This window comes from Caballeronia sordidicola, from assembly GCF_002220365.1.
GTDB lineage: Bacteria > Pseudomonadota > Gammaproteobacteria > Burkholderiales > Burkholderiaceae > Caballeronia > Caballeronia sordidicola_C.
This window is the reverse complement of record NZ_MTHB01000185.1, coordinates 1-57,671: the sequence shown is the minus strand read 5'-3', so window position 1 is coordinate 57,671 and position 57,671 is coordinate 1. Positions and strand designations below refer to the sequence as shown.

General features: G+C 60.5%; 52 protein-coding genes, 1 other RNA gene and 2 pseudogenes (1 of these 55 running past the window's edge). 18 read left to right on the top strand and 37 right to left on the bottom strand.

The window, feature by feature from the left end; translation table 11 throughout:
* Positions 1-110 carry the 3' end of a molybdopterin adenylyltransferase gene (gene mog / locus BSU04_RS26495; protein ID WP_089163351.1) on the top strand. It extends 511 nt beyond the left edge of the window, so only the last 110 of its 621 coding nucleotides appear in the window; its start codon lies off the left edge, out of view; its stop codon occupies positions 108-110.
* A 12-nt stretch (positions 111-122) separates the two neighbouring features.
* Here the strand turns inward: mog and orn are convergent, their stop codons facing one another.
* The gene (orn, locus tag BSU04_RS26490) at positions 123-752 is read right to left on the bottom strand and encodes an oligoribonuclease (RefSeq protein WP_089163350.1); all 630 of its coding nucleotides are present in this window, start codon (positions 750-752) and stop codon (positions 123-125) included.
* Between the two features lie 138 nt (positions 753-890).
* Here orn and BSU04_RS26485 point away from each other — a divergent pair, with 138 nt between their 5' ends.
* From BSU04_RS26485 to BSU04_RS26475, 3 genes are all read left to right on the top strand, one after another.
* Positions 891-2,159: a M48 family metallopeptidase gene (locus BSU04_RS26485; RefSeq protein ID WP_089163349.1), complete on the top strand. Its 1,269-nt coding sequence runs from the start codon at positions 891-893 to the stop codon at positions 2,157-2,159.
* The gene (gene rsgA, locus BSU04_RS26480; protein ID WP_089163348.1) at positions 2,156-3,082 is read left to right on the top strand and encodes a ribosome small subunit-dependent GTPase A; all 927 of its coding nucleotides are present in this window, start codon (positions 2,156-2,158) and stop codon (positions 3,080-3,082) included. The genes BSU04_RS26485 and rsgA overlap by 4 nt, the downstream gene beginning before the upstream one ends.
* 65 nt (positions 3,083-3,147) lie before the next feature.
* Positions 3,148-3,474, top strand: coding sequence for a putative signal transducing protein (locus BSU04_RS26475; RefSeq protein ID WP_089163347.1), 327 nt, complete (start codon positions 3,148-3,150; stop codon positions 3,472-3,474).
* A gap of 51 nt (positions 3,475-3,525) precedes the next feature.
* Here the strand turns inward: BSU04_RS26475 and BSU04_RS26470 are convergent, their stop codons facing one another.
* The 6 genes from BSU04_RS26470 to rpsP all read right to left on the bottom strand — a co-directional run bounded on the left by BSU04_RS26470 (position 3,526) and on the right by rpsP (position 7,817).
* Entirely contained in the window at positions 3,526-4,464 is a 939-nt protein-coding gene (locus BSU04_RS26470) for a CobD/CbiB family protein (protein ID WP_089163346.1), read from the bottom strand.
* 114 nt (positions 4,465-4,578) lie between these two features.
* Complete coding sequence (locus BSU04_RS26465) at positions 4,579-5,280, bottom strand: CoA pyrophosphatase (protein ID WP_373452871.1); 702 nt, start codon at positions 5,278-5,280, stop codon at positions 4,579-4,581.
* A gap of 164 nt (positions 5,281-5,444) precedes the next feature.
* A complete protein-coding gene (rplS, locus tag BSU04_RS26460) occupies positions 5,445-5,834 on the bottom strand; it encodes a 50S ribosomal protein L19 (RefSeq protein WP_089163345.1) in 390 nt (129 codons plus the stop codon).
* 142 nt (positions 5,835-5,976) lie between these two features.
* Complete coding sequence (gene trmD / locus BSU04_RS26455; protein WP_089163344.1) at positions 5,977-6,747, bottom strand: tRNA (guanosine(37)-N1)-methyltransferase TrmD; 771 nt, start codon at positions 6,745-6,747, stop codon at positions 5,977-5,979.
* 28 nt (positions 6,748-6,775) lie between these two features.
* Entirely contained in the window at positions 6,776-7,483 is a 708-nt protein-coding gene (gene rimM / locus BSU04_RS26450; protein WP_089163343.1) for a ribosome maturation factor RimM, read from the bottom strand.
* A gap of 79 nt (positions 7,484-7,562) precedes the next feature.
* Complete coding sequence (gene rpsP / locus BSU04_RS26445) at positions 7,563-7,817, bottom strand: 30S ribosomal protein S16 (RefSeq protein WP_031361027.1); 255 nt, start codon at positions 7,815-7,817, stop codon at positions 7,563-7,565.
* A gap of 307 nt (positions 7,818-8,124) precedes the next feature.
* Here rpsP and BSU04_RS26440 point away from each other — a divergent pair, with 307 nt between their 5' ends.
* Positions 8,125-9,249: a PQQ-dependent sugar dehydrogenase gene (locus BSU04_RS26440; protein ID WP_441300011.1), complete on the top strand. Its 1,125-nt coding sequence runs from the start codon at positions 8,125-8,127 to the stop codon at positions 9,247-9,249.
* 171 nt (positions 9,250-9,420) lie between these two features.
* Positions 9,421-9,915, top strand: coding sequence for an NINE protein (locus BSU04_RS26435; RefSeq protein ID WP_089163341.1), 495 nt, complete (start codon positions 9,421-9,423; stop codon positions 9,913-9,915).
* Positions 9,916-9,963: 48 nt separating this feature from the next.
* On the opposite strand, the gene BSU04_RS26430 is transcribed toward BSU04_RS26435, so the two are convergent.
* Positions 9,964-11,109, bottom strand: a complete 1,146-nt coding sequence (locus BSU04_RS26430; RefSeq protein WP_089163340.1) for a PA0069 family radical SAM protein — start codon at positions 11,107-11,109, stop codon at positions 9,964-9,966.
* 68 nt (positions 11,110-11,177) lie between these two features.
* Entirely contained in the window at positions 11,178-11,666 is a 489-nt protein-coding gene (locus tag BSU04_RS26425; protein ID WP_089163339.1) for an Lrp/AsnC ligand binding domain-containing protein, read from the bottom strand.
* Between the two features lie 150 nt (positions 11,667-11,816).
* Between BSU04_RS26425 and BSU04_RS26420 the strand changes: the two genes are divergently transcribed.
* Complete coding sequence (locus BSU04_RS26420) at positions 11,817-13,109, top strand: D-amino acid dehydrogenase (RefSeq protein ID WP_089163338.1); 1,293 nt, start codon at positions 11,817-11,819, stop codon at positions 13,107-13,109.
* 99 nt (positions 13,110-13,208) lie between these two features.
* On the opposite strand, the gene BSU04_RS26415 is transcribed toward BSU04_RS26420, so the two are convergent.
* The 3 genes from BSU04_RS26415 to BSU04_RS26405 all read right to left on the bottom strand — a co-directional run bounded on the left by BSU04_RS26415 (position 13,209) and on the right by BSU04_RS26405 (position 16,792).
* Positions 13,209-14,999 carry an acyl-CoA dehydrogenase gene (locus BSU04_RS26415; protein ID WP_089163337.1) on the bottom strand — a complete coding sequence of 597 codons (1,791 nt, stop codon included), beginning with the start codon at positions 14,997-14,999 and terminating at the stop codon, positions 13,209-13,211.
* Between the two features lie 94 nt (positions 15,000-15,093).
* Complete coding sequence (locus tag BSU04_RS26410; RefSeq protein ID WP_089163336.1) at positions 15,094-16,029, bottom strand: electron transfer flavoprotein subunit alpha/FixB family protein; 936 nt, start codon at positions 16,027-16,029, stop codon at positions 15,094-15,096.
* A 13-nt stretch (positions 16,030-16,042) separates the two neighbouring features.
* Positions 16,043-16,792 carry an electron transfer flavoprotein subunit beta/FixA family protein gene (locus tag BSU04_RS26405; RefSeq protein ID WP_089163335.1) on the bottom strand — a complete coding sequence of 250 codons (750 nt, stop codon included), beginning with the start codon at positions 16,790-16,792 and terminating at the stop codon, positions 16,043-16,045.
* 241 nt (positions 16,793-17,033) lie between these two features.
* Here BSU04_RS26405 and BSU04_RS26400 point away from each other — a divergent pair.
* Positions 17,034-17,452, top strand: a pseudogene (locus BSU04_RS26400) (alpha/beta fold hydrolase); the annotation flags it as partial.
* A gap of 27 nt (positions 17,453-17,479) precedes the next feature.
* Here BSU04_RS26400 and BSU04_RS26395 read toward each other — a convergent pair.
* Positions 17,480-18,403, bottom strand: coding sequence for a histone deacetylase family protein (locus BSU04_RS26395; protein WP_089163334.1), 924 nt, complete (start codon positions 18,401-18,403; stop codon positions 17,480-17,482).
* A gap of 307 nt (positions 18,404-18,710) precedes the next feature.
* Here BSU04_RS26395 and mltB point away from each other — a divergent pair, with 307 nt between their 5' ends.
* A complete protein-coding gene (mltB, locus tag BSU04_RS26390; RefSeq protein ID WP_089163379.1) occupies positions 18,711-19,883 on the top strand; it encodes a lytic murein transglycosylase B in 1,173 nt (390 codons plus the stop codon).
* A 91-nt stretch (positions 19,884-19,974) separates the two neighbouring features.
* Here the strand turns inward: mltB and cysM are convergent, their stop codons facing one another.
* The 17 genes from cysM to gyrA all read right to left on the bottom strand — a co-directional run bounded on the left by cysM (position 19,975) and on the right by gyrA (position 39,401).
* On the bottom strand, positions 19,975-20,877 hold the full coding sequence (cysM, locus tag BSU04_RS26385; protein WP_089163333.1) for a cysteine synthase CysM: 903 nt from the start codon (positions 20,875-20,877) through the stop codon (positions 19,975-19,977).
* Positions 20,878-21,057: 180 nt separating this feature from the next.
* Positions 21,058-21,381 (bottom strand): ComEA family DNA-binding protein, encoded by a 324-nt coding sequence (locus BSU04_RS26380; protein WP_089163332.1) that lies wholly within the window; start codon positions 21,379-21,381, stop codon positions 21,058-21,060.
* A 74-nt stretch (positions 21,382-21,455) separates the two neighbouring features.
* Positions 21,456-22,448, bottom strand: coding sequence for an ADP-glyceromanno-heptose 6-epimerase (rfaD, locus tag BSU04_RS26375; protein ID WP_089163331.1), 993 nt, complete (start codon positions 22,446-22,448; stop codon positions 21,456-21,458).
* A gap of 19 nt (positions 22,449-22,467) precedes the next feature.
* Complete coding sequence (rfaE1, locus tag BSU04_RS26370; RefSeq protein WP_089163330.1) at positions 22,468-23,457, bottom strand: D-glycero-beta-D-manno-heptose-7-phosphate kinase; 990 nt, start codon at positions 23,455-23,457, stop codon at positions 22,468-22,470.
* The gene (locus BSU04_RS26365; protein ID WP_089163329.1) at positions 23,435-24,826 is read right to left on the bottom strand and encodes a UDP-glucose dehydrogenase family protein; all 1,392 of its coding nucleotides are present in this window, start codon (positions 24,824-24,826) and stop codon (positions 23,435-23,437) included. The genes rfaE1 and BSU04_RS26365 overlap by 23 nt, the downstream gene beginning before the upstream one ends.
* Positions 24,827-24,979: 153 nt before the next feature.
* Entirely contained in the window at positions 24,980-26,155 is a 1,176-nt protein-coding gene (lapB, locus tag BSU04_RS26360; protein ID WP_089163328.1) for a lipopolysaccharide assembly protein LapB, read from the bottom strand.
* A 91-nt stretch (positions 26,156-26,246) separates the two neighbouring features.
* Positions 26,247-26,540, bottom strand: a complete 294-nt coding sequence (locus BSU04_RS26355) for a LapA family protein (RefSeq protein ID WP_089163327.1) — start codon at positions 26,538-26,540, stop codon at positions 26,247-26,249.
* A 368-nt stretch (positions 26,541-26,908) separates the two neighbouring features.
* Positions 26,909-27,247, bottom strand: a complete 339-nt coding sequence (locus tag BSU04_RS26350; protein ID WP_089163326.1) for an integration host factor subunit beta — start codon at positions 27,245-27,247, stop codon at positions 26,909-26,911.
* A 20-nt stretch (positions 27,248-27,267) separates the two neighbouring features.
* Positions 27,268-28,983 carry a 30S ribosomal protein S1 gene (gene rpsA / locus BSU04_RS26345; protein WP_031361047.1) on the bottom strand — a complete coding sequence of 572 codons (1,716 nt, stop codon included), beginning with the start codon at positions 28,981-28,983 and terminating at the stop codon, positions 27,268-27,270.
* 253 nt (positions 28,984-29,236) lie between these two features.
* Positions 29,237-29,911 carry a (d)CMP kinase gene (cmk, locus tag BSU04_RS26340; RefSeq protein ID WP_089163325.1) on the bottom strand — a complete coding sequence of 225 codons (675 nt, stop codon included), beginning with the start codon at positions 29,909-29,911 and terminating at the stop codon, positions 29,237-29,239.
* A 76-nt stretch (positions 29,912-29,987) separates the two neighbouring features.
* On the bottom strand, positions 29,988-31,292 hold the full coding sequence (aroA, locus tag BSU04_RS26335) for a 3-phosphoshikimate 1-carboxyvinyltransferase (RefSeq protein WP_089163324.1): 1,305 nt from the start codon (positions 31,290-31,292) through the stop codon (positions 29,988-29,990).
* Between the two features lie 42 nt (positions 31,293-31,334).
* Positions 31,335-32,267 carry a prephenate dehydrogenase gene (locus BSU04_RS26330; RefSeq protein WP_089163323.1) on the bottom strand — a complete coding sequence of 311 codons (933 nt, stop codon included), beginning with the start codon at positions 32,265-32,267 and terminating at the stop codon, positions 31,335-31,337.
* A gap of 97 nt (positions 32,268-32,364) precedes the next feature.
* On the bottom strand, positions 32,365-33,480 hold the full coding sequence (gene hisC / locus BSU04_RS26325) for a histidinol-phosphate transaminase (protein WP_089163322.1): 1,116 nt from the start codon (positions 33,478-33,480) through the stop codon (positions 32,365-32,367).
* A gap of 26 nt (positions 33,481-33,506) precedes the next feature.
* Entirely contained in the window at positions 33,507-34,589 is a 1,083-nt protein-coding gene (gene pheA / locus BSU04_RS26320; protein WP_089163321.1) for a prephenate dehydratase, read from the bottom strand.
* Between the two features lie 66 nt (positions 34,590-34,655).
* On the bottom strand, positions 34,656-35,738 hold the full coding sequence (gene serC, locus BSU04_RS26315; protein ID WP_089163320.1) for a 3-phosphoserine/phosphohydroxythreonine transaminase: 1,083 nt from the start codon (positions 35,736-35,738) through the stop codon (positions 34,656-34,658).
* A gap of 217 nt (positions 35,739-35,955) precedes the next feature.
* Positions 35,956-36,558: a DUF2059 domain-containing protein gene (locus tag BSU04_RS26310; protein WP_089163319.1), complete on the bottom strand. Its 603-nt coding sequence runs from the start codon at positions 36,556-36,558 to the stop codon at positions 35,956-35,958.
* Between the two features lie 119 nt (positions 36,559-36,677).
* Positions 36,678-39,401 (bottom strand): DNA gyrase subunit A, encoded by a 2,724-nt coding sequence (gene gyrA / locus BSU04_RS26305; RefSeq protein WP_256983304.1) that lies wholly within the window; start codon positions 39,399-39,401, stop codon positions 36,678-36,680.
* Positions 39,402-40,143: 742 nt separating this feature from the next.
* Between gyrA and ompA the strand changes: the two genes are divergently transcribed.
* From ompA to ssrA, 4 genes are all read left to right on the top strand, one after another.
* Positions 40,144-40,797, top strand: a complete 654-nt coding sequence (gene ompA / locus BSU04_RS26300; RefSeq protein ID WP_089163318.1) for an outer membrane protein OmpA — start codon at positions 40,144-40,146, stop codon at positions 40,795-40,797.
* A 205-nt stretch (positions 40,798-41,002) separates the two neighbouring features.
* Entirely contained in the window at positions 41,003-41,701 is a 699-nt protein-coding gene (gene ubiG / locus BSU04_RS26295) for a bifunctional 2-polyprenyl-6-hydroxyphenol methylase/3-demethylubiquinol 3-O-methyltransferase UbiG (RefSeq protein WP_089163378.1), read from the top strand.
* Between the two features lie 77 nt (positions 41,702-41,778).
* Positions 41,779-42,495, top strand: a complete 717-nt coding sequence (gph, locus tag BSU04_RS26290; protein ID WP_089163317.1) for a phosphoglycolate phosphatase — start codon at positions 41,779-41,781, stop codon at positions 42,493-42,495.
* Positions 42,496-42,586: 91 nt separating this feature from the next.
* Positions 42,587-42,955: a transfer-messenger RNA gene (ssrA, locus tag BSU04_RS26285) on the top strand.
* A 513-nt stretch (positions 42,956-43,468) separates the two neighbouring features.
* Here ssrA and BSU04_RS26280 read toward each other — a convergent pair.
* From BSU04_RS26280 to BSU04_RS26270, 3 genes are all read right to left on the bottom strand, one after another.
* The gene (locus tag BSU04_RS26280) at positions 43,469-44,545 is read right to left on the bottom strand and encodes a glycosyltransferase family 4 protein (RefSeq protein ID WP_089163316.1); all 1,077 of its coding nucleotides are present in this window, start codon (positions 44,543-44,545) and stop codon (positions 43,469-43,471) included.
* A 551-nt stretch (positions 44,546-45,096) separates the two neighbouring features.
* Complete coding sequence (locus BSU04_RS26275; RefSeq protein WP_089163315.1) at positions 45,097-45,360, bottom strand: hypothetical protein; 264 nt, start codon at positions 45,358-45,360, stop codon at positions 45,097-45,099.
* A 180-nt stretch (positions 45,361-45,540) separates the two neighbouring features.
* Positions 45,541-46,629, bottom strand: coding sequence for a substrate-binding domain-containing protein (locus BSU04_RS26270; RefSeq protein ID WP_089163314.1), 1,089 nt, complete (start codon positions 46,627-46,629; stop codon positions 45,541-45,543).
* A gap of 139 nt (positions 46,630-46,768) precedes the next feature.
* Between BSU04_RS26270 and BSU04_RS26265 the strand changes: the two genes are divergently transcribed.
* Genes BSU04_RS26265 through BSU04_RS26250 form a run of 4 tightly spaced genes read left to right on the top strand, consistent with a single transcriptional unit; the run spans position 46,769 to position 51,999 of the window.
* The gene (locus tag BSU04_RS26265) at positions 46,769-47,260 is read left to right on the top strand and encodes an NAD(P)H-dependent oxidoreductase subunit E (RefSeq protein WP_089163377.1); all 492 of its coding nucleotides are present in this window, start codon (positions 46,769-46,771) and stop codon (positions 47,258-47,260) included.
* Complete coding sequence (locus tag BSU04_RS26260) at positions 47,257-48,813, top strand: formate dehydrogenase beta subunit (RefSeq protein WP_089163313.1); 1,557 nt, start codon at positions 47,257-47,259, stop codon at positions 48,811-48,813. Before BSU04_RS26265 ends, BSU04_RS26260 begins: the two co-directional genes overlap by 4 nt.
* Positions 48,814-48,829: 16 nt before the next feature.
* A complete protein-coding gene (gene fdhF / locus BSU04_RS26255; protein WP_089163312.1) occupies positions 48,830-51,751 on the top strand; it encodes a formate dehydrogenase subunit alpha in 2,922 nt (973 codons plus the stop codon).
* A gap of 2 nt (positions 51,752-51,753) precedes the next feature.
* Positions 51,754-51,999, top strand: a complete 246-nt coding sequence (locus tag BSU04_RS26250; RefSeq protein ID WP_089163311.1) for a formate dehydrogenase subunit delta — start codon at positions 51,754-51,756, stop codon at positions 51,997-51,999.
* Positions 52,000-52,079: 80 nt separating this feature from the next.
* Here BSU04_RS26250 and BSU04_RS26245 read toward each other — a convergent pair whose 3' ends face one another.
* The 3 genes from BSU04_RS26245 to BSU04_RS26235 form a co-directional block, all read right to left on the bottom strand.
* A complete protein-coding gene (locus BSU04_RS26245; RefSeq protein WP_089163310.1) occupies positions 52,080-53,813 on the bottom strand; it encodes an FAD-dependent monooxygenase in 1,734 nt (577 codons plus the stop codon).
* A 66-nt stretch (positions 53,814-53,879) separates the two neighbouring features.
* A complete protein-coding gene (locus BSU04_RS26240) occupies positions 53,880-54,923 on the bottom strand; it encodes a cation diffusion facilitator family transporter (protein ID WP_089163309.1) in 1,044 nt (347 codons plus the stop codon).
* A complete protein-coding gene (locus BSU04_RS26235; RefSeq protein WP_179258454.1) occupies positions 54,924-55,286 on the bottom strand; it encodes an ArsR/SmtB family transcription factor in 363 nt (120 codons plus the stop codon). It lies immediately after the preceding gene.
* 104 nt (positions 55,287-55,390) lie between these two features.
* On the opposite strand from BSU04_RS26235, the gene BSU04_RS26230 reads away from it, so the two are divergent.
* Entirely contained in the window at positions 55,391-57,271 is a 1,881-nt protein-coding gene (locus BSU04_RS26230) for a tetratricopeptide repeat protein (RefSeq protein ID WP_089163308.1), read from the top strand.
* An 81-nt stretch (positions 57,272-57,352) separates the two neighbouring features.
* Here the strand turns inward: BSU04_RS26230 and BSU04_RS26225 are convergent.
* Positions 57,353-57,671, bottom strand: a pseudogene (locus tag BSU04_RS26225) (MFS transporter); the annotation flags it as partial.

The window sequence follows — 57,671 nt, the reverse complement described above, 5'->3', positions numbered from 1 at the left end:
CCGCGGTGCCTTATTGCATCGATCTGATCGGCGGCCCATACATCGAAACACGGCCCGAAGTAGTGGCCGCGTTCAGGCCGAAAAACGCGATCCGGCCGCCAAAATCCTGATCGACTACGCGCTTAAACCGGCGTGGTCGGCGTGGCATTGCCCGCTGCCGACGGAATCAGGAAATGCTCGCGGTAGTACTTGAGTTCGTCGATGGATTCGTGGATATCGGCAAGCGCCGTGTGCATCGCGCGCTTCTGAAAACCCTTGTAGATAGCCGGCTGCCAGCGGCGGCACAGTTCCTTGAGCGTGCTGACGTCGAGGTTGCGATAGTGGAAAAACGTTTCCAGTTCGGGCATCCACCGGGCCATGAAACGCCGGTCCTGACAGATGGAATTGCCGCACATGGGTGACTTGCCCGGCGGGACATACTGACCCAGGAATTCGCGGATTTGCCGCGTGGCTTCTGCTTCATCGACCGTCGACGCCCGCACGCGCTCCGTCAGTCCCGAGCGGCCGTGCGTGTTGCGGTTCCACTCATCCATCTTGCCCAGCGCCGTTTCATCCTGGTGAATCGCGAGGACCGGCCCTTCCACCAGTTTGTCGAGCGTCGAATTCGTCACCACCACCGCAATTTCGATAATGCGGTCGGTGTCGGGCTCGAGGCCCGTCATCTCCATGTCGAGCCACACGAGGTTCATGTCGCTGCGGACGAGGTCCGAGGAGCTTGGGGAGGAAGCGGGATCGAGCACGGGATCGGCCATATGAGGGCAACCTGAGAGGGGTTTGACGCCTTGCCAGGCGCGGTTTTGGATAACCAACACAGACCGCGCGCGGCAGCGGCCAAGAACCTATAATTCTCGCATAGTTCAATCGCGCATATTTCAATCGGGTTTCCGCTGATGTCCAATTTCAATCTCGCCTTTTCGATCGTGTTCGTCGTAGCGCTGGTCGGCATGGTCGGCACCAAGCTCTGGCTGGCATCGCGCCAGATCCGGCACGTCGCCGCGCATCGCAAGGATGTGCCACCGCAGTTCCTGCAGACCATTCCGCTCGCCGCCCACCAGCGCGCCGCCGATTACACCGTCGAGCGCACGCGCCTGACCATGGTCGAGGTCGTGATCAGCGCGGCGCTGCTGATCGCGCTGACCCTGCTTGGCGGCATCCAGCAGATCGAACTCGCCGTCTCCGACTGGCTCGGCCGCGGTTATGTGGGGCAGATGGCGCTGGTGGCTATCGTGGTCGCGATCACCAGCGTGGTGGATCTGCCGTTCGACTACATCCGGCACTTTGTGATCGAAGAGAAATTCGGCTTCAACCGGATGACGAAGAAGCTCTTTTTCCTCGACCTGGTGAAAGGCATCGTGCTGGGCGCGGCGATCGGCTTGCCAGTGCTGTTCGTGACGCTGTGGCTGATGAACCAGGCCGGCGCGTTGTGGTGGCTGTGGGCGTGGGTGCTGCTGGTCGCGTTCCAGATGCTCGTGCTGATCCTGTACCCCACGTTTATCGCGCCGCTGTTCAACAAGTTCGAGCCGCTGAAAGACGAAGCGTTGCGCTCGCGTATCGAGAACCTGATGTCGCGTACGGGGTTCGCCGCGAAGGGTTTGTTCGTCATGGACGGCAGCCGCCGTTCGGCGCACGGCAACGCGTATTTCACGGGTTTCGGCGCGGCGAAGCGAATCGTGTTCTTCGATACCCTGCTCGCCCGGCTCTCCGGCAACGAGATCGAAGCGGTGCTCGCACACGAGCTCGGCCACTTCAAGCGGCGCCACGTGATCAAGCGCCTGATCGTCACGTTCGTACTCAGTCTCGCGATGCTTGCGCTTCTCGGCTGGCTGGCGCAATGCGTATGGTTCTACGAAGGGCTTGGCGTGCGGCCATCGCTGCTCGGCAACAACAACGGCCTCGCGCTGGTGCTGTTCATGCTGGCGTTGCCCGTCTTCATGTTCTTCGTAACGCCGTTGGGCAGCCTGAGCTCGCGCAAGCATGAATTCGAAGCCGATGCGTTCGCCGCAAGCCAGACCGACCCGCGTGACCTCGTCAACGCGCTGGTCAAGCTGTACGAGGACAACGCGTCCACGCTTACGCCCGATCCGCTGTACTCCGCGTTTTATGCATCGCATCCGCCTGCATCGCAGCGCATCGAGCGCTTGATGCGGTACGCCGCATGAGGCCGGGCAACGCGAAGAAAGCGACAAACGCGCGCATCGAAGGAAAGGTCATTGCTGCGCACGGGCGGCATTATCTGGTCGCCCCCGCCGACGGCAGCGCCATGCTCCAATGCTTCCCGCGTGGCAAGCGCAGCGAGATAGCGGTCGGCGACCGCGTGAGTTACGAGCAGTCATCCGCGGATCAGGGGGTGATCGTCGAGATTGGCGAGCGCCGCAACCTGCTTTACCGATCCGACCAGTTCAAGTCGAAGCTCTTCGCCGCCAATCTCGACCAGCTCATGATCGTGCTCGGCACGGAGCCGCATTTCAGCGAGGACTTGCTTGGGCGCGCGCTGATTGCTGCCGAGGCGCACGGGCTCGAGCCGTTGATCGTGCTGAACAAGATCGATATGGAAGGACCCCTCGCGGTCGCTCGCAAGAGGCTGGCGTTGTATCGGGAGCTTGGGTACACGGTGGTGGAGTTATCGGCGAAAGCGGCGCCTGAGCGTGTGCATGAAGAACTCGATGCGCGACTGGCCGACCGTGCCACCTTGCTGCTTGGGCAATCGGGCATGGGTAAATCGACGCTGGTGAACATCCTCGTGCCGAACGCCGAAGTGGCAACGCGTGAGATATCGAAGGCGTTGAACAGCGGCCGGCACACGACCACGTTCACGCGGCTCTATCCGCTGCCGGGAGGAGGATCGCTGATCGATTCGCCAGGGTTCCAGGAGTTTGGACTGCATCACTTGTCCGAGGGACAGCTGGAGCGTTCGTTCGCGGACTTCCGGCCGTTCCTCGGCAAGTGTCGCTTCTACAACTGCCGGCATCTGCACGAACCGGGCTGCGCGATTCTGGAAGCCATGGCGCAAGGCAAGATCAGGCCGGCGCGACACCAGTTGTACGCGCAACTGGTGCATGAGGCCAGTCAGATTGTTCGATGATTTCATCGACCTGATGAGTATGGGCAACTGCAGCTAAACAGACCGCTAAAACAGATTGCGACGGGATGAAGAAACTGACGCGGGCTCCGAATCTGATCACAGCGCATCACTGGGTGAATGTGCTGGTGACAGCAGGGATAGGGTGCGAGTTACACAACCGTTATTTGAGCGGTGCGATGGGCGAGATTCCAGCGGAGCAATGCGCGCCCGAGATATGGATACTGGATGATCGCGACGAGGTATTGGCGACAGGCATCCTGGAGCGCGCCCGAAGCGGTCCGGCAACCAATGCCCGGGGATGGCGCTGCCAGCAATGCGGTGAGCCACTGGAAGCGCAGTTCACGGTGTGCTGGCAATGCGGGACAGAGAGGGACCCGCTGAACGACGAGTAGGGCTGCAAGGACAACGCTGCCCGGCAGGAAGTCAAGTCAAGCAGCGTTGTTTCAGGCCAGCCACACCGCGATGCTGAGCATAAGCAGCAACAGCATCCAGAGAATCACGGCACGCCAGACAAGGCCCACGGCAGACTGCAAAGTCCGCGGCGTGCAGTCGTCGCCAACAGGCAGCGGACTGGCATCGCCAACAGCCAACGCCTCGACGCTCAGCGGCTCCGCTAACGGACCCGCCAGACGCGCTCCCAGCGCCCCACTCCCCGCCGCGAGCAGAACCCCTTCGTTGGCATCGGGCCATTGCCGGGCGTGGTTGCGCCAGGCATAAATAGCGTCCTCGAAATTCCCGACAATGGCGAAGCCCAGCGCAGTCAGCCGCGCCGGCACCCAGTCGATGAAAAAGAACGCCCGCTGCGCGAAGGTAGAGAATGCCGGCGTACGTTCGTCAGTCGGCTGGACCCACGACCTCGCCAGATACTCCGCGATGCGATAAAACACCGCGCCCGCCGGTCCGATCGGAATCAAGAACCAGAAGAACACACCAAACACGTGCCGATGCGACGCCACCACCGCATGAACGAGGGTATGCCGGACGATCTCGCTGACGGGCATATCAAGCGTATCAATGCCGGTCCACTCATTGAGAATCTCGCGAGCGCGCGGCACGTCGTCGTTGTTCAGGGCGAGATGGATGTCGGTGAAATAGTGGCTGAACTGCCGGAAGCCCAACGTGCAATACACGATCACGACGTTCCACAGGAACGCCAGCGCAAAGTTGATGCGATAGAGCACGTAATAGACAAGCCCGACGGCTAACGTCCATGGCACCACGACCACTAGCCACGCGAGCACGCCGTGCCGCTGCTTGCCGGCATCGAAGCCATGAGCTGCGGATTCCGCATGGTACTGAAGCAACGCCGAAATGGGATTCTGCGGCGAGAGCGCGCGCAACTGCTCGATGATGAGAGCCAGCAATACAGAGAAAAAAGTCATGCGATGCGCCGAGACATTCGAGTTTTACGAATTTCTTGTAAAGATAGCACAGCACCGTCCGCATCAGAGGGACACATCGGCTGCATGGTTAGCCGAGCCTCTGCACGTTGGGCGTCAAGCCGCGAGGAAGCGATAGAAATTGCGTAACATACCCGCCGTTGCACCCCAGATAAAATACGGAGCCACATTCTCGGCAGGCGAAAAAGGCATCGCAAAAAAACGACGCTCGCCGTCTTCCCAACGAAACACGCGGACCTGGTGATTGGCCGGGTTCATGAGAAATGCGAGCGGGACTTCGAAGATATCGGCGACTTCGAGGGTATCGGCGTGCAGTTCGAACGGAGGATGCACCAGCGCCACGACCGGCGTGACCCGAAACCCCGTTCCCGTCAGATACTCGGGCAACTCCCCAAGCACTTCCACGTGCTTCGCCGCGAGGCCTACCTCTTCCTGCGCTTCGCGAAGCGCGGTCGCGGCGGCGTCAAGGTCCTCCGGCTCCCGGCGTCCGCCCGGGAAGCTGATCTGCCCCGCGTGATCCGAAAGATGATCCGCCCGTTGCGTGAGGAGCACGGTCAAGCCGGTCTCCCGCAAAACCAGTGCAATCAGCACCGACGCCACCCGTGGATCCCCACCCAGCGCCTTGATCCTGTCGTCGCGCGCGTCGGGCGTCCAGGCGAGCGTCTGCTTGAAGCGCGCACGCAGTCCGGCCGGCGTCAGGAGTTCGCTGCGCACAGGCGGCAGATCGGCGCCGGTCGATTCGATCGGCAAGATCTCAGGCTCGAGGATTCGGGGAGTCGACAGCTTGGTCGGAGACACGAGGGCTTTTAGTTCTTGGGAGGGTCTGGTTCTGATTCTGATTTTAAAAAAGCATTGCGGTCAGTACCCAAATAAAACTGAAGTGAAGCGCAAAACACGATTTGACCACACCAAAGAAAAAAGCACCCGCGAAGGTGCTTTTTCCAGTGCAGCTTCGGTGCAGTTTATTGCGCCTTGGCAGCAGCACGGTCTTTCGACACGAGCTTTTCCTTGATCCGAGCCGACTTGCCCGAACGCTCGCGCAGGTAGTACAGCTTCGCACGACGCACGTCACCACGACGCTTCACGACAATGCTCGCCAGCAGCGGCGAGTAGGTCTGGAACGTACGCTCGACGCCTTCGCCCGACGAAATCTTGCGGACGATGAAATTCGAGTTCAATCCACGGTTGCGCTTCGAGATCACAACGCCTTCGTAAGCCTGGACACGCTTGCGCGTACCTTCGACTACGTTGACGCTAACGATCACCGTATCGCCGGGGGCGAATGCGGGGATGGTTTTCTCGCCGAGCGCGCGCGCGATTTCTTCTTGCTCGAGTTGCTCAATCAGATTCATTACCGACTCCTGGTGCCATCTTGCCGGAGTTGTTTGCCACTATCAGTGGCCCCGGTAGAGGATGGGTTCACATCTGGCGCCCGCTTGAATTCACAAGCCGGGCACCGCCCTTTCGTCTCGCCTCGTATTTGCCTTCCAAAACCTACTGCGCTTTGGATCTTTCCTTGGCGAGACTTGCAAGCCATGTCTCATCGACACGGCTCAACATTTTAGCCTTGCGCGCCCGTTCGATCAGATCGGGCCGCTTTTCCTGCGTATTCTTTAGCGCCTCACGCCGGCGCCACGCCTCGATTTCCTTGTGATGGCCGCCAAGCAGCACATCCGGAACCCGTACACCGCCGTATTCTTCCGGGCGTGTGTAGTGCGGGCAATCGAGCAGCACATCGACAAAACTGTCCTGCACGGCCGACTGCGAGTCGTTCAGCACGCCGGGCAACTGGCGCACCACTGCGTCCATGAGCGCCATGGCCGGCAATTCGCCGCCCGACAACACGAAGTCGCCGAGACTCACTTCTTCGTCAACCACACGATCGATCAAGCGCTGGTCGATGGCTTCGTAACGGCCGCATAGCACGACGAGACCGGGTTCCTGAGCGAATTGCATCACCCGCTCATGATTCAGCGTTTTCCCTTGCGGCGACATCATCACCACACGCGAACCGCTGATGCCCTGCTCCGCCTGCGCCGCTTTCGCAGCCGAGATCGCATCTTCCAGCGGCCTTGCCAGCATGACCATGCCGGGGCCACCGCCGTACGGGCGATCATCGATGGTTCGATAATTGTCCGTGGTGAAATCGCGAGGATTCCACGTGCGCAGACCAAACCGCTCCTGCTTCACTGCCCGACTGGTAATACCCCAATCGGTCAGTGCGCGAAACATCTCGGGAAAGAGCGTCACGACGTCAAACTGCATCGCTCTCTCCTTGCAGTGAATCGATGGATCAATAGTCAGCGTCCCAGTCGACGACAATCCTGCGCGCCGCCTGATCCACTGTTTTGACGTATACCCCAACGAACGGAATCAGCCGTTCGCCGGTTGCGGGCGAACCGTCCTTGCCCGTAGTCGGAAATTCCACGCGCATGATGGAATGCGCGCCGTTGTCGATCATGCCCGCGACCTGGCCTAAAGCCACGTCTGCGTCATTCACGACGTCGAGGCCGATCAGATCGACCCAGTAGAACTCGTCATCACCGGTCAGCTTCGGAAAGTCGCCGCGCAACACATGGATACTGTGACCACGCAACGCATACGCTGTCTCGCGGTCATCGCTGCCTGCAAAGTGCGCGACGACCGTGTCGCTATGCACTTTGGACTGAAGGCATCGAACCACCTTGCGCTCGTTTCCCTTGACCAGCCACCAGCGTTTTGCCGCGAGCATTGCGTCACCGCCATGACCCGCATGCGCGTGCGGCGCAATCTTGACCCAGCCCTTCAGTCCGTAAGCGTCGACGATCGCACCCACTTCAATGGCGTCATCGGGCAAACTTTCTACGGGCTCGATCGATCCTGCGCTATCTGAAGCGTCGACAGCCACGCGACGCGCTGCCGGCTTACGGACAAACGCGCCAAACGTGGCCTCGTTCGGCTCAGGTTTTTCGCCACGTGCGGCTGTCAAACCTGAGTCTGAAGCAGAATCACGTGACGACATGAGCCAATCTCCCGCGAACCTCGGCAGCTGGAATCGATCGGATCACAAATACCCAAACGATCGACTGCAGCAAGCGCACTTAAGCAGCCGGCTGAGCTTGTTGCGATTGCTTGACCAGACGTGCAACCGTCGGCGACAACTGCGCGCCGTTGTCTTGCCAGTACGTCAGGCGGTCCTGGGCGATACGCAGCGATTCGCCTTTGGTCGCGACCGGGTTGTAAAAACCCACGCGTTCAATGAAGCGGCCATCACGGCGGCTACGCGAATCAGTTGCAACGATGTTGTAAAACGGGCGCTTCTTGGAGCCGCCACGAGCCAAGCGGATGATAACCATGCTGAAATCCTTGAAAACCGGGGTTCGGAACTACCAAAACACGCGATTATAGCGGCAAAACGGAGCCTTAACAAACACTTGCGTCGATTAATCAAGATGGAACGTGGCCCGCGGCATGTCGTTCGACCGACCATCGCCCGCCCCGACGCGGTGCAAAGCGGGTTTTTCAAGACTTCGCCGCGCGGGCGCGGAGTGTCATTTTGGGGAGACAGATTTGAACTCGCTTATGACTTTCAGCGGTAAAGGTTTCTCTGGCGGTGATTCGCGCGGGGCAAGCGGCTTTGACAGAGGTTTCGCCCGGTCCCTCCTGGCTCGCTCGGCGCGTGCTGCGTTTTTAGCGGCGAATATGCTGGTTGCGCTGGCCGGTTCGTTCATCGCAGGGGGCGCCCATGCGGCGCTGCCCATTGACGAAATCAAACTGCCGCCGGGCTTTAGCATCGCGGTTCTCTCGGATGACGTCCCGAGCGCCCGCGCCATGGCTTTATCGCCTAAAGGCGTACTTTACGCCGGCAGCCTCGACGGACACGTCTACGCGCTCGAATTGAAGGACGGACGGGTCACTGCGAAACACGTGATCGCGTCAGGTCTGGACGAGCCGGCGGGCGTGGCGTGGCACAACGGCGCGCTCTATGTCTCCGCGATCTCCCGCATCCTGCGCTTCGACGACATAGACGATCACCTCGAGGCGCCGCCCAAACCTGTAGTGGTCACCGACAAACTGCCTTCCGACCGGTCGCACGGCTGGAAATTCATTGCGTTCGGCCCGGACGGCAAGCTGTATGTGCCAACCGGCGCGCCTTGCAACATTTGCAATCCGGATCCCAAACGGTACGCGCTGATTGCCCGAATGAACCCGAACGGCACCGACTACGAAGTGTTTGCGAACGGCGTGCGCAACACGGTGGGTTTCGACTGGGATCCGCAAACGAAAGAACTCTGGTTCACCGACAACGGTCGCGACATGCTCGGTGACGATATCCCCGACGACAAGCTCAATCACGCGCCGAAGGCCGGCATGGACTTCGGTTTTCCCTACTACCACGGCGGCGACGTTGCAGACCCTGAATTCGGCGCCGGCCATCCGTGCTCCGGTTTCACGCCGCCCGTGGTCAAGCTGGGCGCACACGTCGCATCGCTTGGCATGCGCTTCTATACTGGCACGATGTTCCCCTCCGACTATAAGAACAACATATTCATCGCGGAACACGGCTCCTGGAACCGCAGCACGAAGGTGGGATATCGCGTAGTAAGAATTGTGCCGGATGCGAATGGCGAGAAACCGCGCATGGAGACTTTCGCCCAAGGCTGGCTGCGTCCGAAGGAACAAGTCTGGGGTCGTCCCGCCGATGTCCTGCCAATGCCCGACGGCTCGCTTCTCGTCAGCGACGACTACGCGGGTGCAATCTACCGGATTACGTACGCGCAACCTTGACGACGCCGCGATCTTGCAGTGACGTTGCCACGACTTGATCACTGCGCGCTGAGCCTTTTAGCCGCGTGAGCGCTCGTCCCTGCGGGCGTAGAATGCCGCGTCGGCGTGACACTGCTCCCGTTTGCGCCAATCCGCGCCCATTGCCCACTGCATTTTCCTTTTCGTTTCCCGATGAACAACTCGCCGTCCACTGCTTCGCACCCATCGAAACCAACGTCGAACGGGCGTTTCCGCTCGAAAACGCTGACCGCCGCGCTCGCCTTCTTTTTCGGCAGTATTGGCGCGCATCGCTTTTATTTGTACGGTTTGCGCGACAAGTTCGGCTGGGCGCACATTATTGGCATCCTGATGGGCGTGGCCGGTTACATGCTGCTAGCAGCAACCGATCGGGCGTCGATTCTCGGCTGGATCCTGGTCGTGCCCGGCGCCATTTCACTGCTGGCGGCGTTCTTGTCGGCGATCGTCTACGGCTTGAGGCCCGACGACAAATGGGATGCTCAATTCAATGCGCAAACCGGCCAACAAAGCGAATCCGGCTGGACAGTCATTTTCGTCGTGATCTTTTCTTTGTTGTTTGGCGCGTTCCTGCTGATGGCAGGTCTTGCCGTCACCTTCCAGACTTACTTCGAAGGCCAGGTTCAAGCAGCTAAAGAGTTGTCGCAGTAGGGCTCACGGACCGCAGCGGCGCTGCCCGGCAGTCGCTACGGCCACGCTTCAAAACAACTTCATCTGCGCACTGTCCACGGCTGCACGCGGATGTCGACCCACCACCTTCTCAACATGCCGAAATTCCGACATATCCAGAATTCCGCGCTGCCGTTGATTCAGGCCAAGCCGCTTCGTGGCGTTATGAAAGCGCTGCTTGAGCATGTCGGCCCATAACCCTTCGCCTTTCATCCGCTTCGAGAAATCCGAGTCGTAGTCCTTGCCGCCGCGCATATCGCGCACACGCCCCATCACACGCTCCGCCCGATCCGGGAAATGTGCCGCGAGCCAGTCCTTGAACAGCGGCGCCACCTCCCACGGCAAGCGCAAAACGATGTAACTCGCACTCGTCGCCCCTGCTTCTGCGCAGGCTTCCAGCACCCGTTCCATGTCCGGTTCCGTGACGAACGGAATAACGGGCGCGACGCTGACACCGACTGGAATGCCCGCTTCGGTCAGCGCCCGGATAGTGCGCAGCCTTCTTGAAGGCGTGGCTGCGCGCGGTTCGAGCGTGCGGGCGATGTCCGCATCCAGCGTGGTTATGGTGATTGCAGCCATGACCTGACCTTTCTGCGCCATGGGTGCGAGCAGGTCGATATCCCTTTCGATCAACGACGACTTCGTGATTGCCGCGAACGGATGCCCTCGCTCGCTCAGGATCTCGATCACCCGCCGCGTGATCCGCAAATTCCGTTCGACAGGCTGATACGCGTCAGTAATCACGCCCAGAGCGATTGGCTCCGGCTGATAGGACGGTTTGTCCAATTCCCGCTCAAGCAATTCGCCGGCATTGATCTTGGCGTAGATCTGGCTTTCGAAATCCAGTCCCGGCGATAACCCCAAATAGCTATGCGTAGGCCGCGCGAAGCAATAGATACAACCATGCTCGCAGCCGCGGTAAGGGTTAAGCGATACCCCAAACGGAATATCCGGGGATGAATTTCGCGTCAGAATGCTCTTCGCGCGTTCCTCGAACACTTGCGTGCGCAGCGACGGCGCGTCGTTGGTTTCCCCGTCCTCACCGATATACGTCCAGCCGTCATCTACACGCTCCCGCTCGTCCTTCTCGTAGCGCCCCTGCATGTTCGTGACCGCCCCTCGGCCCTTGAGCGGCGCGGGAGGAGCAACAGGATATTCGTTGTCGTGAGAAGCCATGGACGGGGAGTGAAAGCAGGAAAACACTGTATGAATATACAGTAAGTTACCGCGGCCGCAAGCTCTTTTCAGGCGTCCACGGCGATGGTCAGCGTTTCCTTGATTTCCTCCATCACCACATAACTTTTCGACTGCACGGCGCCCGGCAGTTGCAGCAGGATGTCGCCGAGCAGTTTGCGGTAATCGGCCATTTCACCAATACGCGCCTTGATCAGGTAGTCGAAATCGCCGGACACGAGATGGCATTCCAGCACCTCGGGAATGCGCTGCACCTCGCGCCGGAACTGCTCGAACATGTTGCCGCTTTTGTGATCGAGGGTGATCTCGACGAATACCAGCAGCGAAGCGCCCAACTGATGCGGATTCACCCTCGCGTAGTACCCCGCGATCACCTGGTCACGCTCCATGCGTTTGACGCGTTCAATGCACGGCGTCACCGAGAGCCCGACCTGCTCAGCCAGGTCTTTCATCGCCATACGACCGTCCTGTTGAAGGATCTTCAGAATGCGGCGATCGATCTTATCGAGTTCTCGTACTGAATTTCGTTGCGTTCTCATTGCTTTCCACTGAAAAATGAATAAATACAATAACAAAAACTGCCTACGTATCAATACTATAGTCGATACCACTATGTAACCCGCTACTCACATGGCTTCATGTCGAAACGAAGCGAATGACCGGCGGACACACTTTGCACGGAGCAAGACATGCGAGTCGTAATTCTGGGAAGCGGTGTTGTCGGCGTCACGAGTGCCTACTATCTGGCGCGTGCGGGGCACGAAGTGACCGTGATCGATCGTGAAGCGGGACCGGCGCTAGAAACGAGTTTCGCGAACGCGGGTCAGATCTCGCCGGGTTACGCATCGCCGTGGGCTGCGCCGGGCGTGCCGTTCAAGGCAATCAAATGGATGTTTGAGAAACACGCGCCGCTCGCCATCCGTCTGGACGGAACGTCGTTTCAATTAAAGTGGATGTGGCAAATGCTGCAGAACTGCACGCAGGCGCGCTATTCGGTCAACAAGGGGCGTATGGTGCGCCTGGCCGAATACAGCCGCGACTGCCTGCAGGCGTTGCGCGCGGACACAGGTATCAATTACGAAGGCCGCACGGGTGGCACGCTGCAGGTTTTTCGGACCCAGCAACAACTCGATGGCGCCGCGAAGGACATCGCCGTGTTGCGCGATGCAAACGTGCCGTTCGAATTGCTTACGCCGGCTGAATTGCAAAACGCGGAACCGGCGCTTGCCGCCGTATCGCACAAGCTGACCGGCGGTTTGCGTCTGCCGAACGACGAAACCGGCGATTGCCAAAAATTCACCACGCGCCTCGCGGCAATGGCCGAACAGCTCGGCGTGAAATTCCGTTACAACACTCCAATCGACGCGCTCGCGGTAAGCGGCGGCCGCATTGCGGGCGTGCAGTGCGGTGGAGAGACCATTCGCGGTGATTCATACGTGGTCGCGCTGGGCTCTTACTCCACGAAACTGCTGGGCAGTCTTGTCGATATCCCGGTGTATCCGCTGAAGGGCTATTCGATCACGGCACCCATCGCGAACGAAAGCGCCGCGCCGGTTTCCACCGTGCTCGACGAAACGTACAAGATCGCGATCACCCGTTTCGATGACCGGATTCGTGTCGGCGGAATGGCGGAGATCGTCGGCTTCGACAAATCGCTGAGCCAGGCGCGTCGCGAGACGCTGGAAATGTGCGTGAACGACCTGTTCCCCGGTGGCGGCGATACCGCGAAGGCATCGTTCTGGACCGGATTGCGCCCGATGACGCCGGACGGCACGCCTATCGTCGGCCGTACGCCGCTGCCGAACCTGTTCCTCAATACGGGTCACGGCACCCTGGGTTGGACCATGTCGTGCGGCTCGGGCCAGCTGCTGGCCGACTTGATGTCGGGCAAACAGCCGGCCATCCAGTCCGACGATTTGTCGGTGCACCGTTATCTCGGCGAAACGCACACGAGCACGCGGCCGTCGTATGCAAGTGCGTGAGTTGGATTTTCACGCGTAGCGGCGAGCGCACGCTTTAAAAAAATGCCGTTCGACTTTCGTCGAACGGCATTTTTCATGGACCCGCTTAACCTCAGCAAATCAGAACTGGTCCTCGCTCAGCGCGAGATACCCTTCCTGCCAGTTGCCGCTAACGATCGATGCTTCAATGCCTGGCGCTTGCGACAAGATATGCTCCGCGAAAAACCGGGCCGTCGCGATCTTGGCGCCATAAAACGCTTCGTCCTCGCTTCGCTTGTCAGACGCCACCAGCAGAGCGCGCGCCATTTGCCATCCTCCGAGCACAATGCCGGCCAGCTTCAGATACGGCACGCTGCCGGCAAAGACTGCGTTCGGATCGCTTTTCACCTTGGCCACCATGAACTCGACCACCCGTGCCAGCGACAGGCTTCCCGCGCTCAAATGCCGATGCATCGACTTGAACGCCTGCCCGTCGCGCCCGGCTAGTTGCGCGAGGGTCTGATCCATCTGCGCCAGAATCGCCTGAGCGGTCGCGCCGCCATCACGCACGGTCTTGCGGCCAATCAGGTCGTTGGCCTGAATCGCAGTCGTGCCTTCGTAGATGGTGAGAATGCGGGCATCGCGGTAATACTGCGCCGCGCCCGTTTCCTCGATGAAACCCATGCCGCCGTGAACCTGCACGCCAAGGCTCGCGACATCGATGGAAAGCTCCGTGCTCCAGCCCTTCACGATCGGCACGAGAAATTCGTAGATCGCCTGATGGCTGGCGCGCGCGGCTTCATCGGGATGATGATGCGCGAGGTCGCAATGTGCCGCCGCCACGTAAGCCAGCGCGCGCGACCCTTCGGTTAACGCGCGCATGGTGGACAGCATGCGGCGCACGTCGGGGTGATGAATGATCGACACCGGCTGTTTGGCGGAGCCATCGACCGGCCGGCTTTGCACGCGATCCTTCGCGAACGCGACGGCCTTCTGATACGCCCGCTCTGACACTGCAACGCCCTGCAATCCGACCGCGAACCGCGCCGCGTTCATCATGATGAACATGTACTCCAGCCCGCGATTTTGCTCGCCGATCAACTGGCCAAGGGCGCCGCCGTGATCGCCAAATTGCAGCACGGCTGTCGGACTCGCCTTGATCCCGAGCTTGTGTTCAATCGATACGCAATGCACGTCGTTGCGAGCGCCAAGCGTGCCGTTTTCATCGGTGATGAACTTCGGCACCAGGAAGAGCGAGATGCCCTTCACGCCGTCGGGCGCGTTGGGCGTGCGCGCCAGCACGAGATGGACGATGTTCTCCGCCATGTCGTGCTCGCCGTAGGTGATGAAGATCTTCGTACCGAAGATCTTGAACGTGCCATCGCCCTGCGGCTCGGCGCGTGTGCGGACCAGCGCGAGATCGGAGCCGGCTTGCGGCTCGGTGAGATTCATCGTCCCGGTCCAAACGCCCGAGATCAGCTTTGGCACGAAGAGCTGCTTCTGTTCCTCGGTCCCAGCGGTCAGCAACGCTTCGATAGCGCCATCGGTGAGCAGCGGGCACAACGCAAACGACAAATTCGCCGAGTTCAGCATCTCGATGCAGGGGGTCGCGATCAGCTTGGGCAACCCCTGGCCTTCGTACTCGACCGGATGCAGCACACCCTGCCAGCCGCCCTCGCCGAATTGACGGAAAGCCTCTTTGAACCCGGGCGTGGTCGTGACCTCGCCGTTCTTCCAAAAGCTTGGGTTCTTGTCGCCTTCGAAGTTCAACGGCGCGACGACTTCGTTGTTAAAACGCGCGGCTTCTTCGAGTACGGCCTGCGCGGTGTCGAGACCGGCGTCCTCGAAACCCGGCAACGCCGCGATGCTTTCTATATCGGCTAGTTCTTTCATCACGAACAGCATGTCCTTGACCGGCGCTCTATAGCTCATGTCTTGTCTCCCCCAACAGATGTGAAAAGGGGCGCACGTATGTCGCCCCTTTTTGCGGTCTTGCTTTCTTTCCAGCCAGTGGCTTTAAGAACGATCAGCCAAGTTCTTTCACGAGGTCCGGCACGACCGTGAACAAATCACCCACGAGCCCATAGTCCGCCACGCCAAAGATTGGCGCTTCCGCGTCCTTGTTGATCGCGACGATGACCTTCGAATCCTTCATCCCGGCCAAGTGCTGGATCGCGCCCGAGATACCGACGGCGACATACAAGTTAGGCGCCACGATCTTGCCCGTCTGACCCACTTGATAGTCGTTCGGAACGAACCCGGCATCGACCGCTGCACGCGATGCGCCCAGCGCTGCACCGAGCTTGTCCGCCAGCGGTTCGAGCACTTTCGTGTAGTTCTCGCCGCTGCCCAAACCGCGTCCGCCCGACACGATGATCTTCGCCGACGTCAGCTCCGGCCGGTCCAGCTTCGTCAACTCGCGGCTCACAAACTTGGAGATACCCGTGTCAGCCGAGGCTTCGATCTTTTCCACCGTCGCACTACCGCCTTCTGCCGCCACCGGATCAAAACCCGTGGTGCGCACCGTGATGACTTTGATCGCATCGCTCGATTGAACGGTGGCGATTGCGTTGCCCGCGTAGATCGGACGTTCGAACGTGTCGGGCGAATCCACTGCGGTAATGTCGCTGATCTGCGCGACATCCAAATGAGCCGCAATGCGCGGCGCAATGTTCTTACCGTACGGGGTCGCGGGCGCCAGGATATGCGAGTAGTTCTTCGCGATCAGGACCACCGTTGCGTCGATATTCTCCGCCAGGCCATCGGCGAGTTGCGGGGCATCTGCGAGCAATACCTTCGCTACGCCCACAATCTTCGCCGCTGCATCGGCTGCGGCTTGCGCGTTCGACCCTGCGATCAGCACGTGGATATCGCCGCCGATCTTCTGCGCGGCCGCGATGGTGTTCAACGTCGCCGGTTTGACCGACGCGTTGTCGTGTTCTGCAATTACAAGAATGGTCACTTTGGAAACTCCCTCACAGAACCTTGGCTTCGGTCTTCAACTTCTCGACCAGCGTCTTCACGTCCGGCACCTTCACGCCTGCGGAGCGCTGCGGCGGTTCAGCCACTTTGAGCGTCTTCAGGCGCGGCGTGACGTCGACACCGAGGTCTGCCGGCTTCAACGTTTCCATCGGCTTCTTCTTGGCCTTCATGATGTTGGGCAGCGTCACGTAGCGCGGCTCGTTCAGGCGCAAGTCCGTGGTCACCACAGCCGGCAACGTCAGGGAAAGCGTTTCCGAACCGCCGTCGACTTCGCGCGACACGGTGGCTTTGCCGTCGGCCACAACCACCTTCGAGGCGAACGTCGCTTGCGGCAAACCAGCGAGCGCCGCGAGCATCTGACCCGTCTGATTCGAGTCATCGTCAATCGCTTGCTTGCCGAGGATGATCAGTTGCGGCTGCTCTTTATCGACCAGCGCCTTCAAAATCTTCGCCACTGCCAACGGTTGCAATTCCTCAGTCGATTCGACCAGGATCGCGCGATCAGCGCCAATCGCCAACGCGGTACGTAGCGTCTCCTGACATTGCGTCACACCGCACGACACAGCAATCACTTCCGTCGCCACGCCCGCTTCGCGCAGGCGCACGGCTTCTTCCACGGCGATTTCATCGAACGGATTCATCGACATCTTCACGTTCGCGATGTCCACTGCGCTGCCATCCGGCTTGACCCGAACTTTCACGTTGTAGTCGACCACGCGTTTGACTGGCACCAAGATTTTCATGCACACGCTCCTAAGTTACGAATACATCAACCCAAGCCCATTATAACGAGTGACTCCCGCCGCCGAATGCTTACGGCGGATTCGCGAGGAGTCCGTCAGGCTTTGCGCAATCAGTAGATGCTTATTTTTACAGCACGATCGTTCTATTTTACGCGCAGAACGGCAGAAATGACAATCGGGGATGCACTTTAAACGGGCACATTTGCGACTTTTCCGCCAGCCCTTCTCATGACTCTTTTACTTCGCGCTGCGCCTGAACGCGGCAGGCATTGAACTGATTGCCGCGGATCTGCGTGGCCACGGTAAATCGCCGGGCGAGCGTGAGTGGATTGAGTCTTTCGACGAATATCTGCTCGACACTGACGCGCTCCTCAATGCCGCGGACACGACCCTGCCGCTCAAGATCCCGCTGTGCCTGATGGGACATAGCAGGGTGGCGCAATGGCCGCGCTTTACGCGGCCGGGCGCCTGCCGGAAAGCGGCCGGAAACTGGCCGGGCTGATCCTGTCGAGCGCTGCGCTCAAACCGCCGGCCGACGCGCCGCGCTAGAAGCTCAAGCTGGGCGGCCTGATCAGCCGCCTGATGCCGCGATTTCCTGCGCTGACCATTGACCCTGCTACGCTGTCCCGTGCGCATAGCGTGGTCGAGGCGAACCGTGCCTTGAATTTAGCAGTGAAGCGCAGCGGCTTAGATATCAGCGAGCGCACGCACATGCGCGACCACACTGCGCCCAAGCGCCGACAGGTTGTATCCGCCTTCGAGACTGCTTACTATCCGGCCCTTCGCATGCCGCTTCGCCACCGCGCGGATCTGCTGGGTCAGCCACGCGTAGTCGTCCTCGACAAGACCCATGTTGCCGAGATCGTCCTCACGATGCGCATCGAAACCTGCGGAGACGAAAATCATCTGCGGCTTGAATTCATCGAGTTTCGGCAGCCACATCATGTCGACGGCTTCGCGCACAGCCATGCCTTTCGTACGCGCGGGCATCGGCAGATTGACCATGTTCGATGCGTGATTGTCCGCGCCGCTGTACGGATAGAACGGGTGCTGGAAAAAGCTGCACATCAGCACGCGCGGATCGCCCGAGAAGGCGGCTTCCGTGCCGTTACCGTGATGCACGTCGAAATCGATGATAGCCACACGCTCAAGCCCATGCACTTCAAGCGCGTGACGCGCCGCGATCGCGATGTTGTTGAAGAAGCAGAAGCCCATCGCGCGCGCCGGCTCCGCGTGATGTCCGGGCGGCCGCACGCTGCAAAATGCGTTGTCGTAGGTTCCGGCGATAACGGCGTCGGTAGCGGCGAGCGCCGCGCCCGCCGCGCGCAACGCCGCGTGGTAAGAACCCGGCGACATCAGCGTGTCCGGATCGATCTCCGCGCGGCCCACTGCGGGCGCCGTCTCCTTGACGAAATCGATATGCGCCTGCGTATGAACCCGCGCCAGGTCCTCTTCGCTCGCGAGCGGCGCTTCTTCGCGCTCGATCAGGGTGTCGATCCGGCTTGCGATCAACTGATCCTCGATCGCCTGAAGGCGCGCGGGGCACTCGGGATGCCACGGCCCCATATCGTGAAGAAGGCAATCTGGATGGGTATAAAAGCCGGTAGCCATGATGGGTTGCGCGGCCGGGCGTGCCGTACCGCGTGTCTCGTATCGTTCAGATGTTTTTGTCGGTCGCGATGCCTGCCGTTCCTGCCGCGCGCCAGTTAGCGGCCGAACGCCGCACCGCGCGGGTTCTTGATAAGTTACCACACTGGAAATGGCGCGGCCGACCAACACTGCTTTTGCAGCGTCCGCGCCCGCTCAAAAGGCTTTCGGGATAGTCCTGAAAACGCGTCGGTTATACTGATCCGACTCTCGTATGCTCTGCGCGTTTTTCCAGCGCGCCTCGCGTTACACCGCCACAATTACGCACACTATGAACTTCAAGTTTGCTTCGTCCGTCTTGCCTCTTTCGGTGCGAACCGCGCGCCTTGCCTCAGTCGCCGGCCTAGTTGGCGCACTTTGCACACTCAGTATCGGCCAGGCAGTTGCACAATCGCAGCCGCAATCCGCACCAGCGCAAGGGCAGATGTTCGAAGAAGAGATCGTGCCGCAGCGTTACGCGAACAATCCCAATGTGGACGCGTTCATTAACGATCTTGTTGCGCGTTACGACTTCGATTCCGCCGCCTTGCACGACCTGTTCAATCGCGTCAGTTATTCGGCAACCGCCGTGAAACTGGTGCTGCCTTCACCTACGCCAGCCACCAAGAATTGGCGCGCGTATCAGGGGCGTTTCGTGGAGCCGGTGCGTATTGCCGCCGGCGTGAAATTCTGGCGCGCGAACCAGGCCGCGCTGCAGCGTGCATCGGATCAGTACGGCGTGCCGCCTGAAGCGATTGTCGGGATCATTGGCGTGGAGACAATCTATGGCAAGTACATGGGTAACTTCCGCGCGCTGGATGCGCTGGCCACGCTCACCTTCGATTATCCCAACACGCCGAACCGGGCGGAAAGGCAAGCGACTTTCCGCAAGAATCTTGAGGATCTGCTGGTGTGGACGCATGACCAGCAAATCGATCCAACCACCGTGCTCGGTTCGTACACCGGCGCAATCGGCATTCCGCAATTCCTGCCGAGCAGCATCGTGCAGTACGCGGTGGATTTCGACGGTAACGGGCACATCGATCTGCGGACCAGTCCCGCCGATGCCATCGGCAGCGTCGCGAACTATCTGAAGCAGCACGGCTGGGAATCGGGACGGCCGGTGGTCTGGAAGATTGCCGGCGACACAGGCAGCCAAGGCATTGCGCAAGCCGCAGCCGACGGTCAGCCCGAGCCGCACTGGTCGCTCGCGCAGCTCACGAAAGCTGGCATGCTGACGAGCGAGCCGGGGCTCAACACTGAAACGGAAGCAGGTACGCCGGTGACGGTCGTCGACTTGCCGACACCAGGCCGCCCGACCGAATACACGCTCGGCCTGAAGAACTTCTATGTGCTGACGCGATACAACCGCAGCTTCTTCTATGCACTCGCTGTGTATCAGCTTGGCGAAGCGGTGAAGGCGCAGATGGCCGCGGGCAATGCCGGTGTTTCAGCATCGCAATGACGTAGCTGTCGGGCGCCTTTGGCTCGTGCTCTATGCAAAAAGCCCGGCAAATGCCGGGCTTTTGTTTGTGCTTTGACTTTGTAGATACGTCTCAGGCCGGAAACACGCCCGTCGACAGGTAGCGGTCACCACGATCGCAGACGACGAATACGATGGTCGCGTTCTCGACCTGACGTGCCACGCGCAACGCGACTTCGCATGCGCCGGCGGCCGAAATTCCGCAGAAAATGCCTTCCACCGATGCGAGCCGCCGCGCCATTGCTTCGGATGCGGCCTGACTGACGCTTTCCGTGCGGTCCACGCGGCTGCGATCGAAGATTTTCGGCAGATAGGCCTCAGGCCACTTGCGGATACCGGGGATGCGCGAGCCTTCTTCCGGTTGCGCGCCAACAATCTCGATGTTCGCGTTCTGTTCTTTCAGGTATTGCGACACGCCCATGATGGTGCCGGTCGTGCCCATGGCGGAAACGAAATGCGTGATGCGCCCTTCGGTGTCGCGCCAGAGTTCCGGGCCGGTTGTCTCGTAGTGGGCGAGTGGATTATCCGGATTCGCGAACTGATCGAGGATGATGCCTTTGCCGTCGCGCTGCATTTGCTCGGCGAGATCGCGGGCGTATTCCATACCGCCTGTGACTGGCGTGAGCACGATTTCCGCGCCATAGGCCGCCATGCTCTGGCGACGTTCGATCGACAGGTCTTCCGGCATGAGGAGCACCATTTTGTAGCCGCGAATGGCTGCGGCCATGGCGAGTGCGATACCGGTGTTGCCGCTTGTCGATTCGATCAGCGTGTCGCCTGGCTTGATGCGGCCGCGCTCTTCCGCCTTCTTGATCATCGAGAGTGCCGGGCGGTCCTTCACTGAACCCGCCGGGTTGTTGCCCTCGAGCTTGCCGAGGATCACGTTGTTGCGGCTGCGGATTTCATCGTCCGGGATGCGGACCAGTTGCACCAGCGGCGTATTGCCAATGGTGTCTTCGATTGTCTTGTAAGCCATAGCGGTCGTGGGGTTGCTGCGGTCGGTAAGCTCTTGATTGTAGCCCAGGGGGTTTCCGGGTGCCGGGCGGCCCTATTGGACGGAGGGGATGATGTGCCGGCGTCCTGGAAACAATGCAGGTTGCCAGCGAATAAAGGCGCATCAGGTCGACCGGCGCGCCGACCGATGCGCCACACCGCGTTACTTTTTGACGACGACTGCGCCAGCAACCGGTTTAGCACCGGCAACCGCCGCCGGTGTACCACCTGGTCCAATGGTCAGCCCTTCAGCCTGCAAACGCTCAACCGTCTTGCCCCCCATGCCCTTGACGCGTTTGCTCAACTCGGCCGCGTCTTTAAACGGACCGTGTGCTTCACGCTCGTCGAGAATGGCTTTCGCCTTGGCCGGTCCAATGCCCTTGATGCCGCGTAACGCGTCGGAATTGGCGTTGTTGATATCCACGGCGGCGAACGCCGAACCAATTGATACAGCCAGCGTGAACGCCGCGAGAAGTTTCTTGATCATGTGAGTCTCCCTCGAAAACCGGTCCGCGACGATCGCTGACCGGGAGACCCAGTGTAGGAAAACGGCAGGTGCTTTTATAGCTGACCGAATAGCCAACGCACGTATCTGTCGACACCTTCCTGAACTGTCAGGAACGGTGCGTCATACCCGGCCTCGCGCAACTTCGACTGATTGGCCTGCGTAAAGCACTGGTATTTGCCGCGCAACGCGTCGGGGAACGGGATGTACTCAATCAAGCCACGTTGCACCAACTCCGCCAGGGACAGTGGCGCTTCGCCCTCAATTGCCCGCAGCGAGTTCACCACCGTCGACGCAATGTCGTTGAACGGCTGTGCGCGCCCCGTTCCCAGGTTGAAAATGCCCGACGTCTCGGGATGATCGAAGAAGTGCAGATTGACCTTCGTCACGTCTTCCACCGATACGAAATCGCGCGTCTGCTCGCCCGCGCCATACCCGTTGTATTCGCCGAACAGCTTGACCTTGCCCTCGGCGCGGAACTGGTTGAAGTTATGGAACGCAACAGACGCCATGCGTCCCTTGTGATTCTCGCGCTGCCCGTACACGTTGAAATAGCGGAAACCGGCAATCTGGGTACGCGCTTTCGGCAGGATCTGGCGCACGATCTGATCGAAGAGGAATTTCGAATAGCCGTACACGTTCAACGGCTTCTCGACGTCGCGACGCTCAACGAATTCACTCGATCCGCCATACACCGCCGCCGACGATGCATACAGAAACTGCACGCCCTGCTCAAGGCACGTATCCAGCACGTCGCGGCTATAACGGAAGTTGTTTTCCATCATGTAGCGGCCGTCGGTTTCCATCGTGTCCGAACATGCGCCTTCATGGAAAATCGCCCTGACCTTGCCGAAATCGCCGCGTTTGAAGCGCGCGACGAATTCGGTCTTGTCGAGGAAATCGTCGATTTCGCAATCGACCAGGTTCTTGAACTTGTCGGCGCGCGTGAGGTTGTCGACCGCGATCACACGCTGCTCGCCACGCTCGTTGAGCGCCTTCACAATGTTGCTGCCGATAAACCCGGCTGCGCCGGTAACAATGATTGTCATGGTGGTGTTAGCCGAAATGTCAGGCGAAAAGTTCGTTGTAGTCGACGGTCGCCGTACCCAGCTTCCCGACGACAATTCCCGCTGCACGGTTGGCATAAGCAATCGAGTCGACCAGCGGCACACCCGCGCCCAGCATAGTTGCAACGGTTGCAATGACCGTGTCGCCGGCGCCCGAAACATCATACACTTCGCGCGCATCGGCCTGCGTGTGGACCACTTGGCCAGCGGTGAAGAGCGTCATGCCCTCCTCCGATCGTGTCAGCAGCAACGCACCGAGATCGAGCGATTCGCGCAGCGACGTGACACGCGCGAGCAAATCTTCTTCCGAGCTCCAGCGCCCAACCACTTCGCGCAACTCTGCACGGTTCGGCGTGATCAGCGTGGCGCCGCGATACCGGTCCCAGTCATCGCCTTTCGGATCGACCAGCACCGGTTTGCCTGCCCGCTTCGCGTCCGCGATCATTTGCGTCACATGCGTCAGGCCGCCCTTCGCGTAGTCCGACATCAAGATCACATCGTGTTGCGGCAAAAGCGTTTCGAAACGGGCGAGACATGCGCTCAGGACTTCGTGCGTCGGCGAGTTCTCAAAGTCGACTCGCAACAGTTGCTGCTGCCGCGACAGCACGCGAAGCTTGATGGTGGTGAGCAATTCGGGATCGCGCTCGAGGAACCCGGTGACCCGGCTCTCACCCAGCAATTGCACGATGCGTTCACCCGGCTCATCATGCCCGACCACGCACAGCAAGCCCGCCTGCGCACCCAGCGCAGCAGCATTGCGCGCCACGTTCGCCGCACCGCCAAGCCGATCTTCCTGGCGCTGTACATGCACGACTGGCACGGGCGCTTCCGGAGAAATGCGGTTCACATCGCCGAACCAGTAGCGGTCGAGCATCACGTCGCCGACCACCAGCACGCGCGCCGCCGCAATGCGCGCACGCGGAACCGGCGGAACGGGAGCGTGTGCAGCGACTGCAGGCACCGCTGCGTCAGGCGACTGGGAGTTCAACATGGGGACGTCCTATTGCAAAATAGTCGATGCCGAGTTCCGCCATCGCTTCAGGTTCGTACAGGTTGCGGCCATCGAAAATGACCGGCATTTTGAGCTCGCTCTTCAGATGCGCGAAGTCCGGGCTCTTGAATTCCTTCCACTCGGTCACGATCACAAGTGCGTCCGCGCCGGGCAACGCGTCCTTTTGTGAATCGACGAAATGCAGGCGTTCGAGTTGCTGCGGTTTATCGGCGAGATCAAGTGCAAATACGCGGCGGCTTTCCGCCAGCGCCACGGGGTCATAAGCGCGAACCGTCGCGCCGCGCTCGAGCAGCGCGCCAATGAGACGGCGGCTCGACGCCTCGCGCATGTCATCGGTATTAGGCTTGAACGCCAGGCCCCACACGGCAAACGTGCGGCCGCGCAAGTCTTCGCCCATGCGCTTCGTGATCTTGCCGACGAGCACTTCCTTTTGCAGATCGTTCACTTCTTCCACAGCTTCGAGAATCCGCAACCGATGGCCGTTCTCACGCGCCGTCTGCGCCAACGCCTGCACATCCTTCGGGAAACACGAACCGCCGTAGCCGCAACCGGCATACAGGAAGTGATACCCAATACGCGGGTCCGAACCAATACCGCGTCGCACCGCTTCGATATCCGCACCCACCGCATCGGCGAGATTCGACAAATCGTTCATGAACGAGATACGCGTGGCGAGCATGGCGTTCGCCGCGTACTTCGTGAATTCGGCCGAACGCACGTCCATATAGAGCGTGCGATCGTGATTGCGATTGAACGGCGCGTAGAGGCGCTTGATTTTCTCGCGGGCAATCTGGCCTGCTTCGTCGTCATCTACGCCGAGCACGATGCGATCAGGACGCATGAAGTCGTCGACCGCCGCTCCTTCCTTCAGGAACTCCGGATTCGACAGAACCGAAAAGCCGTTCTTTCCCTTAGGCTCGATTCCGCGCGCCTTCAGTTCCTGCTCGACTACGTTGCGCACGTGCTGGGCTGTGCCGACCGGGACCGTCGATTTATCGACGATCACCTTGAAGCCGTTTGCATAACGCCCGATGTTGCGTGCGGCCTCGAGCACGTATTGCAAGTCGGCGGAGCCATCCTCGTCCGGCGGCGTTCCCACCGCGATGAACTGGATCTCGCCGTGCTCGACGCTTTCCTTGATATCTGTAGAAAAACGAATGCGGCCGGCAGCGCGCGTGCGTTTCAGTATCTCGTGCAGGCCCGGCTCGTGGATCGGCACGCCGCCGTTATTGAGGATGTCGATCTTGCGCGCATCGACGTCCAGGCACAGCACGTCGTTGCCAATTTCAGCGAGGCACGCGCCGGTCACTAGCCCGACGTAGCCTGTCCCGATGATGGATATTTTCATAAGCGTTCCGGAGAGACCGGTGATAGTCGTTGGATCAGGCCAAAACGGCCGCGGAGTTCGACCGTGTCAAACGTTGCGCATCCTGAGCGGCATGGGCCACGAGGGGCCGGGTCACGCGGGCCGCGCGTCAGTCCGTGGTCACGCAATCCGCGTTCAGACGGATGCGGTGATCGGCTCGACGCGGCGTGGCGCATAGGTTTCCCAGCCGCTGCAGCCAGGACATTGCCAGTAAAAAAGACGTGCGCGGAAACCGCAATTCTGGCACGTGTAGCGCGGCAGGTTCTTGGTCCGCTGCTTGACAAGCGCGCGCATCAGTTCGAGTTCGCTGCGACGCGGTTCCTCAGCCGTAGCCACTTGCGCTTCGAGCAACCGCGTCATGCCGGCGACGTTCGGCGATGTCTGCATCTGGTGCCGCGCCAGCGCGTGGGCCGCGTCCATTCCGCGCAATTGCGAGACGTGCTTGAACGCCACGTCGAGCAGATCGTTCGACGGATAGCGATTCACGTAGTCGACCAACAAATCGACGCCCTCAGCCGTGCGGCCAAGTTGGTCGTAAGCCTGAACCAGTTTTTCGGCCACCAACGGCAGATAAGCCGCATTCTGCTCTTCCACGCGACGCCAGCACGCGATGGCCGCCTCAAGATTGCCACCAGCGGCATCCACGTCGCCAACCAGGATGGTCGCGCGCACATTGTCGGGATTGGCCGCGAGGGCAAGCTTCAGTTCCGCGCGGGCGTCTGCCGGGTTCTTGCGCTGCAGCGCTTCTTGCGCGAGTTCGCAATGGAACTGGGCGACTTCTTTCTCAAGCGACGCCGCGCCCATTTCCTGGATCCGGCCGGCAGTTGCAATCGACTTGTTCCAGTCTTTCTCGATCTCGTAGATGGTCAGTAACGCCCGTTGCGCGCCGAGCGCATATTCGCCCGCTTCGAGCGACCGGAACGTTTCCTCGGCGCGATCCAGCAGACCCGCCTTCAGGAAATCCTGGCCAAGTTCGAACAGCGCGTGATCGCGTTCGGCGACTGGCAGATCAGCGCGGCTCAGCAGGTTCTGATGCACGCGAATGGCCCGGTCCGTCTCACCTCGGCGGCGAAACAGGTTACCGAGCGCAAAGTGCAATTCGATGGTTTCAGGATCGAGCTTCGCAACTTCGATAAAGGCGTCGATGGCCTTGTCGTGTTGTTCGTTCAGCAGGAAATTAAGGCCGCGGAAATACGAGCGCGGCAGATTCGCGTTTTCGGACAGCAGCGTTTTCAGGTCATAGCGCGATGCCATCCAGCCGAGAGCGAACGCGACCGGAATGACAAGCAGCCACCAGAAGTCTAGATCCATGCGAATTCTTGGAAAGGGTTAAGGGCCAGCACGGCGTGCCGGAAGCAGGCACCCGGCCGAACCGGCGCAGGGTCAGCCAACGCGCGACCCGTCAGATCAGCGGCGGCATAGGCGGTTCCATCGGCACGACGGGGACATCGCGCGCCGTGCGCAGTTCGCGTTTGAGCCGGGCATTTTCCATCCGCAGGCGAAACAGCGACGGCAGCGACGAGAGCAGTCCAGCAGCCAAGCCGACGACAAAAAATGCCAGGCCGATCAGGATGAGCGGTGCTTGCCAGAAGTAGCCAGCGAGAAAATTGAGCGTCGCACTTTGCGTATTGGCCAACGCCAGCACGAGCAGGAGCACGAAAACCAATACACGGATCAGCCAGACAAAAAATTTCATAAGGGTCTCTTTGACGGCAATAGCGGAACGACGCAGGAGGCAACGCGCACGGCGGGTACAACACCGATATCCACGAGGGACGCAAAGCTCGGACCACGCTGCCCTTGGTCGTTGGCGTCCGGTATTGTAATTGAAGCGTATGAGGCAATGCGCAACGGCTTGGACGATAGGCCGATCAGCAGGGCGTTTGCGGGAGTTTACCGTCTTATAGCGACGCGAAAAAAGACAGTGGCGAACGAGCGTGCAGAACGGTAGTGCCGTTGGTGTACGTCGGGCCGGGGCATAAAAAAAGCACCCTTGCGGGTGCTTTTTCCGGTCATTTGCCTCTGGCTGACAGCGGCTTGATGCGGAATGAACGCTGACGCCGCTTAAATATCGTCGTCTTCGTCACTATCCGCTTCGTTCGAATGCTTCAGCGGCTCGCCCGCGCGGCCGTCTACCCGTTCGCGCAACTCCTTGCCGGGCTTGAAGTGCGGTACGAATTTCTCCGGTACCAGCACCTTCTCTCCCGACTTGGGATTGCGTCCAACGCGCGACGGACGACGATTGAGGCCGAAACTGCCGAATCCACGAATTTCGATGCGATGGCCGTTGGCCAAAGCGTCCGACATTGCATCGAGCATCGTCTTCACCGCGAAATCCGCATCTTTAAGTACAAGTTGCGGAAATCGCAGCGCCAGTTGGGCGACCAATTCCGATTTGGTCATGCTGCAGCAATACCTGCGGCTTAGCCGTTCTGGCCGTCGAGCTTGGCTTTCAACAGCGCGCCAAGGTTCGTCGTGCCGGTTGCAGCCGTGCTCGAGTCAGCCGAAGCCAGACCACGGATTGCTTCCTGTTGCTCAGCCGAGTCCTTGGCCTTGATCGACAGGTTGATGCCACGCGACTTGCGATCGATGTTGATGATCATCGCGTTGACCTTGTCGCCTTCCTTCAGCACGTTGCGAGCATCTTCCACGCGGTCCTGAGCGATTTCCGACGCGCGGAGATAACCTTCCACGTCCGCCGTCAACGTCACGACTGCGCCCTTCGCGTCAACCGACTTGACCACGCCGTCAACCGTCGCGCCCTTGTCGTTCATTGCCACGAAGTTGCTGAACGGATCGCCTTCGAGTTGCTTGATACCCAGCGAGATGCGTTCCTTCTCGACATCGATGCCCAGCACGATAGCCTGGACTTCATCGCCCTTCTTGTACTTGCGAACCGCTTCTTCGCCCGTTTCGCTCCACGACAGGTCCGAGAGGTGAACCAGACCGTCGATGCCGCCCGGCAAACCGATGAACACGCCGAAGTCGGTGATCGACTTGATGGCGCCTTCCAGCTTGTCGCCCTTCTTGAAGTTGCGGCTGAAGTCGTCCCACGGGTTCGGCTTGCACTGCTTCATGCCGAGGCTGATACGGCGGCGGTCTTCGTCGATTTCAAGAACCATGACTTCGACTTCGTCGCCGAGTTGCACAACCTTCGACGGTGCAACGTTCTTGTTCGTCCAGTCCATTTCCGACACGTGGACCAGGCCTTCGATGCCCGATTCCACTTCAACGAATGCGCCGTAGTCGGTGATGTTCGTAACCTTACCGAACAGGCGCGTGCCCGACGGGTAACGGCGTGAAATGCCTTCCCACGGATCGTCGCCGAGTTGCTTGATACCAAGCGATACGCGGTTCTTCTCTTGGTCGAACTTGAGGATCTTTGCGGTCACTTCCTGGCCAACCGACAGCACTTCGCTCGGGTGACGCACACGACGCCATGCGATGTCCGTGATGTGCAACAGGCCGTCGATACCGCCGAGGTCCACGAATGCGCCGTAGTCCGTGATGTTCTTGACCACGCCTTCCACGATCGCGCCTTCCTTCAGCGTTTCGAGCAGCTTTGCGCGCTCTTCGCCTTGGGTCGCTTCGATCACAGCGCGGCGCGACAACACGACGTTGTTGCGCTTGCGGTCAAGCTTGATCACGCGGAATTCGAGGGTCTTGCCTTCGTACGGGGTCGTGTCCTTGACCGGACGCGTATCAACCAGCGAACCCGGCAGGAACGCGCGGATGCCGTTGACCATCACGGTCATGCCGCCCTTGACCTTGCCCGTGATCGTGCCGGTCACGAGTTCGTTGTTGTCGAGCGCTTTTTCCAGCGACAGCCACGAAGCCAGACGCTTCGCCTTGTCACGCGACAGGATCGTGTCGCCATAACCATTTTCCAGGGCGTCGATAGCCACGGAAACAAAGTCGCCCGCCTGCACTTCTACCTCGCCCGCGTCGTTCAGGAATTCTTCGAGCGGAATGTAGGCTTCGGACTTGAGACCCGCGTTGACGACCACGAAATTGTGGTCGACGCGCACGACTTCGGCGGAAATGACTTCACCCGCACGCATGTCCTGCTTGGTCAACGACTCTTCGAACAGAGCCGCAAAAGATTCGGTAATCGGGGTAGATGTTTGCAGGTCGGACATAAAAATCTATAGTTGCGCAGCTGCTTCGCGATGCCTGCCCGAACTGATCGGGCCGATGGCAAAAAAGGCGAACGCCACACGGGGTTGAGGGGTTAAAACACGCTCCATGTTTCTCATGGAGCTCCAAAACAAAGCCGCCAAATGGTGGCCTTTTTCCAACAATTGCAACGAACTACGCGTGAATCGCGCTTGTGAATCGCGCTTGTGAATCGCGCTTGTGAATCGCGCTTGTGAATCGCGCTCGTGAATCGCGCTAAGCCAACTGGAACCAGCCGATGATCTGACCGACCGCCTGGTCGATGGATAGTCCGGAGGTGTCCAGCGTCTTCGCGTCCACTGCGGGCTTGAGCGGCGCGGCTACACGGCTGCTGTCCCGTGCGTCCCGCTCGCGCAAATCGCGCAGCAAGTCTTCCATATTAGCAGAAAAGCCTTTTTGTATCAATTGCTTATGCCGCCGCGCGGCCCGCGCTTCATCGCTTGCCGTGAGAAACACCTTGAGCGTTGCGTCGGGAAAAATAACGGTGCCCATGTCGCGGCCGTCGGCCACCAGCCCTGGAGGCTTGCGGAACGCCCGCTGGCGCGCAATCAGCGCGGTCCTGACCTGACCGTGGACGGCAATCGCTGAAGCGCGCTTGCCGATTTCCTCGGCACGAATTTCTGTTGATACATCCACGCCGTCGAGCTGTGCGCAGCCTTCCCAAAACGTGATGTGAAGCTCTGCGACGAGCGCGGCGAGTGCGTCGCCGTCCTCGGGCTCGATGTTGTAGCGCACGCTGGCAAGCGCGGTGAGCCGATACAGCGCGCCGCTATCGAGCAGATGGAAGCCTAGTGTGGCGGCGACCAGCGCGGCGACGGTGCCTTTGCCCGAAGCCGTCGGGCCGTCGATGGTGATAACCGGAGTCTGGTGAAACGGACGAGTGGGTTTCATCGGAGACGTCCGGATCGGCGAGCGGCTGCGCGCGGGGTCGGGACTTTCATCGCTGCATTCATATTAGTCATGGTCATCAGGCCTTCGCGAGCTTGGCGAACTGCTCGAAGTAATCCGGGAAGGTCTTGCCAACGCATTTCGGGTCGTTGATACGCACCGGCACGCACCCTAAGCTCACGAGAGAAAAACACATGGCCATGCGGTGATCGTCATAAGTGTCGATAGCGGCATTCGGCGTCAACGCGGCCGGCGGCGTGACGACCAAGTAATCCGCGCCCTCCTCGATCGTCGCGCCGACCTTGCGCAACTCGGTTGCCATCGCGGCAATCCGGTCCGTCTCCTTCACGCGCCAGCTTGCAATATTGCGCAGCGTGGTCGTGCCGGTGGCGAACAGCGCGGCCACTGCAATGGTCATGGCGGCATCGGGGATCAGGTTGAAATCCATGTCGATGGCCATCAGCTTGCCGTCGTCGGATTCCACACCGCGCACTTCGATCCAGTCGTCGCCCAGCATGACATTCGCGCCCATGCGGATCAGCGCATCGGCGAAATTCACGTCGCCCTGGATGCTCGCCCGGCCCACACCTTCCACGCGCAGCGGACCACCGCCCAGCGCGCCGGCCGCGAGGAAATACGACGCCGAGGACGCATCGCCTTCCACTGCGATCGTGCCCGGCGACGCGTAGCGCGCACCGGCCGGCAACGTAAAGCTCTTCCAGCCGTCACGTTCGACGGACAGGCCGAAACGCTCCATCAGCTTGATCGTGATGTCGATATACGGCTTCGAAATCAGCTCACCGTCCACTTCCACGACAATCGGGCCGCGTGTGTTCTGCGCCAGCGGCAAGCTCATCAGCAACGCGGTCAGGAACTGGCTGGAGACGTCGCCGCGCACGCGAATCGGTTGGTCGACGGCGATGTCAGCCGGATGAATCCGCAGTGGCGGGAAACCGTCGTTCGCTTCGTAATCGATCTTCGCGCCAATCTGGCGCAAACCATCGACGAGATCGCCGATCGGCCGTTCGTGCATGCGTGGCACGCCATGCACGCGATATTCACCACCGTTCAGCGCGAGCGCAGCCGTGAGCGGACGCACCGCAGTGCCCGCATTGCCGAGAAAGAGCTCAGCCGATTTCACCGGAAAGCGGCCGCCGGTGCCTTTCACGACACAGCGCTCACCATCGTTTTGCACCTCGACGCCCAGTGTATCGAGCGCCGCGAGCATCACGCGGGTGTCGTCGGAATCGAGCAGGTTCGTGATCACCGTTTCGCCCTCAGCCAGCGCGGCGAGCAGCAGGACACGGTTAGAAATGCTCTTCGATCCGGGCAGCCGGACCGTGCCGGACGCACGCGAAAAAGGTCCGAGATCGAGGTGTTCCATGATTAAGTCCAGTTAGTCAGGTCCAGCTAGCTATTGTGCGAATTATTGTGCGGAGTCGTCGGCGGCTTTGATCGCACCGCCTTGTTGCCAAACGGTCCGCGCCGTGCGCGAGCGTTCGAAGGCCGCTTGGAGCGCGGCACCGTCGGCGGTGTCGATGGCTTGGCGAAGACGCGCCAGCACGTTGGTATAAGCATCGATTTCAGTCAGCAACGCGGCCCGGTTCGCGATACATATGTCGCGCCACATCTCAGGACTCGACGCCGCGATCCGCGTGAAATCGCGGAACCCGCCGGCGGCGAACGAAAACTTGAGCGCGGCGTCGGGCGCCTGCAGAATCATCTCGACCAGCGCGAACGACAACACGTGCGGCAAATGGCTCACCGACGCGAGCACGCTGTCGTGCTGCTCCGCAGTCATCCGATGCACTCTGGCGCCGGTCGCGAGCCACATATCGGCGACTCGCTCCACCACCGACGCCGGATTCTCCGGCAGCGGGCACAACACGACGTTCCGATCGACATAAAGATCGGGTATCGCGGCATCAGGACCACTCGATTCGCGGCCGGCTATCGGATGTCCCGGCACAAATTGCGCGACGCGGTCGCCCAGCGCTGCACGCGCCGCCGAGACAACGTCATTTTTTGTGCTACCAGCATCGGTAACGATGGTGCGTGTATCCAGGAACGGCGCAATCCGCCGCAGCAGCGGCTCGGTTTGCGCAACGGGTGCGGCAACCAGCACGATGTCGGCGTCACGCAGCGCGAGTTCGAGCGCGCGGTCGTCGTCGAGAAACACGGCCGAATCGATCACGCCGAGTTCCAGCGCACGCTCGACGGACTTGATCGAGCGCCCGACGCCTACGACCTCGCCCTTCGCGCCCGTCAAGCCAGCGCGTTCGCGCAAAGCGCGCGCGAGTGATCCGCCGATCAGGCCGACACCAAAAATGACAATTTTATTGAAAGAGAACGCGGCCACGAGACATCGATGAAAACGCGCCTTTCGGCGCGAGGGGTGAACAATCGAAACAAACAACCCGCGCCTTTCTAGAAACGCACGGGCGAAACAGAAACAATCAAGCAGTTGCTGCCAACGCTTTTTCAAGCGCCGCGATAAACGCGTCGTTCTCTTCCGGCAAGCCGATCGTGACGCGCAGCCACGGCAACAAACCGTAGTTGGCGACCGGCCGCACGATCACGCCCTGCTTGAGCAAGGCGAGATTCACGCGCTGCCCGGCGGCGTCGTCATTACCCACGCGCACCATCACGAAGTTGCCGTCGGACGGGACGTATTCCAGGCCGAGTTTGTCGAAGGCTTCCGTCAGCCGGCGATAACCTGCCGCATTGATCTCGGCGCTCTTCGCGAGGAACGCAGTGTCCTTCAACGCGGCGATCGCGGCGGCTTGCGCCATCGAATTCACATTGAACGGCTGGCGCAGGCGATTCAGCAGATCGGTTTGCTCCGGTTGCGCTATCGCGAATCCCACGCGCAGTCCAGCCAGCCCGAACGCCTTTGAAAACGTGCGCGACACGAGCAGATTCGGATAACGACGCACCCATTCGATGGAATCGTAGCGCTTGTCCTTCGACAGATATTCCGTGTACGCCTCGTCCAGCACGATCGCCACGTGACGCGGCACGCGTGCAATAAACGCTTCGAGCGTCCGACCATCGATAAACGTTCCGGTCGGATTATTCGGATTCGCGACGAACACGAGACGCGTGTCGTCGGCGATAGCAGCGAGCATTGCCTCAAGGTCGTGACCGTACTTCACGGCCGGCACGACGATCGCCCGCGCGCCCAGACCCTGCGTGGCAAGTGCATAGACCGCGAACGAGTATTGCGCGTAGACAATCGACTGGCCCTTCTCGACGAACGCATGTGCGGCGATTTCGAGGATGTCATTGCTGCCGTTGCCCAGCGTGATCCATTCCGGCGGCACGCCGTAACGCTCGCTTAATGCGGCTTTCAGATCGAAGCCGTTCGCGTCCGGATAACGGCCGAGTTCCGCGATTGCCTGCGCCATCGCGAGCTTCGCCGACTCGGGCATGCCGAGCGGGTTTTCATTCGACGCGAGCTTCACGATGTCCGCTTCGTTCAGTCCGAATTCACGCGCCACTTCCGAGATCGGCTTGCCGGCAATGTAAGGCGCGATCGCGCGCACGTAGGATGGGCCGAATTGCGATGTCATGTTTTCTCCAGCGGTTTTTAAAGGGCTCAACGAGCGCGCGGGTACGAGCCGAGGATCTTGAGGAACTCGGCCTTTTCGCCCAGTTCCTTGAGCGCGGCGGCGACCGCTGCGTCCTCGCGATGTCCTTCCACGTCGATATAAAAGTAGTATTCCCACGTACCGACGCGCGCGGGACGCGACTCGAACCGGGTCATCGATACCCCGTGACGTGCCAGCGGTTCCAGCAATTTCAGCAACGCGCCGGGCTCGTTCGCCACCGACACGATCAGTGACGTCTGGTCATAGCCGCTCACGCCCGTGCGTTCCTTGCCAATCATGACAAAGCGCGTGCGGTTGTGCGGGTCGTCCTGGATCATCGCGCTGACCACGCCGAGGCCGTAATGCGTGGCCGCGCGGTCACCTGCAATAGCCGCGATAGTCGGGTCGCCCACCGCCAGCCGCGCCGCTTCAGCATTGCTCGAAACCGCCTGGCGCGCGAGCGTGGGCGCATTCGCCGTCAGCCAGTGCTGGCATTGCGCGAGCGCTTGCGGATGCGCGAACACGCGCGTCACGCCATTGAGCGTGCCGGATACCGTCAACAGATTGTGGTGGATCGGCAAAGCCAGTTCGCCGCCGATCACCAGCGAGGTTTGCAGGAACAGATCGAGCGACCGCGAGACCGCGCCTTCGGCCGAATTCTCAACCGGCACCACGCCGAATTCGGCCGCGCCGGCTTCAACCGAGCGAAACACTTCGTCGATGGAAGGACACGGCACGCCTTCGATGGAATGTCCGAAATACTCGACCATCGCCTGCTCGCTATAGGTCCCGACCGGACCGAGATAAGCCGCGCGCAGCGTCTTTTCGAGCGCGCGGCTCGCGGCCATGATCTCGCGCCAGATCGAGCTGATGTGATCGTCGGCGAGTGGCCCTTCGCTCATTTCCTGGAGCCGCGCGATCACCTGCATCTCACGCTCGGGGCGAAACACCGGCGCGTTGAAATGCTTCTTCACCTCGCCCACTTCGAGCGCCACGGCGGCGCGCTGGTTCAGGAGCGCGATGAGTTGCGCGTCAAGCGCATCAATGCGCTCGCGCAGCGGTATGAGTCGTGAATTAAGGTCGTCGTCCATGCGTTGTATGAGATGAGTCGATCCGGCCTGGAAGCCCCAAGCATCGGATGGGAGACCAGGCCCGATTCAGGCACTGGTCTGCTCGAATTCCTTCATATACTCGACGAGCGTCTTCACCGCTTCGAGCGGCACTGCGTTATAGATGGACGCGCGCATGCCGCCGACCGACTTGTGGCCTTTCAGCTGCAGCAGGCCACGCGCTTTCGCGCCGGCCAGGAATGCTTCGTTACGGGATTCGTCGGCGAGAAAGAACGGTACGTTCATCCTCGAGCGCGACTGACGCTCGACTTTGTTCAGATAGAAACTGCTGGCGTCGATGGTGTCGTACAACAGCGTCGACTTTTCGATGCTGCGTGCTTCCATGGCTTCCAGGCCGCCCTGCTTTTTCAGCCACTTGAACACCAGGCCGGCAATGTAGATTGCGTAGGTGGGCGGCGTGTTGTACATCGAATTGTTCGCGGCGACCGTCTTCCATTCGAACGCCGACGGGCAGATCGCCAACGCGCGGTCAAGCAGGTCCTCGCGCACGATCACGACCGTCACGCCCGCCATGCCGATGTTCTTCTGCGCGCCGCCGAACAGCACGCCATATTTCGCGATGTCCATCGGGCGGGAAAGAATGTGCGACGACGCGTCGGCAACCAGCGGCACCGAACCGAGATCGGGAATCTCAAAGGTCTCGACGCCGTCGATCGTTTCGTTCGTGCAGATATGGACGTAGGCCGGATCGTCGGAGAGATGCCATTCGTCGATCTTGGGTACGTGCGTGAAACCCTGCTCCGTCTTGCCGTTGGCCGCGATGTGCGGCGTTGCGTACTTCTGCGCTTCCTTGAACGACTTCTGCGACCACGAGCCGGTCACAACAAAGTCCGCGGTTTTACGCGTGCCCAGCATGTTCAGCGGCACGATCGCGTTCTCGCCAATGCCGCCGCCCTGCAGGAACAGAATCCTGTGCGACGCGGGCACTTTCAGCAGGTCCCGGAGATCAGTCAGCGCCGCTTCATGGATTGACATGAACTCAGCGCCGCGATGGCTCATTTCCATCACGCTCATGCCGCTACCGTGCCAATCGAGCATTTCGTCGGCGGCTTGACGGAGTACTTCTTCTGGCATTGCTGCAGGACCAGCGGAGAAATTGAACACGCGCATCTGATAAACACCCCGAAAAACCGGACTCAATAAAGAGAACGCCAGCGACGGAAAACGCCAGCGAGAACCAGCTGAAAAACGTCTAAACCGCGCCGCGAAAAACAAATGGCTGTTTGCGTCTGAACGCAAACAGCCATTATCGCACCGTCCCGAAAACCCGCCAAACTACAGCCGCTTACTGAGCCATACGAGCGGCAGCGGGTTTTGGCAGCCTGACTTACTTCGGCTTGACGGCAGCCACTTCCTTGTCCGCTTGCGTGCGGGTGGCCTTGATCGATTGCGGCATGTACTTCTGCATCAGACCATTCACCACGTCACGACCAACCTGGTCCTGAACCTGGATGAACTTGCGACCCGTCGGGCTCTTGTAGAACGTCGTCAGATCCTTGATTTCAGCTGTCGTGTAGTACTTCGCGTACGCGTCGTACTGAGCCTGCATGGCATCTTGACGGAACGAGTCGGTCGCGAACACCTGACCTGCCGAGTCCACCAGCTTCGGCACCGTGTCCTTCTGGAGCTGAGGAACGGCAGCTTGCTTCTGCTTGTCGTTCATCGTCTTGTTTTCGCTCAAAGCGTCAGACAAGATGGCCGGAACCAGTTGCTTCGACTGCATTTGTGCGCTGTTACCAATGGCGCCGACGAGCTTTTGCGCGTCGATTGCGTCCAGCAGGTCCTTGATCGCAGCTTGCTTCGCCGGATCCGGTGCCGCTGTGGCTGCGTCTGCAGCCGGCGTCGTCGCTTGGCTCTGGAGCGATTGAGCCGATGCGAAAGCCGGTACCAAAGCAGCCAGCAACATCCATTGTTTAAACTGTTTTTGCATCATTACTCCCTTAAAAAATTTTTGCTTTCATCGCGGCGCGACTCGGCATTTGCTCAAGTCGCGCAGCTTATCCATTCAAGCTTTCAGAAACAGAACAGGCGCTGGTTGCGAACGCTGTGTCAGGACGTGCTGTCCTCATCGCCTTCCGGGGTGTCGTCCGGCGTGCCGCCAACGTCAGTGTCATCAGCTGCATGGGTCGAATCATCAGCCGCAGCGCTGGCCGATGGTTCGCCGCCATCGTTTGCCTCGCCCGCTTCACCTTCCAGATCGCCGTCGAGTTCGACTGCCACTTCCGCCTCGGCGATATGCTGCAAGCCGGACAGTTTCGTGCCGTCATCAAGACTGATGAGTGTAACACCTTGGGTTGCACGGCCCATTTCGCGGATCTCCGACACTCGCGTGCGAATCAGCACGCCCGTATTGGTGATCAGCATGATTTCGCTTTCCGGTTCGACGAGCGTTGCGGCGACCACCTTGCCGTTACGTTCGGACGTCTGGATAGCGATCATGCCCTTCGTGCCACGGCCATGACGGGTGTATTCCTCGATCGGCGTACGTTTGCCGAAGCCGTTCTCGGTTGCGGTCAGCACAGACTGGTTTTCACCGCCGGCGACGAGCAACGCGATAACCTGCTGCCCTTCTTCCAATTGCATGCCGCGCACGCCACGGGCTTCGCGGCCCATTGCACGCACGTCGTTTTCGTCGAAACGCACCGCCTTGCCCGAATCCGAGAACAGCATCACGTCATGCTGTCCGTCGGTAATGGCCGCGCCGATCAGGAAATCGCCGTCGTCCAGGCCGACTGCAATGATGCCCTTGCGCAGCGGCCGGCTGAATGCTTCAAGCGGCGTCTTCTTGACCGTACCCAGCGAAGTCGCCATGAAGACGTATTTGTCGGCGGAGAATTCCTTGATCGGCAGCACGACGTTGATCTTCTCGCCGTCCTGCAACGGGAACATGTTCACAATCGGCCGGCCGCGCGAATTGCGCGAACCCTGCGGCACTTCGTAGACCTTGATCCAGTAAACACGTCCGCGGTTCGAGAAACACAGCATGTGGTCGTGCGTATTCGCGATGAAGAGCGTGTCGATCCAGTCGTCTTCCTTCATCTGCGTGGCCTGCTTGCCGCGGCCGCCACGCTTTTGCGCGCGATACTCAGACAACGGCTGCGACTTGACGTAGCCGGTATGCGACATGGTCACGACCATTTCCTGCGGTGTGATCAGGTCTTCGGTGTTCAGTTCGGTCGCATTCAGTTCGATGCGCGAACGGCGGTCGTCGCCGAACTCAGCACGAATGGACGCCAGTTCTTCGACGATGATCGCGCGAATCCGCTCCGGCCGCGCCAGGATGTCGAGCAGGTCGGCGATTTGCGCCATCACTTCCTTGTACTCGCCGACAATCTTGTCCTGCTCGAGCCCGGTCAGGCGTTGCAGGCGCATTTGCAGAATTTCCTGCGCCTGAACGTCGGAAAGCTTGTACAAACCGTCGGCCTGCATGCCGTACGCCGGATTCAACCCTTCCGGCCGATACGCCTGCCGCCCGCCCGATTCCTCGGTTTCGGCGCGCGACAGCATTTCGCGCACGATTTCCGAGTCCCAGGCGTTGTTCATCAAGTCCTGCTTCGCGATCGGCGGAGTCGGCGCGGCCTTGATGATGCGAATGAATTCGTCGATATTCGCCAGCGCCACCGCCAGGCCTTCCAGCACGTGGCCACGATCCCGAGCCTTGCGCAACTCGTATACAGTGCGCCGCGTCAGCACTTCCCGCCGATGCGACAGGAAACACTCCAGCATCTGCTTCAGGTTCAAGAGACGCGGCTGGCCGTCGACCAGCGCGACCATGTTGATGCCGAACGTGTCCTGGAGCTGCGTCATCTTGTACAGATTGTTCAGCACCACTTCCGGCACTTCGCCGCGCTTCAGCTCGACCACCACGCGCATGCCGCTCTTGTCGGATTCGTCGCGGATGTCCGAGATGCCTTCGATCTTCTTCTCGTTCACCAGTTCGGCAATGCGCTCGAGCAGCGTGCGCTTGTTCACCTGATACGGGATTTCGTCGACGATGATCGCCATGCGCTGGCCGCGGTCGATCTCTTCGAAGTGCGTGGTCGCGCGCATCACGACGCGTCCGCGACCCGTTCGATAGCCGTCCCTCACCCCCGACACGCCATAAATCACGCCGTACGTCGGAAAATCCGGCGCCGGAACGATTTCCATCAGTTCGTCGATGGTGGTCTCGGGGTTGTTCAGCAGATGCATGCAGGCATCGACGATTTCGCGCAGGTTGTGCGGCGGAATGTTCGTCGCCATGCCCACGGCAATCCCGGCCGAGCCATTGATCAGAAGATTGGGGATGCGCGCGGGCAGAACCAGCGGTTCGCTCTCGCTGCCGTCGTAGTTCGGGCCGAAGTCGACCGTTTCCTTGTCGATATCCGCCAGCAGCTCATGGCCGATCTTGGCCATGCGGATTTCGGTGTATCGCATGGCGGCGGCATTGTCGCCGTCGACCGAACCGAAATTGCCTTGTCCGTCGACCAGCATGTAGCGCAGCGAAAACGGCTGTGCCATCCGCACGATGGTGTCGTAGACCGACTGGTCACCGTGGGGGTGATATTTACCGATGACGTCGCCCACAATACGCGCCGACTTCTTGTAAGCGCGATTCCAGTCGTTGTTCAGTTCGTGCATGGAATACAGCGCGCGGCGGTGGACTGGCTTGAGGCCGTCGCGGACATCGGGGAGCGCTCGCCCCACGATCACGCTCATCGCGTAATCGAGATATGAGCGGCGCATTTCCTCCTCAAGGGAGATTGGCAGGGTCTCTTTGGCGAATTGATCCATTTATCCGTGTCTTGAACTGTGCGGCGCCGGCGCGGAATAAAAGCCTCTTTTGCGGCGTTTTACCCGGATTCACCGTCGTTTAGCATCGGCATTGCGAACGCAACGCATCACGCGATTCTAACATGCGCGACATCCGCTCCCGGAGCAGCTGCGTATACATAGAGTCCATAGGGTCGGCATGGAGCCGCAACATAGCGGAATGGGAAATTTAGGGACAAAACAGCGTGACCAGAGACGAAGCGTGGACGGCGCAGGACGGCGCAAGCCGATGACCAGCATGACGCGCGCCCGTCAAGCGAGCGGTAGCGAAAGCTTACAATTTGCTGCACAGAACAAAGTGAAAACGTCAGACTAACCCGCTATCATTCGCCCTCACGGGATTTGACGCCGCCAACTAACGCGCGAAATCCCGTCGAAAAAGGTGTATTGATGTTTTTGGAAAAAGTTCCGGGGTGGCACGCATTGTGCGCATGTTCGGCACGTATCAAACCCTGCGATTCCCATGCCCCGTCTTGTTGCGCATGCACCACATAAGGTTGCGGGCGTTAGGGGGCCGGGGATATTTTTATCGTTGCAAGGGAACGATATGGCAAAATGCGAACGCACAAAGTTAGACACTGCTCGAAGTCTACACACAGCGTTTTGTTCCGCGGTAATGTTATACTTCGAGCAATGTATGACTTGTCTTTGTCAACAAGGCTCGCAGTAAACCTGCGGTAATCTCAATTTCGAGAGGAGAAATATGAATAAACTTTCAAAGCTCGCGTTCATTGCAGCTACCGCAGTTATGGCTGCATCGGCTATGGCGCAATCGGTCCCGGCTTCACGTCAGGCAGTGAATGACAACTGGGTGAACGGCACGGGCGAATACGTGTGGATGAACGGCACGAACGAGCTTTGCTGGCGTGACGCGTTCTGGACCCCGGCAACGGCCAACGCAAAGTGCGATGGCGCGCTGGTAGCCCAGGCACCGCAGCCGCCGGTCGCTCCGCCGGTTGCTCCGGTCATCCAGAGCCAAAAGGTTACGTACCAAGCTGACGCTCTGTTCGACTTCGACAAGGCCATCCTGAAGCCAGGCGGCAAGGAAAAGCTTGACGATCTCGCATCGAAGATTGGCGACCTGAACCTGGAAGTTGTGGTCGCAACGGGTTACACGGACCGTATCGGTTCGGACAAGTACAACGATCGCCTGTCGCTGCGTCGTGCACAAGCTGTCAAGGCATACTTGGTCAGCAAGGGCATCGAAGCCAACCGTATCTATACGGAAGGCAAGGGCAAGCGTAACCCGGTTACCACGGGTTGCAACCAGAAGAACCGCAAGCAACTTATCGCCTGCCTCGCACCGGATCGTCGCGTGGAAGTCGAAGTTGTTGGAACCTCGCGTCAGCCGCAGTAATTCGCGACAGATTGCCGCAGGATCAAAGCCCCGCTTCGGCGGGGCTTTTTTTATGTGCGGCGCATCTAGCTGCACTCTTGCTGCACACTCGGCACATCCCCCGTTCGACCGGCCTGGGCTCGTGCCGCGTTTCACCGGCTCGCGCCACCGCCTATATACTTGGTGCTTGACCGTTCCTGACCTTATGTTTCAAGGCTATGCGCACATGATCAATGCCGATCCCCACGAGCTTCAAAAATTCAGCGAGCTGGCTCATCGCTGGTGGGACCCGAATGCGGAGTTCAAGCCACTGCACGAGCTCAATCCCGTGCGGCTCGACTGGATCGACGCTCTTGCGCATCTGCCGGGCAAACGCGCGCTGGATATAGGGTGTGGCGGCGGCATCCTGTCCGAATCCATGGCGGTGCGTGGCGCGAAGGTGAAAGGCGTGGATTTGTCGTCAAGCGCGCTGGGCGTAGCCGACCTGCATAGCCTGGAGAGTGGCGTCGAGGTCGAATACGAAGAGATCGCCGCCGAGGCGCTGGCGGCGCGGGAACCCGGCAGCTATGACGTGGTGACCTGCATGGAGATGCTCGAGCACGTGCCGGATCCGGCCGGGATCGTGCAGGCGTGCGCCACGCTCGTCAAACCCGGCGGCTGGGTGTTTTTCTCCACGCTCAACCGTAACGCCAAAGCTTATTTGTTCGCGGTGATCGGCGCGGAATACATTGCCCGCATGCTCCCACGCGGCACGCACGATTACGCGCGTTTCATCAAGCCGTCAGAACTTGCGCAGTTCGTGCGTTCTGCGCAACTTGATATCGTAGAGATCAAGGGGATTACCTACCGGCCGCTCAGCAAGCGCTTCGGCCTCTCCGACGACTCCAGCATCAACTATCTGATGGCTTGCCGTCGCGTAGCCTGACGGGAACAGACATGAACGATCGCCCAAGTGATGCCGACCCCACGCCTCCGAGCGTCATAGAACCTGTACGGATTTTCATGAGCGACGACCCGACGCCCCTGCCCCAACATCAGGTTGACAAGACCCGGCTCAAGCTCTGCCACGCGATTTTGTTCGATCTCGACGGAACCATCGCCGACACCGCGCCCGACCTGGTCGCCGCGGTCAACAAGATGCGGCACGACCGTGGGTTGGAAATGCGGCCGCTCGAAACCCTGAGGCCGCTGGCTTCGGCGGGTGCGCGCGGTTTGCTGGCCGGCGCGTTCGAGATCGAACCGGAGCACCCCGATTACGCGTCCATGCGCGAGGAGTTTCTCGCCAACTATGAAGCGGATTTATGCATTGAGACAACGCTGTTTCCGGGTATCGACGAATTGCTCGATCAACTCGATGCACGCGGTGTGCGCTGGGGCATCGTGACCAACAAAGCGACGCGGCTGGCCGAACCGCTAGTGGCGCTGCTCGGACTGGCTGAGCGGGCAGCCTGTCTTGTTTGCGGCGATACCACCCCGCATTCGAAGCCTCATCCGGCGCCCTTGCTGCATGCTGCGGAATTGATGGAAGAGAAACCGGAACGTGTGGTGTACGTGGGCGACGACCTGCGCGACGTCCAGGCCGGTTTTGCGGCGGGCATGGTCACGGTGGCGGCGGCCTACGGGTACTGCGGGACCGACTTGCCGCCGAACCGGTGGCATGCGGATCACGTGGTGGAAACGACAATTGAATTGCAACATCTGCTACGCGACGTGCAGTAACGCGCATCAATGTAGCGTGACGGCTGCGGCTCGCCGGACGGGCTTTCTGGCGAAAACGCGGACGAAACTGTGAGATAATGATCAATGCTTCGGGGGCGACCTGGTTTCGACAGGGGTTGCGAAGCGGCTAGGGCATACCGAGGACCCGTCACCTCGTAAATCAATGGGAAAAACGTAACTGCAAACGACGAAACGTTCGCACTGGCAGCCTAAGGGCCGCCTGCCTCTCCCTAGTTTACTGACGGACTAGAGTCGCAAGACCGGTAGCAATACCGCGAGAGGTCATATACGTCAGATAAGCCTTGGTGGCGTCATGACATCCGGGTCGAAAATTTAGTGAATCGCCGAAGCGAAGCGTGTTCGTCCGCGTCGCCAGGTTAAATTAAATGATAGAACTAAGTATGTAGAACTGGTCGTAGAGCGCTACTGGACGCGGGTTCGATTCCCGCCGCCTCCACCAAATAGCCTTCTGGTATCACTAGAGTTTGACCAAAAACCCCCGCGCAGCTTGAGCTGCGCGGGGGTTTTTGTTTGTTGATCTGTTTGTTGATCTTCGCGAGGGAGACGAGAACTGGGCTGTCGCCGTCAGGGCGCCTCAGGATCCATCCGGATACCGAGGGCACGCAAACCCTTGAGCAGTGTCGAGAAATCCGGGCTGCGTTCACCGGAAAGCGCCTTACATGGTCGCCAGGGTTGCCCGTCGGCTGCCGATGGATTCATGCTCGAACCCGAATCCAACGATGGGGTTTGCTAAGCGATCAACGAAAACCTACACTCGCATCCCCTCTTCGCCGTTCGGCAGACAAAAATTGACACCGATCGCTCCCGAGCCATGAAGTGATTCGATCCAGCGCCGCCGCATGTGAGCGGGTATCGCCAGGTCCGCTGCAGAACGCCCCACCCCCAAATGCGAAAACGCGCCGCCGAAAATCCGGCGACGCGTTTCACATCGAATCGATCCGATTCAACTAAATCAACTTAGCCTCACCCGCGGGTTGAGCACATCGCAGGCGATTGCCAGATACCGGTCGGCCGTACTCTGCAACGTCAGGCCACCAAGCGGCCGCGTGGCCCTAGGCTGAGACAGCGCATCGAGCAACGCGCGGCCGTAGGCATCGGCGTCGCTGGTATCGAGCAGTTCAACGCCCGGGAAATCACTGGCGAACGCGAACGAGGGAATCGCATTGCCCACGACAGGAATTCCCGACGCCAGCGCCTCCAGGAATCCGATGCTATGCGCCTCGAAACTCGACGGCATGGCGAACGCGTGCGACCCGCGCAAAATCTCCGCCACATTCGATTGAGGCCCGATCACCTTCACACGATCGTTCAATGCCAAGTCGTCCACAAGTTTCAGGATGGCCGCGTGATACTCAAGGTTTTCAACCACGCCGCACAGCAGCAAACGCACATCGGGTTCGGCGGCGGCAACGCGCGCAAATGCCTGCACCGTCTGCAACTGATTTTTCTCGGGGATATACCGGCCGATCTGAACGATCTGCCTGAAACCGGTCGATGGCAACGGCTCGCTCGCTTGCTCGAAACGCGAAATATCAACGCCGTTCGGCACCACGATCATGGCGGGATGCGAACCAACTTCCTTTACGTAATCGTCGATATTCTTCTGCGACACGCCAATCACCGCCTTCGCCCGTCCCGACAGCAAACGTTCGGCAAATAGCAGCGCGTTGTTCGCGAAGTCGTTGGCGCCGGAATGCATGACCCATACGATCGGCACGCGCGTAGGCAACGCGCGCACGTACAAGGCCGGAATCGTGGCGTGCGCAAAAATGATGTCGGGTTTGAACCGTCGAATAGCGCGATGCAGGAACAGCAACCGCCCTAGTTTGCCAAGCGAGCGCTGCGGGAAAAAACATTCGACATTGTTCGCCCGCAACTCGGCGCTGATATGCTGGAAATCGTCGTGCTCGGGCATCAGCGAAGTAATGCAAACGTCGTTACCGCCCCTCTGATGTCCAATGGCCACACCCTTGGCAAGCACCTCTGCACCAGATAATCGGGGTGCCAGAATGACCTGAAGAATTCTCATTTGTTGTCTTCCCCTCGGCGACTCGAATGTCCCATTGCGGCCATGCCGTCATACGGATGAGCGCTTATCCGCATCTCCTCGCCCACGCTTCTCTGGCGCGGACGTCGGTCGGCTCGCTTGATTGTTTTAATGAATGATGACTGCGTCTGTCATCGAACTCCGCTCAATGCACGCATCATCAAGATACCCGAGCGCATCTAGCGAACACCGCCATCAGGTAGTATTAATCAGTCGGTAATGAGTGGCAACAAACGTAGGGTTGAGGAACGCGTTTAAAAGATGTGGGCGTGGCAGAAAGTCGAGGCAAAAAGGCAGGGTTAACGCTGTTGGGCAGAACTAAGCCGCAGAAATGATCCGTAGAAGCAAGTCGTAGAAGCAAGTCGTAGAAGCAAGCCGTAGAAGCAAGCCGTAGAAGCAAGCCGGCTTGTCAGACGGCTATATCGGGCTGCGGCGGCGTGACGGTTTTAACCCAAAGGCACACGGCAATCCAGCGGCTTCTCTACCAGCCGCCGACTGCGAACCGGGACTGCGTTGTCAGCAGTCCGACCGGCTTATTGATCCTGCGGGCATTGCAAGTTACAGCCGTTCGGATCGCCCAGATCGCCGCGCTTGCGCTTCGCCGTTACGCCGTTCTGATATTTGTCCGACGGCGCGGAAGCAGCAAACTGCAACTGCGGGTGCTCTTTCAGGCGAAACTGGTCCTGCAATATGCCACCGGGAACGCCGGGGGAATTCTGGGCAAAAACGACGGGCACAAAGGCAACGGCGCTAACAACGAACGCGATCAACGCGGCAATGCTTAAGAGCAATTTCATGGCAGCAATAACGGTGAGTAAAACGGTCGTTGGTTGAACGTTTGGTCAGTGGCATCTCCGGCGTGCCGAGCAGCGACACAACGTCGCACGCAACACCACCAGCCTGGCTCGCCAACCATCAGGTTAACGTAATTCTAAACGTAAGGCTCCAGATCGGCCGGACAGGCCGGGTCTAATTGGTTACCGCGCGTTTCCAGTCGCTCCGCTCAACGCCGCCTCAAGCTCAAGCAGTTGCCCGCAAAAAGCCGGGTCGTAGCCCTCCAGATGCGCCACGCTGTCACGGAACGCGTCGCTGCGCAGCACCTCCAGCAGGCCGCTGAGTCCCGCGTCGTTGAGTTTGTCGCGGTCGCACGCGAACAAGTAGTCCTCTTCGATCACCGGGATGAAGTCCAGCGCAAACTGCTGCGCGGCCGGCTGCACACCGAAACCAAGATCGGCCATGCCGCTCGCGACGAACGCAGCAATGGCCGAATGCGTCAGTTCGGCGGTGGCGTAGCCGTTGATGCTCGCGGGATCGACGCCTATCTTGCGCAGTGCCAGATCCAGCAACATGCGCGTGCCCGATCCGGGCTGGCGGTTGACGAAGCGGATGTCGTCGCGGGCGAGATCGTGCAAGCCGCGTATGCCTTTGGGATTGCCCTTCGGCAGAAACAGGCCCTGTGTGCGCCGCGTCAGATGAATCAGCCGATGCCGCCCCGCGTCGAGCCAGGGCCGGTAGATCTCGGCGCAACTCGCGCGGAATTCGCCGATCGGCAAGTGGAAACCCGCCAGCTCACACTCGCCACGAGCGAGCGCGCTGACGGCCTCGGCGCTCTCGCGGTACTTGATGTCGGCGGGGATCTGCTTCGTGGCCAGCGCGCCCACCAGCGCCGCAACGGCGTACCCGTGCGAAGCGTGAATCCGTATCTCACTCACCGCGCGCGACAGCCGCCGGTTCAGTTCGCCAGCCACTTCGCTCGCCAACGCCTGAAGCGGCCCGTCGAGCCGCTCGTTGGACAACCGCTGCGCCCGCAGCACTGCTTCGCCGAGCTCCGACAGCACCGACCCGCGGCCACGCGACTTTGTAATGAGCGCGCCGCCCAAACGCGTCTCTATGTCGCGCAAAAGGCCCCACGCGTGCCGATAGGACAAACCCTTAGCCGACGCGGCCTGCGCGATGCTGCCGGTCTGCGAAACCAGCAGCAGAAGCGGCACGGCCGCGCTGAGACTGGCTTCGCGGCCCGTGGCGTCGCGCAGGACGAGCTCCGTACGGCATTCGACATCGATCATATGTAGTCCTAGTTCCTATTGCCATCGACCGATTAGCCTCGTATCTTGCATATCACGGGCTCGGTGCAGCAAATTATAAGACCGATATATGCATTTATAAAACATATACCGAGCAATGGAGACTCCCCACATGGTCCAGATGCCTCATAACCAACAGAATCAGCCGGCCGGCACGCCCGATGAGCGCGTCGCGCGCCACCTGAAGAAGGGCGCCTCGTTGCTCGCCGTGCTGCACGCCATTCAAGACGAAGCCGGTTACATTCCCGCCGATCTCATCGCCCCGCTCGCTCAGGCCATGTCGCTATCGCGCGCGGAAGTGCACGGCGTGATCACCTATTACCACCATTTCCGCTCCGAGCCGCCTGCGCGCGTGACCGTGCAGTTGTGTCGTGCCGAGGCCTGCCGGAGCATGGGAACGGAAGCGCTCGCGACGCATGTCGAAGGGCATACGGGGTGCAAGTTTGATTCCGGTCATCAGGTGGATACCGAGCTTGAGACCGTGTATTGCCTCGGGCAATGCGCGCTGTCTCCGGCCATGACGATCAACGGCGAGCTGCATGCCCGCGTCACGCCGCAGAAGTTCGAGCGGTTGTATGAAGCGGCGCGCGCAGGCGCGGAGGACCTGGTATGACGCGCATTTACGTCCCTTGCGATTCGTCGGCACTGGCGCTCGGCGCCGATCGTGTCGCGCTGGCAGTTGCGGCTGAAGCTCAGAAACGCGGTGTCGAAGTTGAAGTCGTGCGCAACGGCTCGCGCGGCATGCTGTGGCTCGAACCGCTGGTCGAAGTGGAGACGGCAGAAGGTCGCATCGGCTATTCGAATGTGGATGAAGACGATATCGCCGCGCTCTTCGATGCCGACCTGGCAAACGGCGGCGCGCATGAAAAGCGTGTCGGCGTGGTCGACACCTTGCCGTGGCTCGCGAAACAACAACGCCTGACGTTTGCACGCATCGGCATCACGGACCCGCTTTCCACCGATGACTACGTGAAGCATGGCGGCCTCGACGGTTTGCGCAAAGCGCTTGAAACCGATGGCGACGCCGCCTGCGAAGCGCTGCTCGAATCGGGCCTGCGAGGACGCGGCGGTGCAGCGTTCCCGGCGGGTATCAAATGGCGCACGGTGCGGGCCGCACTGGCGCCGCAGAAGTACATCGTCTGCAACGCCGACGAAGGCGATTCCGGCACGTTCTCGGACCGGCTGGTCATGGAAAGCGATCCGTACATGCTGATCGAAGGGATGATCATCGCGGGGATCGTGACCCGCGCGACGAAGGGTTATATCTACGTGCGCAGCGAATATCCGCATGCGATTGCGACGCTAAATCGTGCCATCGACAAAGCCCGCGATGCCGGCTGGCTCGGCGCAAGCGTACTCGGCAGCGACAAGACCTTCGAACTGGAAGTGGCCAAAGGCGCCGGTTCATATGTCTGCGGTGAAGAAACTGCGTTGCTGGAATCGCTGGAAGGCAAACGTGGCGTGGTTCGTGCGAAGCCGCCGGTGCCTGCTTTGGTCGGCTTGTTCGGCCAGCCGACCGTGATCAACAACGTCATTACGTTGGCCACCGTTCCCATCATCTTCGCCAAGGGCGCGGCGTTTTATCGCGACTTCGGCATGGGCCGCTCGCGCGGTACGCTGCCGTTCCAGATCGCTGGCAACGTGAAGCAAGGCGGCCTCGTGGAACTGGCGTTTGGCGTGACCTTGCGTGAATTGATCTATGAATACGGCGGCGGCACTGCCAGCGGCCGGCCGGCGCGCGCCGCGCAAGTCGGTGGTCCGCTCGGAACGTATCTGCCCGAAAGCCAATGGGATATTCCCATGGACTACGAAGCCTACGCAGCGGTCGGCGCCGTAGTCGGGCACGGCGGTATCGTGATTCATGACGACACCTCGAACCTCGCCGGTCTCGCGCAATACGCAATGCACTTCTGCGCCGTCGAATCTTGCGGTAAGTGCACGCCGTGCCGCATTGGATCCACGCGCGGTGTTGAAGTCATCGCGAAGATTCGTGCTGGCGACACCTCGCCGAAACAGGTCACACTGCTGCGCGATCTCTGCGACACAATGGTGTCCGGCTCACTCTGCGCGATGGGCGGCATGACGCCCTATCCGGTGCTGTCTGCACTCGACCATTTCCCTGAAGACTTCGGTCTTTCCAAAAAGCCGTCGCAGAAAGCGGCTTAAAAGAAGGAACACAACCATGTCCAACTCATCCTGCGGTTCCGGCAATTGCGCGTGCAAGACGAAACTGCGCGATCCCTTCGACGATACCGACTACGGCACGCCGCTGCGCCATGCGGATATTGACGTCACGCTCGACATCGACGGTACGGCGGTGACCGTGCCTGCCGGAACGTCAGTCATGCGCGCGGCGATCGAAGCCGGCGTCAACGTTCCTAAACTTTGCGCGACGGATTCGCTTGAGCCATTTGGTTCGTGCCGTCTGTGCCTGGTTGAAATCGAAGGCAAGCGCGGCTATCCGGCGTCGTGCACCACGCCCGTGGAAGCCGGGATGAAAGTGCGGACGCAGACGAACAAGCTGCAATCGCTGCGCAAGAACGTGATGGAGTTGTATATCTCCGATCACCCGCTCGACTGCCTCACCTGCCCCGCCAACGGCGACTGCGAGTTGCAGGATATGGCGGGCGTGGTCGGCTTGCGCGAAGTCCGCTATGGCTACGAAGGCGCGAATCACCTTAAGGACAAGAAGGACGAATCGAATCCGTATTTTACGTACGACGCGTCCAAGTGCATTGTCTGCAATCGCTGTGTGCGCGCGTGCGAAGAAACGCAGGGCACGTTCGCGCTGACCATCGCGGGACGGGGTTTCGAATCGCGCGTGGCTGCGAGTGAAAACCAGCCGTTCATGGAATCCGAGTGCGTGTCGTGCGGTGCGTGCGTGGCGGCTTGCCCGACCGCGACACTGCGGGAGAAGACCGTGATCATGCTCGGCCAGCCCGAGCATTCGGTCGTGACGACGTGCGCCTATTGCGGCGTGGGCTGTTCGCTCAAGGCCGAGATGAAAGGCAGCGAAGTCGTGCGCATGGTGCCGAACAAGAACGGCGACGCCAACGATGGTCACGCTTGCGTGAAAGGCCGTTTTGCATGGGGTTACGCCACGCACAAGGACCGTATCACCAAGCCGATGATCCGCGCGAAGATCACCGATCCGTGGCGCGAAGTGAGCTGGGAAGAAGCGCTTTCTTACGCTGCCAGCGAATTCCGTCGCATCCAGGACAAGCATGGCGTGGATTCGATTGGCGGAATTACATCGTCGAGATGCACGAACGAGGAAACCTACCTCGTGCAGAAACTCGTGCGCGCGGCGTTCGGCAACAACAATGTCGATACCTGTGCCCGTGTTTGTCACTCGCCGACCGGCTATGGCCTGAAGGCGACGTTGGGCGAATCGGCGGGAACGCAGACCTTCGCATCGGTTGAGAAGGCAGACGTGATTGTCGTGATCGGCGCGAATCCGACCGACGGCCACCCGGTGTTTGCGTCGCGGCTGAAACGCCGGGTGCGTGAAGGCGCGCAACTGATCGTGGTGGACCCGCGTCGTATCGATATCGTGGATACGCCGCACGTGAAGGCGTCGCATCATCTGGCATTGCGGCCGGGTACGAACGTCGCCATGGTCAACGCATTTGCGCACGTGATCGTGACCGAAGGCCTGGTGAAGGAACAGTTCGTCGCCGAGCGCTGCGAGCCGCGTGCGTTCCAGCAATGGCGCGACTTCGTGACGCTCGGAGAGAACTCGCCCGAAGCAATGGAAGCCGTCACCGGCGTGCCGGCGCAATCGGTACGCGAAGCCGCGCGCATCTATGCGAATGCCGGCAACGGTGCGATCTATTACGGCCTGGGCGTGACGGAACATGCGCAAGGCTCGACGACGGTCATGGGTATCGCGAACCTCGCGATGGCCACCGGCAACGTGGGCCGCGAAGGCGTGGGCGTGAATCCGCTGCGTGGTCAGAACAATGTGCAGGGTTCCTGCGACATGGGTTCGTTCCCGCATGAGTTGCCGGGTTATCGCCATATCAGCGACGCGGCAGTGCGCGCGCTGTTCGAAGAAGCATGGAGCGTGAAGCTGCAATCGGAACCGGGTCTGCGCATTCCCAACATGTTCGATGCCGCCGTTCACGGCAGCTTCCTTGGTCTGTATTGCCAAGGTGAAGACATTGTTCAATCCGATCCGAATACGCAACACGTGTCGAAGGCGTTGTCGTCGATGGAATGCATCGTCGTGCAGGACATCTTCCTGAACGAGACGGCCAAGTACGCACATGTGTTCCTGCCGGGTTCATCGTTCCTCGAGAAAGACGGCACGTTCACCAACGCCGAACGCCGCATCTCGCGCGTGCGCAAGGTCATGCCGCCGCTGCCGGGTCTGGCCGACTGGGAAGTGACGATCAAGCTCGCCCGCGCGCTCGGTTATGAAATGAACTACACGCATCCGTCGCAGATCATGGACGAGATCGCGAGCCTCACGCCGACATTCACCGGCGTGTCGTACAAGCGTCTCGATGAACTCGGCAGCATTCAGTGGCCATGCAACGCGCAGGCGCCGAACGGCACGCCGACGATGCACATCGACGAATTCGTGCGCGGCAAGGGCCGCTTCGTTATCACGAAGTTCATCGCGACGCCGGAGAAGGTGACGCGCAAATTCCCGTTGCTGCTCACGACGGGCCGCATCCTGTCGCAGTACAACGTGGGCGCGCAGACGCGGCGCACGGAGAACTCCCGCTGGCATGACGAGGATCGGCTGGAGATCCATCCGCATGACGCCGAGGACCGCGGTATCAAGGCGGACGATTGGGTCGGGATTGAATCGCGTGCCGGGCAGACGGTGCTGCGCGCGAAGATCACTGAGCGGATGCAGCCGGGCGTGGTGTACACGACGTTCCACTTCCCGGAGTCCGGCGCAAACGTGATCACGACCGACTCCTCCGATTGGGCCACGAATTGTCCTGAGTACAAGGTGACGGCGGTGCAAGTCATGCCGGTGGAACAGCCGTCGCAATGGCAGAAGGATTATTCGCGCTTCAATACGCAGCAGTTGGAGTTTCTCGAGTTGCGTGATTCAACAGTGGCGGCAGTGACGTCGTCGGGGAAATAAACATGGATGTGAACAGCCTGGTCGAGATGGCGAACCAGATCGGCGAATTCTTCGATTCGATGCCGGACCGTGCGGAAGCGGTGGATGGCGTAGCCGATCACATTCACCGGTTCTGGGCGCCCCGCATGCGGATTGCGCTGCTTAACGGACTGGACGATCCGGAGATTGCATCCGAGCTCGTACCAATTGTGCTGGAAGCGCTGACGAAACATCGGGTGGCGTTGACGCCGGCGGGGGCTACTGCATAGGTCGCGCCTACGCTTTTCTGATGGACCACCCTGCGTGGTCCATTTTTTTGCCTTCTGAATCAACGTTAATCCTCAACCCCTCACCCCTCCCCCCGCGGTTGCGTCGAACCGAACCAGGTTTCGCAATGACGCAGCAGCGCTTGCGTATCGGATGGCGCTCTTCCTCTCGCCGCAATATATCCATCCGGGCGCACGAGATAAAAGCACGGCCGCGTGCGCCCGTAGGCATCGGTCAGCGAGTTCGCGCTGTCGCTTTCGTTATCGGTGATACGCCACACGCGCACCGTATTCGGCAACACTTCTTCGACCAATACCGCCAGCTCGTCCAGATCCTTGTCGCGGATCGCATGCGCGACGGTAAGCGTCGCCGGCGCCAGCGCGATGTCAACTTGCTGCGCCGGCTTCACCAGCAAGAACAACGAGAAGCACGCGGGATCGTGGAGATCAAAGAGACACCCAACGCCCGGCGCCCGTCCAAGCGGGCCGTCGATGACATGCACCCACGCGTCCGGCGCGCGCTCGCCCGCACGCGGACCGCCGTCGAGCAAGCGATCCAGCGTGAGCGGACTGCGCCGGTATTGAATCGACAACTCGCTGACCGTGCGTCGAGCGGCATCGCGCAACGGGCCGATCGCCGACAAAGCCGGCATGACGTGATCGCGAATCAGCTTCATCGGCCCATGCTCCGCAGCGGCCATTTGCGTCATGAAACTCGATTGCCGCAGCACTTCACGCTCGATCGGATGACGCTCTTCGTGGTACGTATCAAGCAAGCGATCCGGCGCGACACCGGCCAGCATCCGTGCAATCTTCCAGCCGAGGTTAAACGCCTCCTGAATACCCGTGTTCATACCCTGCGCGCCGGCCGGACTATGGACATGCGCGGCATCGCCGGCGAGAAAAATGCGGCCCGAACGCAGCCGGTCGGCCATGCGGTTGTTCAGATGAAAATATGACGACCATTGAAGATTCGTCGCCGTCACACGATGATGAATACGCCGTTCGATAATCGCTCGACATTCGTCGAGCGTCGGCGCCGCGCTTTTGTCCGGACTGTCCGCCGCGTGGTCGGGTGCCGCGCCGGGTGCCGCGCCGGGCGTCACGCGCTTGTCCGCGATCAGGCGCGTGCGGCCGTCGCTCATCGGAAACAAGGTCGCGATTCCCTCGCCGGACGCGAAGATATGGAATTCGTCGTCGGGCCATTCAGTGTCGGCGTGAAGATCGGCGAGCAGGAAGGTTTGCTCGAACGTCTTGCCGCTGAACTCGATGTCTAAACCATGCCGCACCGTACTATGCGCGCCGTCCGCTCCGATCAGGTAGGACGGGCGAATCGATTCCTCAGCGCCGTTCAGATGCCGCACGGCCGCCTCCAGCCCGGCCGATCCTTGCCGGAAACGCATCAATTCCACGCCGCGTTCAACGCGTACGCCGAACGACGCGAGGTGCTCCGTCATCAGGCGTTCGGTGACGGATTGATCGAGGAACAGCAGATACGGATACCGCGTTTGCAAGGGATCGAAGTCGAGCCGCGCGAGGCGCTGGCCATTCGAATAGAGATTCGCGACACGCGCCCGATGACCGAGTTCGAGAAACGGTTCAACCAGCCGATGCTGCTCGAAAAGCTCAAGCGTACGTGCCTGGATGCCAATGGCGCGTGACCACGGCGAGGGTTCCAGGGCTTTGTCGATGAGACGCACCGGAATGCCGGCGCGCGACAAGCTCATCGCGGCGGCGAGGCCCGTTGGACCGGCGCCGGCGATCAGAACCGGCGGCACGTCGAGGACTTTGTGTCGATTCGGCGTCTGCGCGAGCATGCGCTTCTCCCTCAAACTTCACAGTGCCAAGTGTACGCCGGTCGCCTCGCGCGAACGACCGCTCACTCAATGCGTGTGCGCATGAGCCTGCGGCCGTTCTGGCGAACGTTCGTGCAGCGCGCAGTGGTGCTCCGTCGTGCCCCGTTCCACCTGCAGCGTGGCATGGTTCATCGCGTGATCGCGGCGCAAGGCCGCCACGATGCCGTCCACGAACACATCGCCGGGATGGCCTTCCGGCATCACCAGATGCGCGGTCATTGCGTTCTCCGTGGTGGACAGCGCCCAGACGTGGAGATCGTGGACGTCGGTCACGCCCGGCAGACCCGCCAGATATCGTTCGATACCCGACTTGTCCACACCGGGCGGGACCGCGCCCATCGCGAGGCACATCGCGTCGCGGCCAAGGCCCCACGTGCCCACCACGATCACGGCGACCACGATAATGCTCATCACCGGATCGATCCAGCTCGCGCCGGTGAACAGGATCACGAGGCCGCTGACGGCAACCGCCGCGGAGATGCCGGCGTCGGCAGCCATGTGCAGGAAAGCGCCGCGCACGTTGAGGTCCTCCTTGCTGCCGCGCATGAAGAGCCACGCCGAGAAACCGTTCACGACCAAACCGAGCGTTGCAACGATAAACACGTCCAGGCCCGCGACGGGCGCCGGATTGAGCAGGCGCTGCACAGCTTCGAGCACGATCGCGCCGCAGGCAAAGAGCAGTAGCGCGGCGTTGGCAAGCGACGCGAGTATCGACGAACTGCCTAGTCCGAACGTGTAGCGCTCCGACGGTTTGCGCGTGCCGAGCCAGATGGCGCCCCAGGCGAGCAGCAGGCCTAGGACATCGGAGAGATTGTGGCCGGCGTCGGCCAGCAGCGCGGTGGAATGGGCGAGAAAACCGTACACCGCTTGTACCACCACGATCAGCATGTTCAGCCCGACTGCGATCGCGAAGGTGCGGCCCTGCCCCGCTTGCGGCGCGTGATGGTGATGGTGTCCGCCGGCGCCGTGGTGATGGGCGTGTCCCGGCTCATGCTTGTGATCTTGATCGTGATCGTGTCCATGCTCATGAGCGTCGGCATGCCGGTGCTGGTGCTTCGATTGAGGTTCCATTTATTCGTTATCCGGTCGGAAGTCGGCTTGCGGCTCGGCAACGTGTTCGAGCAATTCGGCCAACATGGCGCTGATGTGGTTATCGGCGGCGAGATAGAAAACCTGCTTGCCTTCACGCTCGGCGCGTACGATCCGCGCCGCCCGCAGCAAGCGCAGGTGATGACTGACGAGCGAAGCCGACAATCCCAGCGACTCCGCTATTGCCCCCACCGCGCAGCGCCGGTCGACACACGTCAGCACAATGCGCAAGCGTGTGGGATCGCCCAGGAGACGGAACAGGTCGGCGAGCGGAACAACGCGCTCATCGGTTGCTACAAAGGGAGAAGACAAAATAGGTCGGCCAACAATTGAACAGATGTTCATATGTTACAGACATGAATCCAGGCGCGTCAACGCAAAAATCCGCAAAATTCGGGATCGGCCACGAACGTGTGTAAAAATGAGGCGTTTGCATTTGATTTTCCTCAATGGATACAGTTTTTGCGCGTGGCTTCGCGGCGCATCGCGATGGCCGCCTCACCGAAGCGGAACGCGACTATCAAGCCGCGCTTGCCGCAGAGCCCTCCCACGTCGACGCACTTCATCTGCTCGGCGTGCTGCGCCACCAACAAGGCCAGCACGCGGAAGCAGCCGAACTGGTGCGTCGCGCGGTGGACCTGCGCCCCGCCGATGCCGGTCTGCAGCTCAATCTTGGCAACGCGCTGAAGGCGCTGGGCCGGATTGACGACGCCATCGAGCGATTCCGCAACGCACTGCATCTGGAACCCGGTTTTTCGCTGGCGCAGTACAACCTCGGCAATGCGTACGCGGCGGCGGGCCGTCACGAAGACGCCGCCGATGCCTTCGAGAAAGCGCTGCGCCTGCAGCCGCTGGACGCGGCGACCTGGAACAACTTCGGCAATGCGCTGCTCGGCATGCGTCGTTACGAAGAAGGCGCGAAGGCGTTCAGCCGCGCGCTGCAGATCCGTCCTGGCCACGCAGGCGCGCACAACAATCTCGGCATGGCGCTCAATTCGCTTGGAGACACCCACGGCGCGATCGAGCAATTCCGCGCCGCCGTTGCGGTCGAGCCGAACTATGTCGCGGCGCATTTCAACCTGGGCAATCTCCTCGATGCCGCCGGCCACCCGCACGAGGCCGTGCCGGTGCTCCAGAAAGTACTGCGCATGCAACCGCAATTTGCGCCGGCGCACTTCGGCCTGGGCCACGCACTCGCGGCTATCGGCTCGCATGAAGCGGCGCTGCCGCAATTCGAGCGTGCAGTCGGGCTCGATCCGAAGTACGGCGTTGCGTGGCTTGGCCTCGGCAACGCCCATTTGGCGCTCGGTGCGCACAAACCCGCGTTGCGTGCGTTCGATCAAGCCTTGCGGCTCGATCCCGGCCTCGTCGCGGCAAATCTGAACCGGGCGCTGACGCTGCTGGCATTGGGTGATTACACGCGCGGCCTGGCCGCCTACGAATGGCGCCTGCGCACGCCGGGCAGCATTACGATGCCGTCGCTGCCGAGGTGGAACGGCGAGCCGCTGCCGCGCCGGACGCTGCAGATTCGCGCGGAACAAGGTTTCGGCGATACCTTGCAGTTCGTTCGTTTCGTCCCCTTCGCGGCGAAGCTCGTCGGACAGATCGTGCTCGAAGTACAGCCGGAACTCGTCGCACTGCTTGAGCCGGCGGCGCACGCGGCGGGCGTCTCGCTGAAGAGCACGGCCAATGGCTCAGCCAAAAACCCGGCCAATGCGGCCCCGCTCGCCGATGCAGACGCTTTCTCGCCGTTGTTGAGCTTGCCCCAGGCGCTGGGTGTATCGAACGCGGACAAGGTGCCCGCGCGCACGCCGTATCTCGTGGTGCCGGCAGCGTACAGGAAGAAGTGGCGCGGCTCGCTCGGCGGTCAGTCGAAACGCAAGCTCGGCATTGCATGGTCCGGGCGGATTCAGCCGGGCGAAACACGCTCGGCGCCGCTTGGCATGCTCGAACCGTTGTTCAGGCTGGAAGGCATCGACTGGATCGTCTTGCAGCCCACGTTGAGCGACGAAGAGCGCTCGTTGCTGGATACTCATCCGCGCGCCCGCTTCATCCAGCGGCTGGAAGGCAAGCTCGAAGATTTCGCGGATACAGCCGCGATCGTGGATCGGCTGGACGGCGTGGTATCCGTCGATACCGCCGTCGCTCACCTGAGCGGCGCGTTAGGAAAGCCGCTATGGCTGATGCTGCCGTTCGCTGCGGACTGGCGCTGGGGTATCGATACCGCGTCGACTCCGTGGTACCCGAAAGCACGCTTGTTCCGGCAACCGAAACCCGGCGCATGGGACGATGTGGTCGCACGCGTGGCAAGCGAGATAAGCGCTTCATAGAACGGGTTCAGAAGCGTTGAACGCACCAACAAAAATCCCTCGCTGTTTTCGAGGGATTTTTTGATTCCAAGGCCGCAAATATCACGCCGTCTTGTATTGACTCCGCGCTTCCGTGGATCGATACAGCACGAGCGTCGCGATCAATCCGCAAACTGCGGCAACAGCCATCCATGCGCCCGGTGCCGCCTTGTTGCCGGTTACGTGAATCAGGTACGTGGAGATGGCAGGCGTGAACCCGCCGATAGTCGTCGCCAGGCTATACGCCAGCGAAAAACCCGTCGTCCGCACTTCAACCGGCATGACTTCAGTCAGCGCCACGACCATCGCACCGTTATAGCTGCCGTACAGGAACGAGAGCCACAACTCCACGCCGAGCAAGCGCAGGAACGACGGATCGGCG

Bases quoted from the DNA above. Each gene is read 5' to 3' on its own strand.
- orn (WP_089163350.1), bottom strand. From the start codon at position 752: ATGGCCGATCCCGTGCTCGATCCCGCTTCCTCCCCAAGCTCCTCGGAC.
- BSU04_RS26485 (WP_089163349.1), top strand. From the start codon at position 891: ATGTCCAATTTCAATCTCGCCTTTTCGATCGTGTTCGTCGTAGCGCTG.
- rsgA (WP_089163348.1), top strand. From the start codon at position 2,156: ATGAGGCCGGGCAACGCGAAGAAAGCGACAAACGCGCGCATCGAAGGA.
- BSU04_RS26475 (WP_089163347.1), top strand. From the start codon at position 3,148: ATGAAGAAACTGACGCGGGCTCCGAATCTGATCACAGCGCATCACTGG.
- BSU04_RS26470 (WP_089163346.1), bottom strand. From the start codon at position 4,464: ATGACTTTTTTCTCTGTATTGCTGGCTCTCATCATCGAGCAGTTGCGC.
- rplS (WP_089163345.1), bottom strand. From the start codon at position 5,834: ATGAATCTGATTGAGCAACTCGAGCAAGAAGAAATCGCGCGCGCGCTC.
- trmD (WP_089163344.1), bottom strand. From the start codon at position 6,747: ATGCAGTTTGACGTCGTGACGCTCTTTCCCGAGATGTTTCGCGCACTG.
- rimM (WP_089163343.1), bottom strand. From the start codon at position 7,483: ATGTCGTCACGTGATTCTGCTTCAGACTCAGGTTTGACAGCCGCACGT.
- rpsP (WP_031361027.1), bottom strand. From the start codon at position 7,817: ATGGTTATCATCCGCTTGGCTCGTGGCGGCTCCAAGAAGCGCCCGTTT.
- BSU04_RS26435 (WP_089163341.1), top strand. From the start codon at position 9,421: ATGAACAACTCGCCGTCCACTGCTTCGCACCCATCGAAACCAACGTCG.
- BSU04_RS26430 (WP_089163340.1), bottom strand. From the start codon at position 11,109: ATGGCTTCTCACGACAACGAATATCCTGTTGCTCCTCCCGCGCCGCTC.
- BSU04_RS26425 (WP_089163339.1), bottom strand. From the start codon at position 11,666: ATGAGAACGCAACGAAATTCAGTACGAGAACTCGATAAGATCGATCGC.
- BSU04_RS26420 (WP_089163338.1), top strand. From the start codon at position 11,817: ATGCGAGTCGTAATTCTGGGAAGCGGTGTTGTCGGCGTCACGAGTGCC.
- BSU04_RS26415 (WP_089163337.1), bottom strand. From the start codon at position 14,999: ATGAGCTATAGAGCGCCGGTCAAGGACATGCTGTTCGTGATGAAAGAA.
- BSU04_RS26405 (WP_089163335.1), bottom strand. From the start codon at position 16,792: ATGAAAATCTTGGTGCCAGTCAAACGCGTGGTCGACTACAACGTGAAA.
- BSU04_RS26395 (WP_089163334.1), bottom strand. From the start codon at position 18,403: ATGGCTACCGGCTTTTATACCCATCCAGATTGCCTTCTTCACGATATG.
- mltB (WP_089163379.1), top strand. From the start codon at position 18,711: ATGAACTTCAAGTTTGCTTCGTCCGTCTTGCCTCTTTCGGTGCGAACC.
- cysM (WP_089163333.1), bottom strand. From the start codon at position 20,877: ATGGCTTACAAGACAATCGAAGACACCATTGGCAATACGCCGCTGGTG.
- BSU04_RS26380 (WP_089163332.1), bottom strand. From the start codon at position 21,381: ATGATCAAGAAACTTCTCGCGGCGTTCACGCTGGCTGTATCAATTGGT.
- rfaD (WP_089163331.1), bottom strand. From the start codon at position 22,448: ATGACAATCATTGTTACCGGCGCAGCCGGGTTTATCGGCAGCAACATT.
- rfaE1 (WP_089163330.1), bottom strand. From the start codon at position 23,457: ATGTTGAACTCCCAGTCGCCTGACGCAGCGGTGCCTGCAGTCGCTGCA.
- BSU04_RS26365 (WP_089163329.1), bottom strand. From the start codon at position 24,826: ATGAAAATATCCATCATCGGGACAGGCTACGTCGGGCTAGTGACCGGC.
- lapB (WP_089163328.1), bottom strand. From the start codon at position 26,155: ATGGATCTAGACTTCTGGTGGCTGCTTGTCATTCCGGTCGCGTTCGCT.
- BSU04_RS26355 (WP_089163327.1), bottom strand. From the start codon at position 26,540: ATGAAATTTTTTGTCTGGCTGATCCGTGTATTGGTTTTCGTGCTCCTG.
- BSU04_RS26350 (WP_089163326.1), bottom strand. From the start codon at position 27,247: ATGACCAAATCGGAATTGGTCGCCCAACTGGCGCTGCGATTTCCGCAA.
- rpsA (WP_031361047.1), bottom strand. From the start codon at position 28,983: ATGTCCGACCTGCAAACATCTACCCCGATTACCGAATCTTTTGCGGCT.
- cmk (WP_089163325.1), bottom strand. From the start codon at position 29,911: ATGAAACCCACTCGTCCGTTTCACCAGACTCCGGTTATCACCATCGAC.
- aroA (WP_089163324.1), bottom strand. From the start codon at position 31,292: ATGGAACACCTCGATCTCGGACCTTTTTCGCGTGCGTCCGGCACGGTC.
- hisC (WP_089163322.1), bottom strand. From the start codon at position 33,480: ATGACATCGCAATTCGGCCCATCCTACGTGCGCGCGATCGCGCCTTAC.
- pheA (WP_089163321.1), bottom strand. From the start codon at position 34,589: ATGGACGACGACCTTAATTCACGACTCATACCGCTGCGCGAGCGCATT.
- serC (WP_089163320.1), bottom strand. From the start codon at position 35,738: ATGCGCGTGTTCAATTTCTCCGCTGGTCCTGCAGCAATGCCAGAAGAA.
- BSU04_RS26310 (WP_089163319.1), bottom strand. From the start codon at position 36,558: ATGCAAAAACAGTTTAAACAATGGATGTTGCTGGCTGCTTTGGTACCG.
- gyrA (WP_256983304.1), bottom strand. From the start codon at position 39,401: ATGGATCAATTCGCCAAAGAGACCCTGCCAATCTCCCTTGAGGAGGAA.
- ompA (WP_089163318.1), top strand. From the start codon at position 40,144: ATGAATAAACTTTCAAAGCTCGCGTTCATTGCAGCTACCGCAGTTATG.
- ubiG (WP_089163378.1), top strand. From the start codon at position 41,003: ATGATCAATGCCGATCCCCACGAGCTTCAAAAATTCAGCGAGCTGGCT.
- gph (WP_089163317.1), top strand. From the start codon at position 41,779: ATGAGCGACGACCCGACGCCCCTGCCCCAACATCAGGTTGACAAGACC.
- BSU04_RS26280 (WP_089163316.1), bottom strand. From the start codon at position 44,545: ATGAGAATTCTTCAGGTCATTCTGGCACCCCGATTATCTGGTGCAGAG.
- BSU04_RS26275 (WP_089163315.1), bottom strand. From the start codon at position 45,360: ATGAAATTGCTCTTAAGCATTGCCGCGTTGATCGCGTTCGTTGTTAGC.
- BSU04_RS26270 (WP_089163314.1), bottom strand. From the start codon at position 46,629: ATGATCGATGTCGAATGCCGTACGGAGCTCGTCCTGCGCGACGCCACG.
- BSU04_RS26265 (WP_089163377.1), top strand. From the start codon at position 46,769: ATGCCTCATAACCAACAGAATCAGCCGGCCGGCACGCCCGATGAGCGC.
- BSU04_RS26260 (WP_089163313.1), top strand. From the start codon at position 47,257: ATGACGCGCATTTACGTCCCTTGCGATTCGTCGGCACTGGCGCTCGGC.
- fdhF (WP_089163312.1), top strand. From the start codon at position 48,830: ATGTCCAACTCATCCTGCGGTTCCGGCAATTGCGCGTGCAAGACGAAA.
- BSU04_RS26250 (WP_089163311.1), top strand. From the start codon at position 51,754: ATGGATGTGAACAGCCTGGTCGAGATGGCGAACCAGATCGGCGAATTC.
- BSU04_RS26245 (WP_089163310.1), bottom strand. From the start codon at position 53,813: ATGCTCGCGCAGACGCCGAATCGACACAAAGTCCTCGACGTGCCGCCG.
- BSU04_RS26240 (WP_089163309.1), bottom strand. From the start codon at position 54,923: ATGGAACCTCAATCGAAGCACCAGCACCGGCATGCCGACGCTCATGAG.
- BSU04_RS26235 (WP_179258454.1), bottom strand. From the start codon at position 55,286: ATGAACATCTGTTCAATTGTTGGCCGACCTATTTTGTCTTCTCCCTTT.
- BSU04_RS26230 (WP_089163308.1), top strand. From the start codon at position 55,391: ATGGATACAGTTTTTGCGCGTGGCTTCGCGGCGCATCGCGATGGCCGC.